Here is a 57,193-nt window from a genome sequence, read left to right on the forward strand (position 1 = left end):
ATCCAGATCCGATACAAATTGATAAGCCCCATGGGATCGATCGCCCTATCCGGGAGGATGGGGAGGATGACGAACGTCATGATCATAAATAAGATGGCTGCGCTGAGGTCTTTTTTAGTGATGGTTTGCTCATACTCTTTGACCGTATCTTTGATGTTAAGGACAAACAAGACGATGATGGTGATGAAGACGGAAAAGATGGGACTTGAAAAGTTGAGCATGGCCCCTGTGATGAAGGTAACGAGGGCGGCGAATTCGGTCGTAGCCCCTTTTTCAGAGATGGAGACACTGTTAACGATGTATGCGGCGATCAGCAATAGCCCCATTACGACCGACGCGATCAGGAAAAAATAGGGGAAAAAGGTGGTAAACCAAGAGGAGAGATACCCGAAAAGGGCAATCATCGAGAAGGTTCGGGCTCCCCCGAAATCTTGGGTTTTATGGGAATAGATGGTGTGCATTTCACGCTGTAACCCGATCAAAAAGCCCAAGACCAAAGAGAGGACGCTGTTTTGAATAAATAACGGTTCCATCTCACCCTCCTATCCTGCGATTGGATTCGATTATAGCGCTTTGCGGGTAAAAATAGCGTAATTCACTTTCGAAGAGGTGACACAATTGAAGCGACAGTGCGCTATACCTGCTCGAAACGTGTCCCGTGACGAAGGGTATACCGGTAGAGGGTAAGCGCTTTTGCGTGATTAAAAAGGAGCAGGGTAAACATCGCTCCTCCTGTGAGGGTGCTAAGGCTTAATAAATCAGGAAAAAATGCTCCTAAAAGAGCGGCGATAGCCGTGAGGATAAAGAGCCAAAAAAGGGCTTTGACGCGGTTTGCGGGGATGATATTCGACATAATAGGGGCGTCCATATACCCTGCGGAATTGAGATGAAACCAGACCAAAAAGGGGACGATTTTCCCCATCATCCCTAAAATAATGGCGAGGGAAAAGAGGGCAAATGCCATTAAGCTTACACGTTGCAACACCTCAGACCCACTCCACATAAAAGCGGCATAGAGGCTAATCGAGACAAAGAACAAAACCATCCCTGAAATCCAAAACCAGATACTCACATCACTAACACGCCGTTTGCGAATTTTAAGCCGTTTGAGCGTGCTGACGATAAATCCGATCAATAACGCCCCTATCACGAGATCAAACACCCAAACAAACGGCAATGAGGAAAAGAGCCAGATCATTTTGAGAACCAAAGAGGCAGCGATGATTCGAAAGGCATTGCGTTTGCACCAGAGGCTGTAGGGTGGGGTGACGTAAAACATTTCGATGACTTGAAAAGCAACGGCGATGATCAAGGCGGCGATCCATCCGATCAGCCCCAGAGAATAATGGGAGAAACGCAAGCTCTCATGCACCGATGAAAAAGCCCCGTTGGCATACGAGGTTGCCATTACAATGCCTAAAACAGCGGTGAAGGAGAGGGCGATCAGGGCAAGCCGCATCCCTCGGAGGGTCTCGTGGGTGATACCGCCGAACAGCAAGGGGAGGATGAGGTTGGCACTATAAAGGATCGATGAACCCAAGAAGACCGAAGCCACGATAAACAGTACGGCGGCATTAAATGCAAAAGCTCCCGCCAACGAGAGGATGCCGATCGTTAAAAATGTGTGGATCAGCAGGGCATTACCCATCGCAGCAGGTATCGGACGCCCCCCCAAAACACTCTGCATCTGAAAGAGTGCACCGATCATTGCCATCGTAATGACCCCCAAAAACATCAGATGAATCGCCGCGAGGGAGAGGGGATGCGCGGGGGTTATAACCGCATAGGGGTCAACAAACAGTGCACAGCATAACAGTATCCCGAATACCGGGACGGTGAGAAAAAAGCGCATTACCACCGAAATCGGGGGAGCTTGATCGAGAGAGAGGCCGTTATACATGAGGGTGTTCCAGCTCGACCGTGCGGCTTCGGGTGATGTAAATATGCCAGAGCCCTTCGGCTTCCATAACGCTCAGATACCGCCCCCCGTTTTTCGTAATGATTTCAAATAGGGGGAGCGGTTCACGCCGGTGGATCATGTGTAGCACCTCTTCGCCGGAGAGTTTTCTAAACGCCTCAACGGCCATTTCGAGCGGGAGAGGATGGTCGAACTCACGGGTATCGAGAAGAATCATTTTTCCATCTTACGGAGGGTTTGGATCATCAAAGAGCCATCCTCCCCCAAGGTGCGATCAATCATCGGATAGAGCATCTGTTCTTCTTTCATGTTATGCTGTTGGAGCATGATCATCATTGATTCTCCGATCCCGAAAAAATCGTTAACGCGGTTTTCCCTGAGGGCAAGGCGCATCGATTCGAGAAGGCTTCGCAGCTGCTGGTGCTCGTAACGCATCATCTGCGTCGGTCCCCCCATCATCCCCGTCCGTTTTTCAAAAGTAATAAAGAGCTCACGTTCCTCCATGTCGAAATGGTGATTTGTCGCTTGGTAAAAGGCATCGAAAAGATTTTTGGCTTCATCGACTCTTTTTTCGGCAAGAGCATTTTCTGCTTCGGTATAGAGGTGGTCACAGGCTCGGTGGTCGTCACGCATAAATTCTAAAATCATACTCTCTCCTTTAGTTCTTTAAGTATGACAGTATAAAAGGATCAACGCCAATAAATCTTGACGAATATCAAGATTTATTTCTTAATGACCTTTGTATTGTGAGGGAGAAAATCGCGAAAATCTTTGATATAGATGGCGTTGATTCCCTGCCCCAGTTCATGCACATCGGCTTCCAGCCGGAGCCAGCGGTTGAATGTGTATTGGAGTAAAACACTCGATACCGCATCGTTTTTATAAAGGACTCTGAGGTCTTTGTTGAGGCGTGCTCCCACTTCAAATCCCATTCCCCCCTCTGCCGTCGTGAGGATATTCATCTTATCGATCTGAAGTTTGGTCGCTCCGCTAATCAGCCCTTTAAGCCCCGCTCCTAACATAAAATTGGTTGCATCCGCGCGGACGGTCGACGTCGAACTGTCTCCTCCGGAGATGGTATTGGCGGGGCCGCCAAAGAGGATATAGCTCATAATATCATTTTGGCTCATGACCGGATCGGAGCTAAAGAGAAAAATCGGTGAATCGAGGGTATGGGTGACGTAGATGAAAATCTTATTGTAATCGACTTCATGCCCTATCGAGAGATTGAGATAAGGATTGAGAGGGGTGTCTCCCCCAAAATAGATTTCCGAGGGCTTGATATCGAAAGCTTTACCGGCAGTGGTTGCTTCGCCGGAGGGGATACTCAGCATGCCCAGAATCTGCATCGGGCCTGTCGGTTCTTTCCAGAGGGTTACATCGGGATTGAGCTGTAAATCAAGCTCTTTCGTTTTTAAATGGATCGGCTTTTGCGCGGTAATATGGAGATTCATTGAAAGTTTGGCACTGCTTGGAGGACGGACATCTTGAATAATAATGATGTCATCGTCCATGACTTTAAACTGCTGTAGCGGCAGGTAGGTGATGGTTGCGTCGAGAATATGCAACGCACCCGAAAGGTTTTGATTGGCATCTCGGTCGCGTGTAAACGTGATATCGGCCTTGGCATGTGCATCCCCCTCCGGTCCGTGATAGCTGAAACGATCGGAACGAAGTCGCAGAGAAGCGCTCAGATCCGGTGCAACCATTCCCGTAAGTAAGAGGGTATCGAATATCCACAGCTCGTCAATTATGAGTTCTCTCTCGCTATTTAGATGCATATAGGAGGGCTTGTCGCTAAAGAGGGGGTGATCAACAACTTCGAAACGGTAGTGATTCAGAGTGATATTGTCATCACGGTAGTTCAGGTTCACATGTCCGTTTGTCCCTGCATAGGCGCGCTGGGAATCGAGTACGGCAGCATACCATGGTATGGTGATATCGCTTTGGATAGTGAAGGTATCGTTTAGGCTTATGTGGGTTTTAGCACGGATTTCGGCGTCATAATATTCTCCCGGATGCACTTCGATAGGGCGCAGTTTGGAGAGAGTGGTGAACAAAGAGGGGATCAGGGTATCGATATCGATCCATTTTTGCGTCGGAGCAAGTGATCCGGTGATATCAAAAAAAGCACCAAGATAATTGCCTGAACCGTTGAGGGTTTGACCCGTTAGTGTGGCGTTGAGAGCCAGAGAATCTCCTGAAAGATGAAGACGTGTCGTATTGGCCTCATTATTCAGCGAAAGAATGAACTGTTCCGGCGGTTTGTACGCCCAGTTTTTCCACATGGGGGCATCGGGAGGGAGGGTTAAATTTCCGTTCAGAGCATGATGGCCGCCTTTGGTAGAAAAGAAGCCCTGAAACCGAGCGTGATCGTGAGCGGCATTGATTTTCCCCTCAAGTGCATCGGCGGTGAGAAGATAGGTGCCTTCCGCATCCATTTCGAACGGTGAGGAGCGGATAACCTCGGGAAGTGCTGCAATAAAGGCAAGATTTTGGTGCGTGCTTTGGAGTTTCCATCCGAAACGGTCATAATCTTTGCTCGAGAGGTGAAGGGTACTTCCATCGAGCGTCAGGGTGCCGATGAGGCCGTTGGCAGTATCGGTGAAGGCTCCGTGCAGTGCGTTGGAGGGGAGTGGCTGCGCAGAGGCGATGATGCCGTCAAATTCAGACGTTGTTTGACCGCCGAGGGCATAACGCAGACGCTGCTTCGTCTGCATGGTATCGCTGCCGCGCACCAGTCGATAGAGCGCATTGATATCGAAATACTCATTCTCATAGCGGTAGCGAAAATCAAGGTCAATTTCTTTGGCGTGCACGTGGGGGTCTTGTTTGGATGTCAAGTTGGCGAGGGTCGTGTGTAAAAGGGCGTGTTCGGTGGAAAGTTCCGTAATTTTTATCCGCAGTACTCTCGGAAGAGTGGTAAAGCGGCCGCTGTAAGGGGCCAGTTCGGCAGCATTAGGGTAGAGGTCACTGACCCCGCGCAGGGAATTGTTTTGGACAATGCCGTGAATGGTGCCGCTGGCGTAACGAGATTTAAACGTTGAATAAAGCGAAGTGAAACTGAGATTACTGCCATCATAGATTCCGTTTTTCCCCCTGATATCCAGTTCGATCGGATAGGCGCTCATCAGCTGGAGGTTGGTGATGGTAACCTCGCGGAGTTTGAACGTCGGAAACGGCCATATCGATTCGTCATCGTTCAAAAAATCGTCCAGATTGATATGCAAACCGTCGATTGTGACTGAATCGATCGTATATTCCCCTTTCAGCATTTTTACAAGGTTGTATTTGAGAATGAGGGTTTTGGCTTTTACCTTTTCATGACGGACGTTATGGAGGGTAAACCCCTCGAGCAGTGATCCTTCGCCATGGGAATAGCGGATATCAAACGGTTCTAAAAAATAGGTGTTTACGATTTCAAGACTGTCGGGGCGAAAGGCGATGTAGAGTGCCGCGGATGCGAGTAGAATGGCACTGTAGAGGAAAAAATGGAGAGTTACAAACAGGTGTTTGAACCATTTGAACCATGGGAGAGATCGAAACCGTTTCAAAAGAGCTCTCCGATTCGAAAATGGATGGCGTATTGACCAAAATCATTCGGATCAACTCCGACATCAATGGCAATCGGTCCTACCGGAGTTACATAACGAACCCCGGCTCCTACCCCTAAATACGCATCATTGACATAATCAGGAAGGATGTTTTGGGATGCAAAGGTGACATCGCTAAACAGCACCCCACGAAATTCCTGATAGATGGGGAAACGGTATTCAAATGATCCTTCGGTGAGTGAGGAAAAACCGATGGGATCGCCATCGCTGTTTTTTGGGCCTAACTCACGGTAGCGGTAGGCACGGTTGGAGTTCATTCCCCCGGCATAGAAACGATACGACGAAGGGACCTCTCCGTCATACGTCCGCAATGTCCCCCATTTGAGTTTGACACCGAAGATATGTTGATCGATACTGGTGATGTACGCGCCGGTTAAAAGACTCTTAAAATAGGTGGCATCGGAAAAAACCGTAGATCGAAGCGATCCGGTCAGCTTTGCATTGAGCCAGTACCCTTTTGTCGGTGCCAGCGGTTTGTCACGGGTGTCGAAATTGAGTTCACCCAACGGTGATGTGATGAAAAGTGCTGAGTTGGGGAAAGTACTTAGATCCTTGGAATCGTAGGTTTGAACCCGATCAAACAGTACCCCGACCATTGCAGAAGCCGGGGTGTCTTGATATTTTGCTGTAATTTTTTCATAAGTACTTTCCGTTTTATACCCGTCAAAAATTTCGTTGGTATACCCGATTTCCCCCCCTAACAGACCTCGATTGCGCAGCGGAAGAGCAACGCTTCCGGAAGCCTCTTGTTTGATTTGCGAATAGCGCGCATCGAGTGAGAGGGTTTTGAGATTGCCGAAAAAGTTGCGATGCTTTAATCCTGTTTGTGCTGCAAGCCCTTGATCGCTGCTGTACCCCAAACCGGCCGTAAATCGGATCGGCCGTTCAGCTTCTTCGATACTGAGCATGATCGGGACAACACTGCCGTTGCGATCATTGTCGTTGATAAGGACTCGGGTGATCCCCTCTTGGCCATAAAGGGCTTCGTAGCTCAGCCGAATCGCCTCGACGCTGTAAGGATCGCCCTCTTCGAACCGCAGCATTGAAGCGGCCAGTTGTCCCTCGATATTCGGAGTCGATTCGACGGAAACCGCACCAAAAGTACATGGTTCTCCCGGCGAGGCTTCAAACAGCAGATAGGCATAATCGGTTTCAATATCGATCCACGCTTTGGTATTGAATTGCGCGTTGCAATAGCCTGCATCCCCGTACCGTTTTTTCATCGCTGATTTGGAAGCGGAAAAGGCCTCTTGGTCGAAAAGTGCATCCGTATGAAGCGAAATAGCCGATTCGATGTCCAAAGGGCTGTTGATTTTAATGTCTTTAATACGGATAGGATGGTTTTCTTGAATTTTGAAGAGAACGCCTTCGAGATTCGTTTCGGAAGTGATTTTAGCGTGGTAAAACCCTTTGGACCGGTAAAAACTGGTGAGTGCCGAGACGCTTTGAGCTATGGTGATCGATTCAATGGTGGGCGAATCTTCCCACACTTCAATAGCGTAGGGTTTTCGCAGTCCTAGAGCACTATAGAGCTGATCAGACGAAACTTTTTCATTGCCGATAAAGGTGATGGGGAGGGGTGCGCTGATTAGTGTCATACAAAGCAACAGCATAAAGATGGCATATCGCATTATCACCCCTTCAAATATTTGACTCTATTTTACCGTAACAATAGTATACTCTAGGTAACCCAACCCTTTAGGTTCGCTTTTTAAGAGGGAAAGAATCTCCCGAATCGTCCCCGCATGAGAACAGACTAAAATATTTTTGTCGAGGGGGAGTTCTTCTAAAAATGTTTCGATCCGTCGGCGAAAATGCTCACGGCTCTCTTCGCATATAAAGGTATGCCAGCTCTCCTGCGATTCTAAAAAACAGGGATTATATTCCTCCATCTTCTCGATCTCCTCAAAGCTTTTACCCTCAAAGTGCTTTTTAAAAGCTACTTCCCGCAAACGTTCGTCCGTTGTAAAATCAGAATACCCGAGGGCTTCGAGGCTCTGGGTGCATCGGCGCAAATCGGAAGAGTAGATGGCATCATAAGAACGAGAAAGCGCTGCAGAGCCAAACAGCTCAGGATCAATCGGGATATCGGTATGGCCGATGGTGCGCCCGTGATACTCCGCTCTAGGAGCCGCATGACGCAGCAGTGTCAGTACCATACTAACAGCACCGTTAGTATCAGAATCAGTTCAACCCCCTCCAGCGACATCCCCAGCACGTCGCCGTTGATAAATCCGAGTGATTTTTTTGCAAAGCTCGAGAGGAGGTACGCGGTGACTATCCCCACGACAAAGAGGGCGAAAAAGAGCCAGGAGAGGAGATAAAATCCTAGAGCACCGCACAAACCGATCAGCAGCACGAGGGGAAAAATACGGAGATTTTGATGGAGCTGTGAGACAAACGCCGAGCGAAAATCGTACGTCCGAATGAGTACAAGGAGCCCCAAACGGCTGATGAGTGCAATCGCGATAAAAGGGAGAAATAGATGGTGCATCAGCAGTGTCGTGAGGGCCGCTATTTTGAGGAGGGTAAAACTCACTCCGTACAGCACTCCCATCGCTCCGACGGTGGGATCTTTGATAATTTCATAGGGATCTTTGCCGCTGTGGGCGGCGTACACCGCATCGGTAACATCGATCACCGCTTCGGTGTGGATAAATCCGTAGAGTACCATATATGCCATGGCGGCGATCAATGCCCCCAGCCACCCCAGTGACTCCAGTGCGACAAAGAGACCGATAGAGAGCCCTGCCAAAAGAGCTCCGACGAAAGGGAGGCTCAAAAGCATCGCTTTGAGGACACGCGGATGGGAGAGATTATCCTCGTCGTCGAAGCGGATAGGGAGGATCGTAAAATAGCTCAGGGCGAATTTGATCCCCAAATAGATGTTATTCACACGGCACCTCTTTCATGATTTTCAGCCAGTTTCGGTCGAATACTTTGCGGATATAGCTCTCACGGTGGGGAACGATACATCCGGCACAGTTTTGGTGGATCGCGGACTCACTCACGTAGCGATCCCCGTCGGGACTCTCGATCGAGCAGGTACTAAAGAGGGTTCGTTCCCCCTCACGCGTAAATCCCTGATCGTTAAAACGGAAATTGGGGCAGGCACAGAGGTAGCAATTGAGTTCCTTCGTATCGTGGCATTTTTTGTTTTCTGCGTAGAGAGGGCAGAACTCCGGCTCGTGTTGAACCATGTATTCAAATCGGAAGTATTCGATCACTTCGTCGTCGCTGAGGTGGGTGAGTTTGTTCATAATCGCTTGATGCTTTTGAGCGTGGGCGTCGAACCATTTTTTATAGGACATATAGAGGAGCCTTGATTAATTTGATTTCATTAACGCCGATATAATAAAAAGATGGTACTATTCTTGCTGAATTCAGTACCAATCGGTAACTAAATCTATCGAGGTTTCGGTCGCAGAACCAGCGTAGCAAATCAGCGTTAAAAGTGGGCTTTACCCTCTTGGAAAAGGTATTTTTATGAAAAAAACGATCGCAAATACGAACAAATTTTTCTCTACCGCTAAAAAGCGAGAAACAATGATTGTCAATTCGGTTTATACTTCTGCTAAAGCGGAAGGTTCTAAAACTACCAAAAAAGAATTGAAAGAACACTACAAACTTATCCATTCCTAATCTCTTCTTCGATTTTATCGATCAATAATTGCTGCAACGGCGCATAGTTGCAGTGATACCCTTCATGTACTTTCTGAATATAATTATCACCGCTTTTGAGATTAAGTCCGATCATAGGAAAACCGTTTTTTGCCAAAATAATATCGCCTAAAAGTCGGCTGATTCGCCCGTTTCCTTCCCTAAACGGGTGAATAAATAAAAATTCGCTCAACAATCGGGATAAATCCGCCGTGATCGATTCTATATCCTCGTACTGTTTTTTAGAAACCTCTTTAATCAACGTATTGAGTGCTGGAACCCCTTGTAAAAATTCTAACCTCCACGTCCAAGCTTCTTGCTTATCCCCTTTGCTCATTTCAACGGTTCTCAGCTCGCCCGCAAATGGGTAGATTGATTCAAAAGCCCTCTTGTGCCATTTTTTGACAGTATTAAAACCGAATGATCTCGAAATATCGAAATTGACAACCAAATCGCTGTAGAGTTCGAGGAGCTTTAAATCCTCATGTTTTTGAATCAAATCGCTATCGGTGGATTTGAGATAGTTGATACATACACCGCTAGAGGTCATGATTTTTTGAATGTCGTTGCTTTCCCAATGACTCCATGGATTCGAAATGATCTGATCAGGGATTAATCCGTCACATTGCAGATTCGTTTTATCGAGAATATTTTTGGGTGGCTTTGTTGATTTAAAGTATCGTTTATCCGTTTCATACCAATATTGGATAGGTGTATTATGGGAAGTTTTAAAAACGTAAAGAAGGTATTTTGATTTGATCATTAGTTTGTCCGTAATAGAATCCTGCTTCACTATGGTTGTTTATTATACCGCGTTTATACTCTCGATCACGCGCTCCATATCGATCTCCTCTCTCATCGTAGCGATAAAATCATCGATCGTTTTTTTCTTATAGGCTTCAAACGCCTCATCCTCAAAAATCCCGTGAACGAAGGTCCCTTTGATGAGACCCTTTTCATAGGAGAGGGGATATTTCACGCTCACCCCGTGATGGATTTCAAAACCGTTTATCGTGCTGCCGAAGAGGAGATATTCCCCTTTTTTGAGTACCTTTTCTCGCTGAAATACAATCACATCATCGATAAATCCGAGAGCTTCTTCACGACTCGGTTCTGAGGTTTCGACACCCCCCTCGTCAATGATCGACTTAAACATCATCTGATACCCGCCGCAAATCCCCAGTATCTCTTTGTGCCGCTCTTTGAGTGCGTCGAATAGCCCCGTTTTTTTGAGCCACCGCAAATCCTCGATCACCCGTTTGCTTCCGGGGAGGATGATGAGATCATAGTTTTCCAACGAAACATTGGAGGTGATAAATTCGACGAAAATGGTTTCATCAGCGATGAGGGGTTCGAAATCGTTGTAGTTGCTCATCGTCGGATAGTTGATAATCCCGATTTTTTGTGCGGGGTGAGGTTTGTTCTGGACGAAGTTTTTCAGGCTTTGGCTATCTTCAAATCCGAGGTTGAGGGGGAGATAGGGGAGGACGCCTAGCACGGGGATACCGAACCGCTCTTCGATGATATTCACCCCCTCATCAAAAAGGCTCCGATCGCCGCGAAATTTGTTGACGATCACCCCGATGACGTTGGCGCGCAAAGATTCGGGGAGGAGATTATAAACCCCCCAAATCGAGGCAAACACACCCCCTTTTTCGATATCGGCGACGAGGATGATCTTAGTGTTATATTTTTCGGCAATGTAGATATTGGAGAGGTCTTTGTCCATCAGGTTCAGCTCCACGGGACTCCCCGCCCCCTCACAAACGACACACTCATACCGCTCACTCAGATATTCGAAGCACTCATCGACGGCAGGCTTGAGGGTGTCGAGGTCGCGGTAGTAGTCGCGAACCTCTTTATCGGTTAACACTTCCCCTTTAACGATGAGTGAGGCGCTATTTCCGTGCCCCGATTTAAGGAGGATCGGATTGAGGTGGTAGCTCGTCGGAAGTCCCAGCACTTTCGCTTGAAAATACTGGGCGATAGCGATTTCGCTCCCGTCGTCGCACACGCGGGAGTTGTTAGAGACATTTTGGGCTTTGAACACCCCGACGTTGATCCCTCTCTCTTGCAAAAGCCGTCCAATCACAAACGTGAGGGTCGATTTCCCCGCATCGGACGAGGTGCCAAAAATAGAAATCGATCTCATACTATAACTCCCGCCGCTAATACGATAATCACAAGGGTATCGAGTTTCCACTGAAGAGCCAATGCACGCTGAACATCCACCGCCGTAATCTCCCGCTTCCCCTCGCCGAAATAGGGTTTCTCTTTCATCTTGCCGAAATACGACGTCGCCCCTCCGAGAGAGAGACCCAGAGAGAGTGCCATCGCCGCTATCGGGTATCCTGCGTTAGGACTCTCATGCAATGCGCCGTAACGCCATGTCTGTCTGAGGTGAGTGAGTTTGCCGAACAGGGTCACTATCAGCACCGCCGTGATGCGGGAGGGGATGTAATTAACAATATCGTCCAACCGCGCGGCTACTTTGCCGAATTTCTCATATTTTTCGCTCCGATACCCCACCATCGAATCGAGGGTATTGACCGCTTTATAGAGAAACAGCCCCACCAAACCGAACACTAACAGATAAAACAGCGGGGCAATCACTCCGTCGCTCAGATTTTCGGCGTAGGTCTCGATCGCCGCTTTGTTAATATCGCTCTCGCTGAGGTTTTCGGTGTCGCGGCTTACCAAATATCGGATACTTGAGGGGTCACTTAATACCCCCTGCACGCTCATGTAGAGCATTTTACCCGCGATCCCCGTCGAGGCGATGACTCCTAAAATCCACACATTATCGATCATCGAGATTGGGTAAACGAGTGCTAACACTGTGGCTAACAACCAAAACACGAGCCAAAAGCCGCGCAAAATACTGTCGTGATAAAATCGCTTTTCAAAAGCGGTGATAAAATCTCCCATCAGTACTACGGGGTGACGGATAAATGGGAACTCACCGAAGATGCGGTCGGTGATGTAGGCGATGAGGGCGATGGAAAAAAACATGGATAGTCTTTAAAGAAGATCAAATGGTTTTAAAAATCAAATAATAACCGAAACTCTCTTATTTAGAAAATGATTTTCTACAATATTTTTTCATACACTTAAATATATGAAGTATAATTGATAAAAAATTCGAGGATACTATATGTCAATAGTCCTTAGGCTTCAAAAGAAATGTTTAGATAACAATGAAGATTTACAAAATTTGCTCAGAGAAGCTTTGGTTATTAGTAAAAAACTAAAATTAAAAGATTTTGAACAATGGATTAAGCAAGAGTTACAAGGTTATAGTAGTATTGAAGAAGTACCTGAGTATAGGAAAATAAGGCAAACATTACAATTTTTTAATCTTTATCATGGTTGGCAAGATGCTGAGTTAACTAGCCAACTTTCTGAAGTAATAGGCATTGCTCCTATCATACAGTCAATCTCGGAAATAGAATATGTAATTTCAAAAAGTGAAAATGGGCTATATATCCCAGTACCTGAGAATATAGCAAAAACTTTAAGAGAACTTTATAAAGTTGATCGTCAATCAAGATTTCTAATAGATGCAACACCAGTGTATGGTATTCTCGGGCAGGTAAGAAATTTATTATTAGAGTGGACATTAAAATTAGAGGAGGATAACATTTTGGGTAATGATGATTTGATTTTTTCAGAAGATGAAAAGAAAGCAGCGCAACATATTTATAATATAGGAACCTTTCATGGTGTCATGGGGAATGTGGATAATGTTGGAAATATGTCAACTGGAGCGAATGCAACCAATATCTATAACGAGAATAGTATAAGCAATAAAATAGATGAATTGATTGTTGAAATTAAAAAACTAGGGTTGACAGACCAAAAAGAAGTAATCAGAGATTTAGAAGCTTCAAAAGATAATCCGGAGAAGGCTAAAGCTGTATTAGGTGGTTTGCTTACAAGAGGCTCGGAAGTAGCTTCAATAGGTTCTGCAATTATTGGTATTTTAGGATTGTTGTAAATCCATTATGAATCAAGACAAAAATAGTACTTATATTACCTATAACATTGAAACCATTAATGGGGTAGTAGGTGATATTGGCAGTATCGACAATTTGTCTACTGGTGATAATACAACAAACATATCGAAAAAAAATACTCTGGAAAAGTCTCCTGAAGTAAAAGGCACAATTTGGAAAAAAAAAGTTGTAAATTTATATAAAAATTTGACTATCAAAAAGATATATATTGAACTGAATGAAGATAATGCAATTTCCGATCAAAATGATTTCGACGAAAAAATACAAAAAGCCATTCGCTATAAATTAGAAAATAAAAGTTTTTGTATATATCTCAAACCGATACGACATTTATCGAGCTATAAAAATGAAAAGGCTTTAGAAGCTAAAAATATTTTTTATGAATATTTACTTTCAAATAATGAACATATCAAAAAGTGCGAAATGATTCTCAATGAAAGTATGAATGCGATATTACATCTGTATGAAAATTCTGAAAGAAAATTAATTTTTAGGGGCATTATAGAATATTATAAAAGAGAAACTTACTCTAATTTAAACAAGGTTTCATTTGGCTATATTGATAAAGATTTTTATTGTTCTACACAGCTAAATGATCAAGATATGGAAGAACTTGATAAAAAAATTAATAATGAAATGAATAGACCTTATTCGTTTGTAGATTTTTATACTGGATTCGATATTCACGATTTGCCGTATAATGCAAAATATATAAAAGCAATCCCGACAATTTTATTTGAAATGAAACAAAGAAATATTGATTTAAGTGACTTGGAACAATATTTAAATGTCAAAATTGGGAATTAGTTACTTCACATTCTATTGTTTTCACAGCTTATTTCGCTTATTGTACCCTCTCTCAACTCAGAAGCAATATTTGTGATCGCTTCTTTAAACCGCTTTAACGCATCCATCTGTTTGACTGCAATCCGCACAGTCCGCTTATCCAAAAAATCGAAATTGGAACAATCGCGCACCATGATCTTGTACGGAATAAGCTTCTCCTGCAACTCCCGTGCGTTCATCGACGCGAGACGGACAAGGAAAAAATTCGCATCACTCTCAAATACTTTCTCAAAAAGGGACGAGTTATCGAGGAGGGTTTTCAGATAGGTTTTCGCCTCCGCGTTCAACAAATGCGATTGGGCACGAAACGGCTCATCTTTGAGTGCGGTGATAAGAAAATGGCTATCGAGTGCCGAGATTTTCCATAGCGGCTCTTTGGCTCGGAGTGCATGGATATTCTCACGCGAAGAGAGGACAATCCCGACCCTCACCCCCGCACATCCGTAAAATTTCGTCTGCGATTTTAAAACGTAGAGTTTGTCGTAAGTTTGGAGGTAGCGGGTTGCCGACTCCCCCCCGCAAAACTCCAGAAACGATTCGTCGATGAGGATCGTGCAGTTTTTCTCCATCCACTGCTCCATCAGCACATCGATCTCGTAATAGCGTCCGTCGGGAGTGGAGGGGTTGACAAAGATAACGAGGGAGTTCTCCTCGACCTCCGTATCCATCGCCTCAAAGCGGTTGATGAGACACACTTTTTTACCGTGAAGGTGTGAGGCTTTTTTGTATTCTAAATAGGCGGGGGAGTAGATCGTACAAGTCGCATTATCGAAAAATCGGAGCAATGTAAAAATCGCCGAAGAGCCGCCGTTGAAAAGCTCTAACTCCTCCGACGTGACACCGTAGTGCTCAGCTAACGTCTCCGTTAGTCTCTCATAGCTCGGATAGGCGTTGAGGGTCACACTGCTGAAATCGACCGTAGGGGTGATGAAGTTAATGTTAGAGGAGAGATCAATCACCTCTTCATGTGCGCAGTCGCAGTGCACGGCAAAGCTGTTCACATCCCCGCCGTGTCCATAGATCGTCATTTGAGCCGCTTCTCCAGTCCCAGTTTCACTTCGTAGACCTCATCACAAAACCTAGCCAATGTTTGACCGATAATCCCGCTGAGATCAACATAACGGCGGCTGATAGGATCATTCGGGATGACCCCCGATCCGACGTCGTTGAGAACAAACACGATGTTAGCGTCGATCTCTCCCAAAGCCTCTATTTCAGCGACCAGCGCCTCTTCGCTCTCATCGAGACGGTTAAGTATCCACATCGAAATGCAGTCGATCAGGTAGGTTTGGTGCGGTTCGATCACACGTGAGAGATTTCGGCTCTCTTCGAGAGTGATAAACTCTTCTCCACGAGAAGAGCGGTGTTTGTCGATCCGTTCCCCCATCTCGCTGTCGCCGAAAGAGTGGTCGTAGGTGGCGAGGTAGTAAGGTTTCTGTGTCGCAATAGAGAGTGCCTTTGCCTCCGCAAGAGAGCTTTTCCCCGATTTCTGTCCGCCGAAGTAAAGTATCTTCATCCTAAAAAGCTCTCCACTTTGCGGGTGATCTGCTCTTTCGTGATGCCGTTTAAAAGGGCATAAACCAGCGCACCCCCCGCGCCGACCCCCTCTTTTGCCTCCCCCTCATCATAGAGTTTGGGGGCGGGATGATCGGTGAGGGAGAAATCGAAATCGGCGTAATAAGCGTTGATACTGAAGTCGTTCATTTCCAACAGCCCTTTGATGTCGCTACTAATATCTTCGGCGACCCATTTGGTCGTGCAAAGGGCGATTTTGGAGCTATCTAACTCCCCCTCCATCATCTGCAAGATGCGGTTGATGACAAGTAACACGCACGCCATCTGCGTCCCCCCCGCCAATACAATCGGGATATCGCGGTTTTGGAGACCGAGGAGCAATCCGGCATTAAAGATCACCATATTATCCCCCACTTTTGAGAGGATGTCGAAAAGTTCGTCGCTCTCATTCACATGGAAGAGGGCGTGATCGATAACACGCGCTTTGATGTCATCAGGGGTGTTTTTAAAACTGCTGCTGAATTTCTCCCGCGCATCGTACCCCAACGCCAACGCCATAGCGAGTGCCGTCGTCGTCCCTGCGGGAACCGATTCGCCTAGGATGATGTAATCCCCCGCTATGGATAGCTCCTGCGCAAACTGTACCCCTTTCTCAAACACCTCTTCGGCGGGGATACAAGCCCCCTGCTCAATCGAACCACTAGGAGCAATCCCAAAATCGTGGAGGGTAAAATGCTCCACCGACGGGGCAATCTCCAAGCCAAGATTCAGAAGCTCAATCTCCCGAAACGGGTGGAGGAGATGGACGGCGCGGGTGATGAGGGCGGGGGTGGGAACCCCTTTAGGGGTTTCGGCGATGGAACCCAGACTCCGCACCTCTCCGATGGTTATAAACTCCGCATCGAGCGTCGGGGTGAGATGGAGGAGCCCCGGAATCCCCGCTTGGGTAATCCCCTCGATATTTGCCGTTGCCGTGTTGCTCATACACAAAAGAAACGATGCCCGCTTCCCCCGCAGACTCTCGATAAAATCTCTTTTTCCCGTGATCGTTTGTATCATAGTAGCCTCTCCAATAGTTCTTGATAATTACCGCCGTTAAGGTAGCGGTTGACGCTGTAAAAGAGCATTGCATACTCGCGGTAGGGGCGAAACGCTTCTAACGTGATCGTTGCGCCGTAGCTCTCCAACAGAGCCTCTGTTTTTTCGCCATTGTCGCACCACGAGAGATCCGTGACGGCGAGGTCGAAGAGAAAATCGCCGTTGCACGCTTGGGTGAAATCGATGACGCACGAGAGGCTTCCCCCCTTAAAGAGGGCGTTATCCAAAAAGAGATCGCCGTGAATAATCCCGTCGTTACGCAATCTCAAATCGATTTTTTTCAATAGCGTATCGAAAATTTCGACGTTGCTCTCTTCGATCATCCGCTCCAGCCTCGATCTCTCAAATAACGGCTCGTTAGCACTCTGCCGTGTCGCCGTTAGGGTATGGAAAGAGCGCAAAAACGTTCCGATCTCTCGCACCTCATTGATCTCGGCACTCTTAAGACTTTTCCCATGACATCGGCGGTAGATAAGGGCGGGTTTGCCGCAGATGCTCAACACTTCCCCCAAAGATTTGGCAATCGGGAGGGTTTCGCAGAGGATGAGAAGTTTTAGTTCCTCCTCAACCGACGCGACGGTAGCGTTTTCAAAAATTTTCAATACCCGTTCATCGTTCAGGAAATAGACGCTGTCCATCACCCCGTCCGTACTCGCTTCGAGAGAGGTGATATCCAAGGATTGCGGTAAATCCTCTAGGGTTATAACGCTCTTCACACCCATTCGACCACCTCATCCAGTGTTTTTTTCTCTTCCCACCCCAGTTTCAGCAGTTCGGGTTCATCCAAAAATTCGTTCACATACCCCATCGTCAAATAACCGATCAGTTTGTACTCTTCGCCGATTCCTAAAATCTTTTTCACCTTTTTGGGGCGTAGAATACTCACCCACCCCACCCCGATATTGTGGGCGCGTGCCATCAGCCAAAGGTTTTGGATCGCGCAGACGACGCTGTATTCCCCCATTTTCTTTTGGGTTGTTTGTCCTAAAACGGCTTTGATCGGTTTTTGGTACAAAACGGCGATATTGAGGGGGGACTCTTTGATCCCTTCGAGTTTGAGGGTCGGATAGAGGGAATTGTCTTTAAACTTTTTGGACGCTTTGGCGTTTTCAGAGACAAACTCGTTATACATTTCTTCCCGTTTCGCGGCATCTTTTACAATGAGAAACTTCCACGGCTGTGAAAAACCGACCGAGGGGGCGGAGATTGCCGCTTCCAAAATTTTCCGCAGCACCTTATCTTCGATGGTGGTATCCTGAAAACGGTTTCCCCTCACATCACGGCGTGATGAGAAGATCGATTGGAGCATCTCGGCATCGCGGAGGGTAAATTTCATCGTGACCCTTTATGACGATGAAGTATCAGATAGATAAAGAACGGCCCGCCGATAAACGAAGTAACGACTCCGATGGGAATGTCCGAAGCGGCTCCGAGATTACGGGCAACCAGATCACACGCCACCAAAAAAATCCCGCCGTAAAAAAATGTCGGGAGGATCAGGGTGTCGCTGCTGCGCCGATAGAGCAGTTTGATGATATGGGGGACGATCAGCCCCACAAACCCGATAGGCCCCACGACGCTGACGCATACCGCTACTGCCAAAGAGGTGATAAGAAGGAGGCTCATAATAAGCCGTGTGACGTGAACCCCTTTTAGAAACGTAAAATCAAGCGACGTCAACAGAAGTCTTAGCGGCTGACGCTGCCAAAGGATCGACACCAAAAACAGAAGCGATACGATGATGATCGGATAGGCGGTATCGAATCCGACGATATTCAGACTCCCCATCGTAAAACGGACAATCGAATAGCTCTGTTCAAAATCGCTCAAATAATAAAGAACCATAAGGGCAGCCGAATAGAAAAAAGACAAGGCAATCCCCACGAGGAGAAGCGACCCTGTCTGCGCCGATTTGAGTGAGCGCGAGAGCAAAAAAAGGACAATCACGGTTAATAACGCTCCGAAAAAGCTTAATGCGTATTGCCAAAAGAGGAGACCGCCGAAAAAAACAATCGCTAGCGCCGTCCCCAATGTCGCACCGCTGGCAACGCCGAGAGTGAAGGGGGTAGTGAGGGGGTTGCGAAAGACACTCTGAAAGACAAGCCCCGCGAGAGAGAGGATTGCACCGCTGCAAAAGGCGATGATCACTCTGGGAGAACGAATCTCCCAAAAAAGCATCGATGAAGAGGATGCGGGGTTGAGAATCTCTTGGATATTCAAGGTGATCTCCCCAAAAAATGGGGCAATGACAAGAACCGCCAGCGATAGAATAAGACTAACGTACTTCATCGTAATTCACCACAAAGTTTTCGCCGATATTTTGAACCGCGTTGCCGAAACAGCTTTCAAGACGGGAGGGATCAAAAAAATCACCGCACGATCCGAAGAACCGGACCCTCCCCTCTTCCAGATAAAGAACGTTATATCCGAGTTTGTAGGCTAGATTCAGATCATGGGTAATGATGATTGTGTTTTGAAAATAGGAGCCGTTTTTGAGGAGGCGGTAGATTTTGACTTTTTTTGCCTGATCGAGATTGGCGGTTGGCTCATCGAGAATCGTGTATTTGGCACGGTGCAAAATTGCGCCGGCGATCAGGAGAAGTGAAGATTCGCCGCTGCTGAGGCTTTGGCAGGGGGAGTGTTTGAGATGTTCTATCTCCAGCACTCCGAGAATCTCCTCCCTCATTCGAGGATCGCCGCCATCGAAGCAATTGAGGTCTAAATAATCACTTACGCTCAGGTACTCATCGTAAATATCGAGGAGCGTGGGGACATAGTTGATCACCTGTGAGCGGAGGTGCGGTGCGATTTCACCCATATTTTTCCCCTCCAAAAAAATATTTTGGGAAGGGAGGAGCTGGCAAAGTGCTCTCGCCAGCGTCGTTTTACCGCTTCCGTTATTTCCCAAAATCGTCAAATTCTCCCCCTCTCTCAGGGTAAAACTGACATTTTTTAAAATTTGGCAGGTGAGATCAGCGACGTGCAGCATCAAGTAAATACCCCCTCATATCGTCTAAAAAAAGACCCAGACGCTGGCTCGGGTTGCTCGAATAGGGCTGATCCTCGACGTAAATTTTTTCCCGTTTGGCCGCATTGATCGGGAGGTGCCGCCACGGAGCAATCAACGCCTCTTTCGTTAACCCCCGCTCTTTAGTATTCGGGGCGAGGAGGATAATCATATCGGGGTTGAGGGCGATAATGTTTTCGAGATTGAGAACCGGTTGCCCCTTGCGGCGGCTTTGGAGGGCATTGGTGTTGCCGCTCTCTCGAATGAGATCGTCAAAATAGAGATTCTGCCCCGAGACATAGATGCTTTTGGAGAGGTCAGTAGTGTGTCCGAACACCATCAAAATCTTTTGGTTGCGGACAATCCCCCTCAGGGCGCGGAGTTTTTGATCGAGTTCGTTCACAATCGCTTTGGCTCGTTCTTCTTTACGGACGATCCGTCCCATGGTAAAGATCGATTCACGAATCGAGGGGTAGGTATCGATTTTAATGATGCGTGTTTTGATCCCCATCTTTTGAATTTTTTCCGCCAAAGGGGCATTATTTTCCTGCAGTATCACCATCGTTGGGCTGAGGGAGAGGATTTTTTCTAGGGAGGGGGAAAAATATCCCCCCACCTTGGGTTTGTTTTTTGCCTCAGGGGGATAGTTGCAATACTCCGTATTGGCGACGATCTGATCTCCCGCACCCAAAGCATAGAGGGTTTCGTTGATGGCGGGGCTCAGTGCGATGATCCTCTCAACGCCGTAAAGATTTATACCCAATATCAAAAGAGCCCAGAGTTTCAATAACATGCTTCTACCTTGTAAACCCATGTCATGGTTTTAGCATCGTTCAAAATGAAATTCTCCGCTGTCGTATGGACCGATTCTCCGTCAATGAGATAAAACCATCCGAATTTTCCGATCTGTGATTGAACGCCGTCGATGGAACGGACAAAGCGGTAGTTCCCCGTTTTACTCGTCTCTGCACGGCTGATCTGTTGGAGAACATCCAATGCGCTCATTCCGGGCGAATAGGTCGTTTCGATAACTTTATCGGGTTTGCCGTTGCCGTACAGGATGGTTACTTCGAGCTCGTTTGCAAAAATGGATACCCACAAAAGGAGCAGAGCACCGATAAATTTCATTAGAAAGATGCCTTCAATCCCGCATACCATGCACGCGGGGATGTTGCGTATCCATCGACTGTTTGATAGTATTTGTCGGTGAGGTTGTCAACTTTAACGTAAATACCGAAAGATTTGGTGAAATCGTAATTGATAGCCGTATTGACAAGAGTATAGTGCCCTGTTGGCTTGGTTCGCAATTTATCATCGTAGCGTTCTCCGATGTATTCTCCATACACCCCTACGTGCAGTTTTTCAATCCCGTCGTAATCGATGCCAAATTTAAACGTCTCTTTGGCTCTTCGTGCCAGATCGGCTCCTGTATTGTCCTTGGCGCTAAGGCGTGTATAGTTAAGCGACAGAAGCGTTTTGGCAATAATCTCTTGTTGATACTCTGCCTCCACCCCTTTAAAAGTCGACGTTCCGGCAATATTGGTATATTTCCATGTCGTCATGTCAAAATCGATCATATCCTTTATCGTATTGTAAAAATAGGTTAGAGTTATCGCTTTATAGCCGAATGAAACATCATAACTTTGTGCACTCTCAGCACTCAGGGCAGTGTTCCCATAGGGGCCATAAAGATTATAAATAGTCGGTACATTATAGGCTGTTCCATAATTTGATGAAACAAACAATGCTTGATCGAAATGATGTTTTATCCCTATTTTTCCTGTTGTTTTATCGTTAAACGTATCATGATTATCGATTCTTATCGATTCTGTTAGGGTCGTTTGGTCATTAAATGTATTGCAGTTTGTTGCAAACAAGCCCTTGTCGGTATATTTTTCATTGAGTGTATTGAGATGCTCAAACGATTTGTAATCTCCACCGATGAGTATAAAATCGTCGTTTAGGTAGGGAATTTTTGAGCTTACACCATATTCGGTTACGACGCCATCAAACTCTTTTGTATAAAGATCTTGCGGATAGTTTCGCTCAAAAGAGGAACGCTTGGCGTAGAGATTGAGCTCATTAACGTTATCAACGTGATTAAAATTGAGAGAAGAGAAACGGTTGCTTGTGGTGCTGTTATAGATGCCGTTGGGGTTATTATAGGGGTCTCCTTCATTTTCTGCATCGATAATCGTATGTTGGAGTTCAACTTTATTGGTTGGAGTGATGATGTATCCAGCTTTGAGTGTGGTGGTCGTGTTTTTGTAACCGTCGTCTTCGAAGGTATCGAGATCGACACCTCGGGGGGCTTGAGCACTAAAGCCATCCGTATAGACGACCTTTGAACTCACACTGATGTAGTAGTTGTCCGCACCGTAGGATGCGCTGGCACCGTATTTTTGAGTATTGAAGCTTCCAACTTCACCATTGAGTGTTCCGTGAAGCCCTTTCTGGGTACTTTTGGTGATGATGTTGATCACTCCCGCACTCGCATCCGCTCCCCATATTCCGCTTTGCGCCCCCTTCACTACTTCGATGCGTTCAATATCGCTAATCATCAAATGTTCAAAAGGAGCCCCTGAGAGTCCGGTAGGATCGTTGTAGCGTATCCCGTCGATGAGAACCAAAATACGTTTGCTATCAAATCCCTGTAGATAAACCGAAGTTGATTTACCCAATCCTCCGTTGCTGGTCAAGCTTATTCCGGAGAGGAGATTAAGCGCTTCGGCAACGGTCGTTAGGTGTTTTTCTTCGATCTCTTTTGCGGTAATGATATGGACGTTGGCGGTAACTTCTTTGAGTGATTGTTCCGTTTTTGAAGCGGAGACTAGGATAGGATCAAGATTAAGAGTATTGGCCTCCAATGAGGTGACTAATGTTGCTGCGGCAATAAGCGATAGGCTTTGTTTGTACATGAGTGTCCTTGAATAATAGTCGTAATAATGGATGAGAGGAGGAGACTCTTAGGAGGCGAAACGGTGGAATAGGTGTGGATAGGGTGCGTCGGACAAATCCATGCAATACGGGTAACGTTTTGCATGAGACGGATTTCGGAGGCATAGGCTTGAATCGCGACAAGGGAGAAATAGGTTTTACCAAACCCTTTCGGTGCATGCATGACCTATTCCCCTTTTACCTTTTTGCGAATTATAGCGAAAAAGGGTCAAAAGCTTTTTTAGGACTTAAACTGCCCCAGCTGTGCATTGAGACTGGTTGCTTCGTTGTAGAGTTCCGCTGCGATTTTGGAGATTTGTGTGATCTCTTCTTGATTGCTTTGGGAGAGGTTGGACATTTCGGAAACTTTACTGATGATCTCATTGATTTTGCGTGCCATATTTTCAGCCTCTTGGACACTTTGTTGGCTCGCATCGACGTTGGAACGCAGAGCATTTGAAGCGGCATCGATTTTGACATCGATCTCTTCGCTTCGCTCTGCGAGACGTTCAATGTTTTCACTGTTTGTACTCATCATATCGGAAGAATCAGAGATCGATTGGATGACAATGGAGATGGTTGAATTGATTTCCGTGAGGCTTTTTTGGGTTCGTTCAGCGAGTTTGCGTACCTCATCCGCAACGACGGCAAATCCGCGCCCGTGCTCTCCTGCCCGTGCCGCTTCGATAGCGGCGTTAAGAGCCAGAAGATTGGTCTGATCGGCAATATCGGAGATAATACCAAGAACGCCGCTGACACTGGCTGCATCACTGGAAAGCTGAGCGAAACGTTCCCCAAGCTCATTGCTCATTTGTGCGGTACTGTGAATTTCGCGGGTGATGACATTGGCAATTTCACGAACATGATTCAACTCTTTTTCCGTTGAACGGCTATTTTCAAGGGTGCTTTTAGCCATATTGACGCTTTGTTCCAACGATGAACCGATTTCTGCGGCAGTAGAATTGGTATTTTGGGCAATCGTATTGCTTTTTTCAGATTGTGCCGAGAGATTGCTAGCGGCACTGTTGAGCGTAGCGGTAGAGCCGACAGCTGAAGCGGTGATTTGTTTGGTGTCGTTGATTGTGCTTTGGATTTTATCGATAAATTGATTGAGGTAGTTGCTGGCAATCCCGATTTCATCTTTTTTATTCATGATAGGGAGCCGCTTGGTAAGGTCGCCGTTTCCATGCGCCAAATCAGAAGAGACATTGTCAAGTTCTTCAATCGGACGGAGGATGCTGGTTCCTGAAATATAATTGATAGCGATCAGCATAGCGGTGAGTACGGTTCCGAGAATCAAGAACCATTTAAAAAAACTCGACTGAAGTTCATCGAAATAATCGGCTTTGTTGATTCCGGGAATAACCCACATATCCCATGCGGGAATATAGCGATAGGCGGCGATTTTGTCCTGCCCTGTTGTAGCAGAGGTATATTCATAAATTCCCCCTGCTTTATCGGCTCGAATATGGTCAATGTAGTCGTGTCCCGCTTTGTTTTTCCCTTCATCTTTGGGATGGATTGTCATCACCCCTTCGGCATTGATGAAATAGACGTAACCGCTTTTGCCGACTTTGATCTCTTTGATCTCGTTTTTAAACCCCTCTTCTTCGAAGGCTTTAGGCTCTATATTGGAAATATAGTTAACATTTTTTTCCAACGCATCGGCGACCGTGTTGAGATCGCTGATCATAATCGTCTTAATCGAGCCGGTAGCGATGAAGTATGCTACAATGACACTAATGAGGATGGCGCCTACTGCCGCCAGAAGATTGACGAGAAACTTGGCTTTGATCGTGCTAAAAAGACCCATGTTTGATATCCGTTATTTGGTAAGATTGCGCCATTGTAGTTCTCTTTATCTAAAGCGAAGGTAAAATATGAGATTTTCTTATCTAGAACAAATTTCGGCGTACATGAGCCGTTTCACCCATATCGTTGCGGCATATCGGTATGATGACACCGGAATACGGCTTATTTTTGATCGTGAGAACAGTTGGAATTTTGAGATGCAGCGGGGGAACTCGACGATCAGTATCGGAGAGGCTGCCAACCGCGGTAAAGTTTATCAGGCCCCGTTTGATATTTTGTTGACCAAACGGCTGAACCGCTCCACTATCCAATCGGTCGAACTGCACAATCACGATAAAATCATCCGCATTACTGTGAATACGAGCGGCTCGTATAAATCGGAAACGACGATTTTACAGCTCGAATTTACGGGTAAACATACCAATGCCATTCTTTTAGACCAGGAGGAGGTCGTTTTAGAGGCGTTGCGCCATATCGATGAGGAGATTTCGACCCGGAGTGTGCGGGTAGGGCAAAAATTGAGTGAACTCCCAAAACCTCCTTATGAACCGCAACATTATCCTCTAAACGATGTACGGGAGTTTCTACTCGAAGAGTTCCGCCGTCGCAGCAGCGATAGGCTTGAACGGCTTAAGAGCGAGAAAAAAGCCCTTTTGCATAAGCGCTTAGCGCAGTTGCAAAAACATTTAAACGGACTCGAAGATGAATCAGCCCTGCTTGAAGAATCCCAAAAATCTCAGCATGCGGGGCATTTGATCCTGGCAAATCTGGATGTGATAAAACCGTATGAGAAAGCCGTTGCGTTGAATGATTTTGACGGAACACCGATTCGGTTGGAATTGCCTTCCGGATGTACTACCCCGGCGGGATGCGCCGAGAGTTTTTTTAAACGTTCCAAAAAAGCGAAACAAAAGGCGACCGGGCTCCATCAAGAACGGACCAATCTCGAAGCCAAAATCCGCCACAACGAACTCTTTATCCAAACGGTAGAAGAGGCTTCGACGCCCGAGGAGATCGCTTTGTTATTTCCGACTAAAACCGGGGGGTCAAAACTCAAAACCTCCGATTCGATTGCCGAATTTTGGATTGAGGGGGTAAAAGTATCTCTGGGAAAAAGTGAAAAGGGGAACATTGAGCTTTTGCGCAATGCCAAAGCGCGCGATATATGGATGCATCTGAAAGACCGCCCTTCGGCACACGTCGTGATCAGTACCGATAAACAGCAGCTTCCGGAAAGACTGCTCGAAGGGGCGGCAAAATTATGCGTCGATTTTTCAGTATTTGAAAAAGGGCGTTATTTGGTCGATTATACTCCACGAAGAGAAGTCAAGGTGCAAGAGGGGGCAAATGTCCTCTATACCAACTTTAAGACGATCAATATCCAAAAAGGATAAAGCTATGGCGCTAGGTCCCATCGGCAATACGATTTATGTCAATCAGCAAATGGCGAGTGTTGCGAGTGAGAAAAATGCGATTCTAAACCGGTTTGAACTCCAAACATTAGCCGCGGCAACGGCAGCGCAAGAGGCAAAAAAAGAGATCGAAGAGGTTCGCCCGACAGAAGAAAACCATGCCATCGATCCGGATCGCGAACATACAAAAGAACAGGCCGAGCAAGAAGAACGGCGCCCTGAAAAAGAGGGGGAAGAGGCGGAGAAAAAACCCTTAAAGCCGTTTCACCTTTTGGATGTTAAGGTCTGATATTACCGTTCATGCAATGATTCCGAAAATGTTTTCGCAATCGGTTTGATCAGGTAGTCGAGGACACTGCGCGAGCCTGTGGTAATGTCGACCTGCGTCGTCATTCCGGGGGTCATAACAATTTTTTTCCCCGCTTTTGTAATCATCTCATCAGGTTTGAGAGCAATCAAAACACGAAAATAAAATTTGTCTCCCTGCGGTGTTTTTTCGACTAGGGTATCGGGGCTGATGTACGCCACAGCACCATGAAAAATCCCATAAATAGAGTAGTCATACGCATCGAGCTTGACGGCGGCCAATTGCCCGTTTTTTACAAATGATAGATCGGAAGGGGCAAGTTTTGCTTCCACAATTAGGGTGTCATTGGAGGGGACAAGTTCCATAATGACGTCTCCGGGGCGAACGCGTGCCCCTTGTGTTGTGAGGAGGATGTTTTTGACCACCGCATCCATAGGAGCGGAAACGGTTGTTCGCTCCAGCGTTACCTCCCGATCCGCCAATTCTTGCTCTTTTGTAGAGAGTTCCTCTTCGGCTTTGGTCATCTCTGCTTGGGAATCTTGAAAATACTTATTCTTCTTATTAGAGATTTGTCCTTTGAGATCGGCGATTTGTCGTTTGAGACGGATGATTTCAGTCGCTCCGATATCCCCTGTTTCCAGGAGCGGGAGATTGAGATTGAGTTCGTCTTGGGCAAGTTTAAGCGATTCGCTCAAAGCAGAGGTTTCATCATTCAATGCCTGCTGCCGGCGATGAAAGAGTGCCGTTTGGTTTGCCACAAAATCGGGATAACGATGAACGAGAGGAGGGAACACGAGCGGATGTCCGAAAACTTCGGCTTTGAGACGCACCAGTGCCGCTTGAAGAGCGGCAACTTTTGCGATGCTGTCATCATGAGCCGCTTGCGCTTGGGATTTCTCCAATGTTGCGAGGGTTTCCCCTTTTTTGACACTCTGACCCTCTTTGACGTAAACCTCTTCGATGACTCCATCGTTTGCTGCCTGAATCTGCTGTGTTTTAGCGGCGGCAATCACTTGTCCGGGGGCATGTGAAATTTGATCCAGAGAGGTGTTGGAGGCCCAAAGTAAAAAGGGGACAATCACCAGCAGCAAAGTTCCGAAGATTACACTCAGTGGATGAAGCCTGGAAAGTAGCGGTAAATTGTTTGTGGTCACGATGCGGCTCCTTGTGATGATGGTTGTGGCGTTGAGAGTTTTTGCAGAACTGCGTCACGCGGACCATCGATGGCAATCCCCTGGGGAGTCATTACGATAAGGCGGTTCACGAGTCGAAGGAGGGCGGGCTTGTGGGTGACGAGAATGAGGGTATCGGTTGGACGGATAAGGGTCACCAAAAGTTCAATAAGCCGTTTTTCGCTCCCCTCATCCATGCTGGCCGTCGGTTCGTCCAGGAGCCAAACACTCGGTTGAGAGAGGACGAGGCGGGTGAGGGCAATGAGTTGTTTTTGTCCCCCGGATACACTCTCTCCACTCTCAGGGATAGCACTGTCAAGTCCATGCGGCAAGGCACTGACCAGCTGTATCAGCCCCGTTTTTTTACACGCGTCGGTGATTTGTTCGTCGCTGATCCCTACGATCCCCAGGGTGAGATTATCTCGAAGTGTTCCTGAAAAGAGTTTTGTCGATTGGGGAAGATAACCGATCGTTTTGGAGATCCACTCGCGGGAGAGGTGTTGTAGATCTAATCCATCGAGAAAGATTTTCCCCTCTTTAGGGGCATAGAGCCCCGCTAAGAGTTTAAGCAGTGTCGATTTCCCCGAACCGATTACCCCTAAAATTCCCACCTTGTCCCCTGCATGGATAAGTAGAGAGTTTAGGGATACGGTCGGGGTGTTTTCTTGATATTCAAATGTTATATTTTTGACAGCATAGGCTGCATTTAGGCTGCTTGGAGAGAGAGGGCGCTCAATATTATGGTTGTCGCTTCGCAGAGCAAAAATATTCTCTAAATCTTTGGCTGCGATTTTGGCTCTTCCCCACTGGACGAAAAGATTTGGGATCATAGCAATCGGGGAAAGAACCCGTCCGGAGAGGATGGTAACGGCAATCAGCCCCCCCATCGTGAGGTTGTCACTGGTACTGACAATGTACGCTCCCTGTGCTACGAGGGCAACATAACTGAGCTGTTGAAAAAATGCCGAAAGATAGCCGGAGAGTTCACTGTAATGGCGGATGGCGATGTCATCATCGATCGCCTCTTTGGTTAGGGCGTTCCATCGGTTGAGGGCACTCCATCCCGAACCGGATGCTTTGATGCTTTCCGATCCCTCGACCGTTTCAACGAGAAGCCCCAGCTTTTTATGCGATGCCATCGAAGAAGAGACGGAGAGTTGATCGATTTTATGACGAAACATACTTCCGACCAGTATCGAGACGAGCATAAAAGCAATGACGATCATCCCCATTTTGAGGCCGCCTACCAAAACAATGACCGCTAAAAACAGGAGTGAAAACGGAAAATCGATGAGGAGGTACATCGCCGCTGAAGAGATAAACGTCCGTACCGCCCCGTAACTTTGGAGCTGTCCGGAGAGGGTTCCGATACTGCGGGGCATACTGTCTAGGCGTATTTTGAGTAATCGTTGGAATATCGTATGGGAATAGGCGATATCCATGTTTTTGCTCGCGTGGTCCAAAATCAGTGAACGCGATACCTTCACCAGCATCTCTAAAAAGATAGCGACGAACACCCCGACACTGAGCGCGATTAGCGTAGAAGTTCCCTGTGTAGGGATAACGCGGTCATACACCTGCATACTGTAAAACGATGTTCCCAACGCGAGAAGGTTGATCGTAAAGGAGGCAATAGCAGCATAAATAAGAGAACTTTTTTGTTCCAGCGCTACCGTTTTGAACATCTCTTTCGCCGTAGCAAATTTTCCTGTCTGTTTCGCGGGACGCAATGCTCTAAAGAGGGTTCCGTCAGGGAATTTTTCGCGGGATTCTACAAGTCCGCCGCTCTCTGTTGTCCACTTTCCATCCGATTCATGGGCAAAAAGGATACCAACCTCTCCATCACTGGAGAGGGAGAGCATCGGAAGCATCAAAGCGGAGGGGTTCTTTTGCCAGGGGGAGATTTCGAGTCCAAAGGCGTTCAGAACATCATCACAAAACGATTTGGTAACGGAGCGTTCCTGTAAAGCCGCTTTTGTGTGCGGAGGGAGTTGACGAGCCGAAATTTTCAGCAGCAGACTCTCTTCCAAGAGCCATTGGTTTTTATTGGTGCTCATGGGCATTTCCTAGCGGTGCGATGAGCTCACCTGTTTTGAGTTTGAGACGATACGACGAAACGTAAGCCGTGGCGAGTAAATCTGCCAGGATGATTTTATTCTGAGTTACCTCTTTGGAGGAGTTGACCAGATCGAGCCATTGCCGTTTTCCCGCGAGAAAGAGACGTGAATACGACTCCATTACCTTCTGGGATGCATCGATGGAGAGGTTGGTCCCCTGCACACGATCGAGTGCGGAGCGGTGATCGTCATAATCGCGTAACAAGCTCTCTGTGAGCTCTTGTTCCAGGCTTAGTTTGGTAAAGCGAAGCTGCTGTATTTTTGCTTCAGACGCTTCGATAGAGGAGAGAGAAGAGAGCCCCGCTCCGGGATTCATCTGGACGGAGAGATAGACCGTCGATTCTTCGGTTCCAAAATCGTTATACACGGACCCTTTTTGGTATTCGGCTCTCAGGGCAACCGTTGGCCATAAAACCGATTGCTCTTTAATTTTCTCATGCTCGGCGGTTTGGATTTGGAGAACCGATTTTAAGAGAGCCGGGTGTGATGTGAGCATTTTTTGGATCATCGGTTCGACGGTTTTATCGGAGAGCTCGTCGGGGGTGGACGGGGCATCGAATGCGCATGAAATATTTGGTTGTGATGTGATGAGGCGAAGCTGTGAACAAGCCGTCTTTTCGGCGGTTTTTGCGATGGTGAGATCGGTGTTTATTTGTGCGAGACGCGATTTGATGAGTTCCCGATCGGCGGTTGATGAGACCCCCGCTTCGATACGACGATCCAGCATACTGTTAAATTCGCTCAGCTGTTCTTGCCCATCGGAAAGAGCTCTGATACGTCCGCGTGCCTGGGTAAGATTTTGGATGGTTTTCAAGAGGGATTCGATGAGCACATAGGCATTTTCATCGAGGGCAACTTCCGATTCACGCTGTTTAGAGACACTGATATCATAGGTTGCATCGATTCTCCCTCCTGCCCAGAGCGGTTGCTCCAGCCGTGCGAGGGTACTGCTGTTCTTCCCCCCTCCCAGATCGAGTGAGGGGGTAGGATAGTATCCCCACTCCGCCGCATCGACACCGCTTTTGGACGCTTGGATTTGCATCCGTGATGCTCCCAATTTCGGATGGTTTTTGAGAACGGCCCCTATCAGTGTATCAAGTGAAGAGAGATTGGTATCCTCCGGCCCAGCAGCAAAAATTGAGGCGAAAAAAAATAAACAAGTAATAAACAGTTTCAAAAAATCAACTTCCAATTAAGTTCTTTAGTGTACAAAAAAATGATTTTACAAGTATGAAGATTAAAAAATGCCAATTTAACACATTATTTGAGTGTAAATATTAAAGCCAAATGATTAGCTACCTTTTTAGCATAACATAAATAGCAACACTGTTTTTTGATGTTTAAAATTTTATATGTAAATTAAAGCAGTTTTTTTTTGTAATAATTAAATATTAAGTTGAATATGGTGATAATCGAGCACTAAGGAATTTTTATTCTAAATTAAAGGTATTTTTCAATGTTAAAAACAGCTGTAGTTGGAAAAACGGTAAATGGGACCACACAACTCACTCGCATAATGGTTTTGAGCGGGGATCGGATTGTTCTAGTCGATGCTGTAACCGGGCAGCCACCGAAAAAAGTGATCACAAAAATGGTGGATAAAGATCTCCATATTTTTGCAGAAGGCGCATCCGATCCGTCAGTCATTGTGAAAGATTACTCTTTATTTGATGGAACCGTTCCGATTTCAGGGATGGATGCGAGCGGTGCCTATGTCAACTACGGTGCGGCCGAGGCAGGTTCAATGGAACTTGGGGCTGCGAGTGCTCCTGTCGCGGCGGCGTCTGCTCCTCTCCTCTCTACCAGTGCGATGTGGGGGATAGGGATACTGGCTGTTGCGGGGGGAGTTGCCGCTGCTGCAGGTGGCGGAGGGGGAGGGGACAGCACCACACCTCCTCCCTCTTCGAGCGATACAATAGCGCCGACGGTACAAAGCATATCAATGTCCGATACCCTTCTCAACAGCGGCGAAACGGCGACGGTGACGATTGTTTTTAGTGAAGCGGTGACCAGCTTTAGCAACGCGGATGTGACAGTAGAAAACGGAACGTTGAGCCCATTGACCAGCTCGGATAATATCACCTGGACAGCTACTTTTACACCGACAGCTGCTACGAACGATACGACAAATGTTATCACCGTTGCGAACACGTATACCGATATCGCACTGAATCCTGGTACGGGACTGGTAAGCAGCAATTATACTGTGGACACTACCGTTGCCGATACCACTTCTCCTACGGCGACCATCACGATATTGGATCCAACCCTGACCGGAACCGAAACGACAACCGTCACCATTGAGTTTTCAGAAGCGGTAATAGGGTTTACCCTCGCGGATTTGAGTGCAACAAGCGGTACTCTCAGTAACTTAACCACTACCGATAATGTCACCTGGACTGCGACCCTCACGCCGCCCAATACGGAAAGTACCGGCAATGTCATTACCCTTGCCAATACTTATACGGATAATGCCGGAAATCCGGGGACGGCAGCTGTAAGCTCGACCTACAGCATCGACACCCAAGCTCCGATTCTTACCATCACGGATAATGAAGATGCCATTACCGCAAATATGGACGGAAGCAATGCCGACGGTACTCCGGATACCGACGGTGCGGATATCCTCTATACTTTTTCATTTAATGAAGCGGTTGCCGGATTTGATATCGGGGATATTTCGATCACCAACGGTACCGCGAAAACATTTACAAAAATTTCAGAATCGGAATACACCTTAGGGGTAACGCCGGATGCCGGCGTTGAAGGTATTTTGACGGTTAATGTTGCCAACACCTCATACAGTGACATCGCCGGAAATACGGCAAATCCGCTCTCCATGACCTCTTCATCCCAAGCCATCGACATGTTGGCTCCGGTTTTAAACGATACCCTGTTTGACGGCACCAATGATTGGAGTTATGATTACACCAATAAATCCATAACATTTACCCTTGATTCTCCTCTTGAAGCGGTCAATATGACCAATCCCGATAATTTTATTGTTGAACTCAATACCATACCGGTGGCTGTTACCGCAGTCGCAATGCTGGGTAATACCGTAACATTGATTATGGCGGAAACGTTTACCAGTACCGAGAGCGTTCGGGTAACGTATCAAGATGCTACGTCGGATCTCAGTGCAGCGATACAAGATTTAGCCGGAAATGATGCCACGTCGTTTACCTATTTAAAACCTGATGTTACCCCACCGACAGTTTTGGACATCCATTTTAACAATTCAGCATTAAAAATCGGAGAGAGTACCCTTGTCACGATGACGTTTTCCGAAGAGATTTCCGATCTGTTGGTGAGTTTTGAAAACGGAACGCTCAGTGCACTGGCACCCAATGCGGACAATGCGGCTATCTGGACAGCGACGTTTACCCCAACAGCGGATATTGAAGACCTCGCGAGTGTATTTACAGTCGTCAGCTATCACGACTTAAACGAACTTGCCAATACGGGCACAACAGACTACGTATATATGGTTGACACCCACTCTCCGGGAGTTTCGATTAGCGATGACGAGTTTGGAATAGGCAACATTGCAGGGGGGACGATAACGTATACCTTTACCTTTACCGAACCGGTGTACGGTTTTACGGTGGGGGATGTGAAGGTGACAGGGGGTCAAAAAGCGACATCGTTTGCCAGCGGGGTTGACGGTGATTCGGTGTATACCCTCGTTGTAACGCCGAATGTAGGATTTGAAGGGGACATAAAGGTTGATGTGGCGGGGGCAACAGTCACCGACTTGTTTAACAATCCCAATACGGCAGCGGAACAATCGGTTCAAACGGTAGATATGAAAGCCCTGGCAAAACCCTCTTTCGCACTTACGACAGATAGCGGCGTTGACGGAAGCGACGGTATTACGAATGTCGGAAGCGTGACCGTAACGGCGGATGCGGCTGCAGCAAGCTGGGAATACAGTGTAGACGGCGGTACGACATGGATATCCGGAAACGGAACGACCTTTAATCTCAGCAGCAATACAACCTATGGACAGGGTGATATTGTCGTGCATCAGATCGATGACGCCGGAAACATCAGCCTTGAAGCCTCTAATTCTAATACGATTACCGTCGATAAATCCGGTCCGCTCTTCGTCTCGATGGACGCAACGGATTCTGCGAACGGCGTTATCACCATTACGATGTCGGAGCTTCTTGATAGTACCTCGATAGCCAGAGAAAACTTTATTATCACGATCAACGGTGTTGTGCAAACGGTGATGGTGGGTGAGGTCGTTCAACCTATCGGAGGGGCATCGATTAGCGGAACCGATATTATCTTAAATGGCCTCACGTTTAGTGCTACCGACAGTATTAAAGTCTCGTATACAGATCTATCGAGCACAGATACGTTTCCCGCACTGAAAGATATAGCGGGGAATAATGCGGTAGGTTTCACACAGATCGTATCGACGCCGGGGGCACCTACAGCCGTTATCACGATGTCCGATACGGCGTTGAAGGTAGGGGAAACGGCGACAGTCACCATTACTTTTTCTGAAGCGGTAAGCGGTTTCAATAACAGTGATATGACGGTGGAGGGGGGGACGCTCAGCCCGTTGACTTCATCAGATAACATTATCTGGACGGCGACCTTTACTCCGAATACCAATCTGGAGAGTACCGGGAATGTTATCTCCCTCTCCGGCGCGTATACCGATCTTGAGAGTAATGCCGGTTCCTCGGCTACGATTACGTATGATATCGATACCCTCGCGCCGGCCATTACGATTAGCGACGATGAATCAGCTGCAACAGCAAACATCGCCGGAGGGACGATAACCTATACCTTTACGTTCAGTGAAGCGGTTAGCGGATTTAGTGTAGCCGATATTGTGGTAAGCGGAGGGACAAAAGCAGGATCGTTTGCCAGCGGTGTTGATGGCGATTCGGTTTATACTTTAGTAGTGACCCCGACGGCAGGATTTGAGGGGAATGTAACGGTTGATGTTTCTGCCGCTAAAGCAGTTGATGTATCGGGCAACGCCAACACGGCTGCACTGCAATCCGTACAAGCGGTCGATATGAAAGCCCCAACCCTCGCTATTACCGATGATGAATCGGCCACAACGGCAAACATCGCGGGGGGAAGTATCATCTATACCTTTACGTTCAGCGAAAATGTAGCGGGATTCAGCGCCGATGATATTGTGGTCACAAACGGAACAAAAGGGGCATTTAGCGGAAGCGGCTCATCTTACACCTTGGTGGTAACACCGACAACCGGATTGGTGGGAGATGTGAGTGTGAGCGTTCCGGCTGTAAATCAAGTGGATGGGGCAGGAAACACGGGCACCTTGGTTACGGTGACGCAAACGGTCGACATGAGTGCTCCAGCGGCACCGACGCTCGCACTTGCAACGGACAGCGGCATTGATGGAAACGATAACATTACCAATGTATCCACGGTGAATGTAGGCGGTTTGGAACCGTTAGCAACGTGGGAATACAGTCTAAATGGCGGAAGTACTTGGACGGCGGGAAGCGGTACGACGTTCACCCTTGCCAATAATACCGTGTATGCGATCAATGCGATTCAGGTCCGCCAAACCGATGCGGCGGGGAATATAAGTACGATCGGGAGCAATGCCGAAGCGATTACGATCGATACGAAAGCTCCTGTTTTGACCATTACCGACAATGAGCCGAATGTCACCGCGAACATGGACGGAAGCAATGCCGATGGAACGACAGATGCCGATGGGGGAGAGATCCTTTATACCTTTACCTTCGATGAAGCGGTTTTGGATTTTGATTTCTCCGATATCGCTTTGGACCACGGAGCGTATGGAACCTTCACCAAAGTTTCCGACACTGTCTATACCTTGGGCGTGACGCCGGAAGCCGGATGGGAAGGGGATATGACGATCGGTGTTTTAGCCAATTCGTACAGTGATAATGCAGGAAATACGGACAGTCCATTATCGATGACCTCTTCGATTCAAAAAGTCGATATGTTGGCACCGGAGTTTGTGAGTGCTGTATCGGATGCAAGTTTAGATACAATTGTATTTACCTTCGACTCGTTATTGGATAGCGTTAATAAGCCGGATGTCGATGCATTTTATGTCGAAATCGCCGGTGTTGGAGTCACTGTAGATAATTATCTCTCTGTCGGCATAAGCGGTAGTACGGTGACCTTATTTATCAAAGACGGTTTTATGGATGCAGGCGAAAGCGTACGGGTTGTTTATAACGATAATACAACCGATGTGGTCAATGCTATCCAAGATTTAGCGGGTAATGATAATACTTCATTTCAATATATTGGAACAGCAGTTCTTTAATCATTTTTGCAAATTCCAGATAAAGGGTAGGCTCTTCCCTTTCTCCTTTTTGGGGAGATACTCCCCCTTCTCATCACATATCCATAAATAAAATGTTATAATCGCGTAATTTTAAAACCACTGGTTAACCAAACGATGCAAACTGCAAAAAATTCAATCCGAGAACGTATTGTTACGGCCCTCTTTCTCATCATCGGCGTCTTGATCGTCGGACTTATCAATAACTTCTGGCTCATGTGGGCGGTGATGGGAGTGGTGTATCTTTTGGCATTTCACGAAGCGACCCGTTTGTTTGGGATAAACAATAATTCGTTGTATGCCTATGCTGCGATTTTGTGGCTTGCGGCAGCGCTCTATCCGTACGGTGAAGATTTGTTTGTTATTGCAGGGCTTATTTTTGCGGCGGCGGTAGCGTATACCCAAAATATTTCGCCCAAAAATTTTCTCCCTTTTATCTATCCTACCGCCGGGATGCTCTTTTTGCTCAGTATGTACCAAGAATACGGGATCGAGTCTCTGCTATGGCTGCTTGTTGTAGTCGCGTCTGCCGATGTGGGTGCATATGTCGTGGGGCGTAGTATCGGAAAAACGCCGTTTAGCGTTTCCAGCCCGAGCAAAACCCGCGAAGGGGTGTATGGCGGCATTGCAGTGGCTACCGGTGCCGGGTTTTTTATCGGTGTCACCATTGTGGATATTCCTCAAGCGATTATCATCTCTATGGCAGCGGCAATCGGTGCGGTGTTTGGTGATCTGTTTGAGAGCTACCTTAAGCGTCAAGCCGGGGTAAAAGACAGCGGTTCGATTCTTCCGGGTCACGGCGGTATATTGGACCGCATTGATGGTTATTTGTTTGCATCGGTTGTTATGCTGGTTCTTCTGCGGGGTCTTGTTTGATTCTACTGGGCTCCACCGGTTCAATCGGTGTCAATGCTCTAAAAATTGCGGAACAGTTCCATTTAAACGTCGACACTTTGGTAGCCGGACGCAATATTGACCTCCTGAATGGACAAATTAAACGTCATAACCCTCAACGGGTTGTCGTCATGCGTGATGAAGACCGAATCTTTGTCGATCATCATGACGTCCGCTCCGGCGAAGCTGAAATTTTGAGAGCTATTGAGGAATCCGATTCCAATCATGTTATTAACGCTTTGGTCGGTTTTGTCGGATTCCGTCCTACCCTTAAAGCGCTGGAGTGCGGTAAAAAAGTAGCCCTTGCCAATAAAGAATCTTTGGTAGTCGGCGGTGCATTCGTCGATACATCGCATATTGTCCCGATCGATTCGGAACATTTCGGTCTATGGTATCTGAATCAAACACCACGTCCTGTGAGTCGGATGGTCATTACTGCTAGCGGAGGAGCATTCCGTGATTGGCCGTTGGAACAATTATCCACAGCAACCCTCGCCGATGCTCTCAAACATCCCAATTGGTCAATGGGGCAGAAAATCACCATTGACAGCGCATCGATGGTCAACAAACTTTTTGAACTCTTAGAAGCGCGATGGCTTTTTGGTGAAGGGGAATACGATGCCCTGATCGAAACAAAATCACTGATCCATGCTCTTATCGATTATAAGGACGGTTCAACGACAGCCCATTTCGCCCATGCGGATATGCGCCTCCCGATCGCCTATGCGCTGATGGGAAGGGTGGATACCCCCATTGTGGATCGAATCGATTTGACCCGTGTCGGGGGGCTTGAATTCCGCCCGATTGAAACGATGCGCTATCCGATTTGGGAAATCAAGGATGAGTTACTCCGCAGCCCTGCACGAGGGGTTATTGTCAATGCAGCGAATGAAGCGGCAATCGAGCGTTTTATCGCGGGAGATATCCGTTTCATCGATATTTCCATGCTGATACTTCGTGCATATGACCATTTTAGCGGAGTGCCGGAATCGATAGAAGCCGTTTTTGCTGTGGATGAAGAGGTACGCCGCTATGTACGAGGGTTCGTATGCTGAAAGTATTGATGTTACATGGCTGGGGGGGAAGTGATGATCCCCATTGGCAGGCATGGCTATCAAGCGAAATAGCTAAAAATTACGGTACCGTCAGTTTCCCTCTTTTAGATAACCCTCACTTCCCGAGCAAAAATCGGTGGATGAAACAGGTAAAAGCGATTTTGAGCGATTTCCGTCCCGATGTGGTTATCTGTCATTCGCTTGCCAATATCCTCTGGTTTCATTTATGTAACGAAGGAGAGATCGCATCGGTTAAACGTCTCCTTTTGGTTGCACCGCCGAGCTTGAATTGTGAGCTGGAAACCTTAAAAACCTTTTTTCCTCTCGAAGCGCCAAAATCCCTTTTTGCGGAAGAGGTATTGTTGGTTACGTCCGATAATGACCCGTATATGACATCAGAAGAGGCGTTAAAGCTTCAGAATGCGCTTGGTGTAGAGATGAAGGTTATCCAAGAAGGCGGACACATAAACACCGCTTCAGGCTTCGGTGAATGGCCTTGGGTCAAAGAGTGGGTATTGCAATGAAGGTTGAAATTATGAGAAGCACGGCTTGCTGTGCGTGGGCACTCTGCCGAGGAGAACTCAGCGTTAGCGTAGACAATCGGGGCTTCGCTCCGATGGCGTATAAAACGCGAAGGATCATGCAATGATCTTGAGCATAGAAAGCAGCTGTGATGACAGTTCAATCGCTATCACCGAAATCGCAACGAAAAAACTTATCTATCATAAAAAGATTTCTCAAGAGTTAGAACACTCCGTCTATGGTGGTGTTGTCCCCGAGCTTGCCAGTCGTCTTCATGCCGAAGCATTGCCGCGGATTTTAGGGGAGTGTGAACCGTGGTTTTCTCAGTTAAAAGCGATTGCCGTGACCAATGAACCGGGATTGGGGGTAACCCTGATCGAGGGTGTCGTGATGGCCAAAGCGCTCAGTATCTCTTTGGGTATTCCCGTTATCCCGATCAATCATCTCAAAGGGCATATCTATTCGCTCTTTATAGAACAAGAAGCCCTTTTGCCGTTAACGGTGTTGTTGGTGTCCGGGGGACATACGCAGCTGATTGAAGTCAAATCGTACAGTGACATGAAAACCGTTGCGACGACGATGGATGACAGTTATGGTGAGAGTTTTGATAAAGTGGCAAAAATGATGGGGCTAGGCTATCCGGGAGGACCGCTCATCGAGAATATGGCGCAAGAAGGCGATCCGGGCCGATTCGCTTTTACGGTTCCTCTGTGGCAGTCCCCCTTAATCGCTTTCAGTTATTCGGGATTGAAAAATCAGGTACGTCTGGCAGTTGAAGCAAATAGTGTTTCGGTGTATCCGGATATCGCCGCGGCTTTTCAAAAAACGGCAACGGAACACGTGATCCAAAAGCTTAAAAAGTATTTTAAATCTACTTCGCCAAAACGTTTTGCCATCGTCGGCGGTGCGAGTGCAAATCTCTATCTTCGAGAAAGTGTTACGAAAATACTCGCCCCGTATAAAGCAGAATTGTTGTTGTCGGAGTTAAAATTTTGTTCCGATAATGCCGCTATGATAGGGCGTGCCGCACTCGAAGCGTATAAACTCGGAGAGGCGAAATCGTATGAAAGTATCCCTATCAACCCCCGTTGTAAACTGTGAAAAAGCTTAATCCAAAACACCTCTTTCATAATTCAGAGTCGAATTATCCGATTTAAAATATACTTCTCCCATCAAACAAAACAAACTAAAATAAGGAGCCAAAATGGCAACTACAAAATTCAAAGGTACAGACGTAGAACTTCTCGGAAACCAAGTTAATGTTGGCGATAAAGCACCGGAAGTAACCGTTGTTAATTCAGCTGGTTTGGGTGACGTAGTAGTAGGTGGAGCTCAGGGTGTTAAACAACTTATCATCGTTGTTCCTTCATTGGATACAGGCGTATGTGCTGCTGAAACTCGTAACTTCAATGCTAAAGCTGCTGGAATGGAAGGGGTTAAACCGACTATCGTATCTTTGGACTTGCCGTTTGCTGCTGGCCGTTTTTGCCAAGCTGAAGGTATCGATAACTTGACAGTATGTTCTGACTTCCGTAACAAAGATTTCGCAAACGCGTACGGTGTATTGCTTGGTGGTTCAGTTCTTGCTGGTGTAACATGCCGCGCAATTTTCGCAGTAAACGAAGAAGGGATCGTAACATACAAAGAGATCGTTCCTGAAATTACAGAAGAGCCAAACTACGAAGCTGCATTGGCTGCCGTAAAATAATCTCTCTTTCCTCTCCTCAGAGAGGGGAAAAATTTCTTTCACATGTCACTCTACTTACACGTAATACTGATTAATCCACCTGTTTTATTTAAAGCATACCCATAGCGACCGTCCAGTGTAATCGTTGCGCGGGCAAATTTACCATGATTTTCCAAAGATACATGGAGATAGGGAGCAGAACCGAGATTTTTTCGTATGGATTTAAAAACTGCCTCACGTTTGAAATCCAAAATAATCCGATTCGGATCACTCAATGTAAAATGGCGCACCAGCGGATCGCCTGTTTTAATACTCAGCCGTTTCCCTTCGGCACTGAAGTGTATAAATCCAAAATCGGCACCGGAATGGTTAGTGTTTCCGGCAAATTTTTCAGGGGTGCTTCCTTTGGACTGTGATAGTGTAATCGGACGGTGCCAATCGATAGTTTGATCAATATCGACTTTTCGGCTTTCGATACTTCCATCAAGATTCTGAATCGTAAATGTGACCTCTTTTAAAATGCGGGCCTGATCGGGAAGGGGATAGCTGATACTGCTCATTTTCGGCTTGGTGTCCGGAATATTGGACGTCACTTTTTGAGATTTGTACGGATCAGCAGCAAAGAAAGGGTTTTCACGAGCAAGTAAGGGGGTAAGGAGTACAAGTGAGAGGAAGAGCGAGCGTTTCATGAATCTCCCATCATTACTGTGAATCAGCATCAAGCTCTTTTAGCTCAAAGTACTGCTTTTGCAAAGCGGCATTTTCAGTTTTAAGCCGCTCAATATCTTCGATAAGATAATTTTGGTGTTCTTCCAAATCAAGGAGAACACTCAGTGAGTTGTTCCCGAAAAAGATGAATCCCATATAAATACCGACGACGAGGACAATGCCTGAGGCAAGGAAAAATTTCTGCGTTGAGAGACCGAAATAACGTTCACTTAAGCTCTCTTTTTCCTCCCCGAGCAGTTGTTGATCATCGTATTGCATTAGTTAAAGAGAGCACTCCCTAGGTATTCGCCGTACATTACTTCGGTTTCAATTTCGAGAAGGCGGTTGTATTTAGCGGTACGCTCACCTCGTGCAGTTGATCCGGTTTTGATCTCCCCGCAGTTAAGTGCTACGGCGAAATCGGCGATGAATGCATCTTCGCTCTCACCCGAACGGTGAGACATAACGCATTTGTATCCGTTACGCTGTGCTAAACGGACAGTCAACATCGTTTCCGATACCGATCCGATTTGATTCGGTTTGATCAAAATCGCATTCGCAATCCCTTTTTCGATCCCTTCTGCTAAGATATTGGCATTGGTGACGAACAAATCATCTCCGACCAGTTGAACTTTGGAACCCAAACGTTCCGTAAGAACTTTCCATCCGGCCCAGTCGTCTTCACTCAAACCGTCTTCGATTGAAACGATAGGGTATTTAGCACAAAGATCAGCATAATAATCGACCAATTGTTCAGAGGTAACGGTTCTGTTTTCGGAATCGAGACGATAGCCTCCTTCAGTAACGAGTTCAGATGCCGCAACATCAAGGGCAATGGCGATTTGTTCACCTGCTTTGTATCCCGCAGCGGCGATCGCTTCCATGATCACCTGGATCGGTTCTTCGTTTGAACTCAAATCCGGTGCAAATCCACCCTCATCTCCCAGTGCCGTATTGGCACCACGCTCTTTAAGAATTTTTTTGAGGTTATGATACACCTCTGCCGATGCGCGGAGCCCATCTGAAAAATCGTTAAATCCAACCGGCATAATCATGTATTCTTGGAAATCGACGCTGTTGTCAGCATGGCTTCCGCCGTTGATGATGTTGAGCATCGGAACCGGAAGGACCATCGCGTTGGCCCCGCCGAGGTATCGATACAAAGGAATGCCGAGACTTTTTGACGCGGCACGTGCCACCGCCATGGATACACCGAGAACGGCATTTGCACCAAGGTTGCCGTAATTTTCGGTACCGTCAAGCTCTTTCATCACTGCATCCACCATTGCCTGGTTAAACGGACTAAGGCCCATGATCGCATCGGAAATTTGAGAGTTCACATTCTCAACGGCTTTAAGAACACCTTTACCCATATAACGGGCATCGCCATCACGCAATTCTAACGCTTCACGTTTACCGGTACTGGCCCCACTCGGAACGATTGCACTTTCGCGTGTTCCATCGCTCAACTGCACTGTTGCTTTTACGGTAGGATTCCCGCGAGAATCCATTACTTCGATTGCACTTACTTCATCAATAAAAATCATTCATCTACCTCACTCATTTCAGATTCATCCATCGCTATGATGCCGGAGACACCCATGGCGGATTTAATTTTTTCTTCGACTTTACGAGCCAATTCCGGCTCGTCTTTGAATTTTTGCTTGACGTTTTCACGCCCTTGTCCCAGTTTTGTATCCTCGAAACTGAACCATGCACCACTTTTATCGATAATATCGAGTTTGACACCGTAATCGACAAGTTCTCCCTCTTTGGAGATCCCTTCGCCAAACATGATATCAAATTCTGCTTGACGAAACGGCGGTGCCACTTTATTTTTAATGACTTTTGCTTTAACGCGGTTACCGATTTGGCTCTCACCTTGCTTAAGGGTAGCAATTTTACGAACATCGATACGGACGGATGCGTAGAATTTTAACGCATTTCCTCCGGTTGTTGTTTCGGGTGAACCGTATCCCATCGTTCCGATTTTCATACGGATTTGATTGATAAAGATGATCGTACAGTTCATTTTGTGCATGATACCGGTCAGTTTACGCAATGCCTTCGACATAAGCCGTGCTTGAACTCCCACTTGTTGGTCGTTCATCTCCCCTTCGATCTCCACTTTTGGAGTCAATGCCGCAACGGAGTCGATAACGATCAAATCAACCGCCCCGCTTCGTACGATGGTTTCAACGATGTCCAGTGCTTGTTCACCGTAATCGGGTTGAGAAACAAGGAGATTTTCGACATCAACGCCGAGGTTTTTAGCGTATCCGATATCGAGTGCGTGTTCCGCATCAATAAAAGCACAAATCCCGCCATTTTTTTGACATTCTGCCGTAATTTGGAGACTGAGTGTCGTTTTCCCTGAACTCTCCGGTCCATAGATTTCGATAACGCGGCCTTCGGGTACACCGCCGATTCCAAGGGCTAAATCCAGTCCGATCGATCCGGTGCTGATAGCGTTGATCGGCTCTATTTCTTTGTCACCCAAACGCATCAACGTCCCTTTTCCGAACGTTTTATCGATTTGCTTCATCGCGAGTTCAAGCGATTTGAGTTTATTTGGATCCATCATGCGGTGCTCTCCTGAGACTAAAGTGTTTTAAAATTGCGTCATAATATGACAAAATGAAATATATTTTAAAAATATGACAAAATGAAATATTAATAATTCGCATTCTGGAATAGAGATATTTTAGCGTTATTTGGTTAAAATTTAATTGATTTGTCATGAATAACTGACCTTGCACACCATAATTCTCCCGTATCCTAAAGATGCGGGTAACTTTAGGGGGTTGTAGGGACATTTTTGTCCCTGCCATTTTATGGGCTATGACCAGAAAGTGCGTAACATCAGATTAGAAATAGGATTTTTAGTGAAAAATATGGTGATAGCCCACTCTCCCGATGCCGATGACATTTTTATGTATTATGCGATCAAATTCGGATGGGTGGGGCAAAATAATATTCAGTTTGACAATATTGCATTGGATATTGAAACTCTTAACACCGAAGCGCTAAAAGGGACGTACGATATCACTGCCATCAGCTTCGGACTTTATCCCCATATCCGGAACGATTATGCATTGCTTCGAACCGCTGTGAGTTTCGGACAAGGGTATGGTCCTAAATTGATACGGAAAAAAGAAACGGTTCTCAAAAAAAGGTTTAAAGTTGCCCTGAGCGGCAAATTTACCACCAACGCCCTCCTTTTTCGGATTGCTTATCCAGAGGCAAAAATTGTTTACATGAATTTCCTAGAGATTGAACAAGCGGTATTGGATTGCGTAGTGGATGCAGGGGTGTTGATCCATGAATCTATTTTGGGATATGATGAATCGCTTGAGGTTGAACGTGAGCTGTGGGATGTATGGTGTGAACTCTCAGGAGGGGACCTTCCGCTCCCGCTTGGGGGGATGGCGATTCGCCGCTCTTTGCCCCTGACGTCAGCCATTATGTATGAAAATCTATTGACCAAAGCGGTACAGATTGCGCGAGATCACAAAGAGAATCTCTCTAAAATGTTGATGGAGCGCAATCTTGTCCGTATCGATGCGCCGACGTTGGAGAAATATCTCGAACTGTATGCCAACGATGAATCTATTACCCTTAGTGAAACCCAGTATAGAGCAATTGATCTCCTTTTTGATTTAGGGTACAAACACGGTTTTTTTGACACAAAGATCGATCCGAGAGACTTTATGATCCCTTTGGAATACAACGAATTGAGGTATAGTTAAAATGAGTGCGGTTTACTGCACATGGGCTCTCTGCCGAAGAGAACACAGCGTTAGAGAAGTCATCGGGACCCGTTCCGATGGCGTAAGGAAATCATTATGATGCAGTCGGAATTGATCGGGCTTGGGATCGAAACGTTTAAAATCGCGTTGATTCTTGCTCTTCCGGCATTATTGGTCGGGATGTTTTTGGGACTTGCGGTGAGTATTTTTCAGGCAACGACGCAAATTAATGAGATGACCCTTAGCTTCATCCCGAAAATCATCGGTATTATTGTTGTTATTATCCTCACCATGCCATGGATGATGAATGAGATGCAAGATTTTACGGTCCGTATATTTAATATGATTCCGACGTTTGCTCAGTAACGTTTGATACGCCATCGGAACTTATCCTGAGACAGTTACGCTTACTCTGCGTTCTGCCTGCAAGGGGCACCATGCCGGCTTTCGCGGGAATGACGAAAGACAATTCATTTTTTTAGCATCTATAAACACACAAGTGCGTAAGGTCACTCATGAAGACAAAAACAATCGATTTTTCTAAATTCAGTTCCATTCGGATCGGTCCGGTTGTCGAGGTTGCCTTGATCGAAAACAATAGTGTCCCCGAAGGACATTTTATCGTCGGTTCCGCCAATAACGTCCTCGTCTCCCCTACACCGCCGCCGCTCATGATCCTTTCCAAAGAGTACGATTTTATCACTCTTGAAAGCGACGGTCTTCATATCGGTGCGGCCACTCCGGGAGGGAGGGTTGTCTCCTTTTGTAAAAAACATGACATTGCCAACTTCGAGTATCTTTCCAAGCTCCCCGGAACGGTTGGGGGTATGCTCAAGATGAATGCAGGTCTTAAGGAATATGAGATATTCAACCATCTGATCGCTATTCGTACCCAAAGCGGCTGGAAACAAAAAAGCGAGATCGAATACGGTTATCGCAAAACGTCGATTAATGAAGTGGTATTTGAAGCGGTTTTTGAAGTGCAAAAAGGGTATTGCGTAGAACGATATGAGATGTTCAATCAGATGCGTTCCAATCAGCCCAATGATCCCAGTGCAGGGAGCTGTTTCAAGAACCCGCCGGGTGATTATGCAGGGCGGCTTATCGAAGCGGTAGGATTAAAAGGTAAGCGGGTGGGTGCGATGGCATTTAGCGAAGTACATGCCAATTTTCTCGTCAATACCGGCGGCGGAACGTATGCGGATGCATTGAGCCTTATACATGAAGCACAAACACGGGTAAAAAAAGAGTTTAATATCGATTTACAGTGTGAAGTTGTCATTATTGATCAAGACATTATGACGAAAAAATAATCGTTTCTATTGACTTTAGTCGTCATTGTTGGTTAAAATGACGATGAAACTGAAAATTGAAAAGGATTTAAACATACAATGACTGTTAGTTATATCCGTCCCGATAAAGATTTCGATGGTGTGTATGAACAGCTTAAATTAATCAACGGTTATGCTGATCAAAAAGGGATTGCAATTCACGAAGAGCTGGTGGATCAAACGTCTCAAAATAAACGGTTGCTAGATCGTCATGAAGTGGTTCGGTTTTTTCGTTCACTGGATGGGGATACGTTGATCATTTATGACACATGGACCTTAAGCAGTTATATCGAGGATGTCGTTCAAATGTTTAGCTGCCTCCTTAAAAATAACAATACGATCCATTTTGTCAAACCGGGCGTGATAATCGACCGTAAAAGTGATACAATGGTTGTTTTAGGTCTTATCGATCAGCTCCGTCAGGTACTCCAAGATGATGCTAAAAAAGGGATCGGACGTCCGCGCGGTTCTAAATCCTCATCCAAATTCGATATTCACTTGGAACACATTATCGATTTATTGAAGAAAAGAAAAAGTGTAAGTGAAATTGCACGGGTCCTAGGGGTGAGTCGAAGCTCGCTCAAAGACTATATAGAATCGCGTGAGCTTAAAGAGGTGGTTAGCGGCGTAATCGGTATCGGAGATGATGCAGATGCGGAAGCAACAGTGATTGGGACCATTCGATGTCCGATTGATGAATCAAAGATGAGGGAGAATATATGAGTAATGAAGCAACCCCGAAGGGGAAAGAGTATTTGTCAGGGTGGACCCCTTGGCGGATTAAACGGTATTGGTTTTATGGGCTGATAACTATTTTATCGTTGGTGATCCCGTGGATTACCATTGATGGGAATCACCTCTTCTTGCTCAGTTTTGATAAACTGAAACTTCATCTGATGTTTATTCAGTTTGATATGCAAGAGCTTTATTTGATGCCGTTTTTGCTGATGATCCTTTTCATAGGTATCTTTGGTATCACCGTATTGGGCGGACGGGTTTTTTGCGGATGGATGTGTCCTCAAACTATCTTCCGTGTCGTTTACCGTGATTTAATCGAAACGAAACTTTTAGGGATGCGTAAGCGGATCAAAAATAAACAAGAAGAGCCCGATTATTCAAAGTTTGAAAACAAGGTTAAACGTCTTGTGGCGATTTTACTATGGACAGGATTATCCTTTATCGCGGCGGCTGATTTGATGTGGTATTTTGTACCGCCGGAAGATTTCTTGGCCTATATTCAAAATCCGATGGAACATACGGTCCTGGTAGGGACGATTTTAGGGACCGTACTGTTTTTGGTCTATGACGTTATTTTCTTGAAAGAGAACTTTTGTGTTTATGTTTGTCCTTATTCACGCATTCAATCGGTTTTGTATGATGATGATACCGTTATGGCGATTTATAATCCAAATCGCGGCGGAGATATTTATGATGAACATAAATCAAAAATGTTTACGAAACAAAAAGATCTCCTTGCCGTGAATAGTCATGCGGAGTGTACGACATGTGAGAGTTGTGTGACGGTGTGTCCGACCCATATTGATATCCGTAAAGGATTGCAGTTGGAGTGTATCAACTGTCTCGAATGCGTCGATGCGTGTACGGAAGTGATGGGAAAACTCGGTAAACCGAGTCTTGTAGAGTGGTCAAGTGAAAAAGAGACGCTGTTTATGAAAGGCAAAACCCATTATCTTCGTCCAAAAATTTTGGGCTATATCGCCATCTTGATTATTGTCAGTGTTATTTTAGGGATGATGGGAAGCAAAAAAGAGTACATGCTCCTCAATATCAACAAAGAAAACCGTTTGTATTCGATTCATACCAATGACGAAGGGAAGGTGCAAGTAGATAACGCTTATACTTTTTTATTGCAAAATACGTTAAATGAAGATCATGAATATTATTTTGACATTGTTGCACCGGCAGGAATGGAAGGAAAAATCAAAATCGCTCAACCGGAAAAACCGTTTAAAGTAAAACCGGGGGTCGTTAAGAAAAAAGTAGTTGTCCTTTATACCGATGAGGTACTGGTCAACGATGAGCGGAAAGATACCGTTATCCCCATTACCATCAATGCGTATGCCGTTGATGCAAAAGAGAAAGTGGCGGTTTCACGCCAATCAACTTTTACCTTCCCTCGCGCGGATCAGCTTAAATAAACGCAATCGGAATTCGTTCCGATTGCCTTATCCTTATTTTTCTGCCGCTTCTTCTTTTCCAAACGTTTTTTCCAAACCGATGATAAGCTCTTGTTTCTCTGCAGCGCTGAGTTTAGCCTCAGGATGAGGAATAGTATAGAACCACATCGGCATTTCACCCTCACGCACCTCTTTAGCGGCATCTTCACCCTCATTTTTCTTTTGGGAACCCCATGCTGAGACATTAAAATGTTCTCGTCCCTCTTCGATGTCATGGGCTACGAGCCATGATACTGGCGCAATGCGGCTGTACCACGGGTACTTGGTTTCATTGGAGTGGCAATCTGCACAGGCTCGATTGAAGAGTGCTTGTGTACGGGGTGAATCCCATTGCGGCTCACTTGCAACCGGAGGATTGGTATGCTCTTTTCCGTAAGGGATAAATTGAATAGCGATGGCAGCGACGGCTAAAGCTCCAGCAATTTTGAGTTTCATGATGAATCCTTTAAATTAAAAGAATATCATAATGTAAAAATAGATTAAAAAGATTAACAGGGTGAGGGTGATGGATATCCGCCGAAGCGGAGAGAAGAACTTAAACGAGTACCGCTTCGCGTTTCCCGGCTTCAAGATGACCGATAACATATCCATCCGTCGATGCCAATACGTCTGCGACATCAGCTTCTTTCACGACGAGGATCATTCCAACTCCCATATTGAAAGCGCGGAACATCTCTGCACGCTCGACATGCTGACCGATCAATTCGAAGATCGGTAATACACGGATAGAGGATTCCGTGATTACCGCACGTAATCCCTCCGGGAGAACACGAGGGAAATTTTCAACAATTCCGCCACCGGTGATGTGGGCGAGGGCTTGGATTTTATCTTTGAGCGCTTTAAATGTTTTGACGTAGATGCGGGTCGGAGTCAAAAGAGTCTCAATCAAAGGTTTCCCTTCGAACTCGTCATCGAATTTCATCCCCATTTTTTCAAACAATACTTTTCGTGCTAATGAAAAACCGTTGGAGTGCAATCCTGAGCTTGGAAGGGCGATGAGGATATCTCCGGATTGAACTTTATCAGAGCGGTCGAGTTCGCTTTTCTCACCGATACCGACGGCAAATCCAGCCAGGTCATAATCGTCTGAGTGATACATTCCCGGCATCTCTGCCGTTTCACCGCCGATCAATGCGCATTCGGCTTGACGGCACCCTTCCGCGATACCGCTGACAACGGCCGTTGCGGCAGTTACATCAAGTTTCCCGGTCGCATAATAGTCGAGGAAAAATGAAGGGGTTCCAAAATTACAGATAAGATCATTGACACACATTGCGACCAGATCGATCCCTACGGTATTATGGATACCCGAATCAATCGCGAGTTTGAGTTTCGTCCCTACCCCATCGGTTGCAGCGAGCATTACCGGTTCGCGATAACCTGCAGGAAGTTCAAACGCACCGGCAAACGAGCCGATTCCCCCTAAAACACCTGGAATAGCGGTTGATTTAACGAGTGGTTTGATGTTTTCGACAAAACTGTTACCTGCATCGATATCGACACCGGCATCTTTGTAGCTGATTTGGCTCATGGGATTCCTCATCTTTAAATGTAAAAGGCAAGCTTCCTGGTGAAGGAAACATAGTGTTAACTCCGCCTCAAGGAATTACTTCCTTGGGCATTCATTAAATAATAAGAGAATTATAACGAAAGAGTGGTTAGGAGAAATTTAGGGGTTAGTCTTTTTGAGGACATTTCCCAAAAACTTTTTTGAAAATCCACAACGAAGGGCAAAAATCGGTGAGCGCCCATACGACAACCATGACAATAACTAAGGTTTGTAGGATGACTCCCCACTGCATCTGTCCGCTAGCAAACAGAACCATCGTAAGGGTCAATACAATTGCCATTAAAAAACGTTGAATTTTTTCAGCACACACAGGCACTCCTCAATTTATAGAAATAATTGGTTAAAATTATATCAAAACACGATAGGTTAACCTTTAACCTCTAAGTATAAATGGAATATTCAAACCCTTTTAATCTCTGCGTGTTACAATCGCTCAAAAATTCCTACAAAAAGAGATGCCTACACTGATGAAAACGTTTATTTATCCAGAAATGATGGTCCATGTTTCTATGTGTACCCATAAAAATCCACATACCGTTTTGGTCGCAAGTCAGAACAGCGAGCCACTTCAAGGAGAGCTTGGGCGTTACCGTCATATTGAATCACTGGCTATAAGTAGTGATGATCTGCTCGGTTCTTTGCGTGATAGAGCAGATAAAAGTATTGATGTAGCGATGATTGATGCAGTGAATAGCGATAGTGCGGTATTGGCCCATCTTAATCGTGTGTTGAAAGACGATGCCCTTGTAGTAATGGCTCATCCGAATCTGGATGATATTGAGGCGAATACCCAACTTATGCAGATTTTAGGGAATTATTTCAAAATTATTATGCCGTACCATCTTGAAGACGGTTCTACGCTATTGCTCTGTTCCAAAGAGTATCATCCGACGGCCGATTTGATTTTACAACGTAGCGATTTACTTGAAGGGCACCAATACTACAACTGTGATGTTCATATCGCTGCCTTCGCGATGCCGCAGTATGTTCGCAAAAATTATTTGGGCATTATCCGTAACTAAATGGCGTTCGAATACCATCTTTTTTATCACGCCATCGGAACTCGTCCCGATAGCTACGCTAACACTAAGTTCTCCTCGGCGGAGAGCCCACGCGCAGTGGACCGCGCTCAAACACTAAAAAAATATCGAGATTTTTATGGCTTTTGAATATGCCATAGCACTTACGGGGGGGATAGCGACGGGGAAGAGTACCGTCGCTTCACTGTTGGGATTGAACGGTCTTCGGATCATCGATGCGGATACGATAGCCCACCGTATTTTGGATGAGAACAGTTCTTGGGTGGCGGAACACTTCGGTACGGAATTCATCAGCAACGGTTCCAAAGTGAATCGTCCCCTGCTGGGAAAAAAGATTTTTGCCGATCCCGAAGCGAAAAAAGAGCTGGAAGACTTCCTTCACCCTAAAATTCGTGCCGCTATCGAAGAACAAAGTGAAAAACAAGACCGCCTCAAATACCCGTATTTGATCGATATCCCCCTCTTTTTTGAGACATTGTCGTACCCGATTAAAAATTCTGTGGTCGTTTATACCCCCAAAACACTTCAGCTGGAACGGTTCATGAAACGGAACGGTTTTTCGGAAGAGGAGTCATTGCGCCGCATCGAGAGTCAGATGGATATCGAGGAGAAAAAAAACCGCGCAACATGGGTGATTGATAACTCATCCAATCTCAAACATTTGCAACGCGAATGTGAACAGTTTGTCGATACTATTAAATTACTCTATCCCGCTCCTAAGGTTTAATTTTCTTTTCTTTACCGCAAAGAAAAGAAACAAAAGAAGCTCATCCCTCTCATGAACGCTACTTTTATTTTGGCAGGTATGCCAAAAAAATGGCTCTATGTGATTCGAGGGATTATTTTTATATAATATACTATTCGTCATTCCCGCCTACGCGGGAATCCAGCTAAAAGGATTATTATGCTTCAAATCGCCAAATACTGCGCCAGCGGTAACGATTTTGTTATTTTTCATGCTTTTCATGGAGCGGATCGATCGGGGCTTGCACGAACTCTGTGTGATCGTCAAAACGGGATCGGTGCGGATGGTCTGATTGTTCTTATTCCCCATGAACAGCATGATTTCGAGTGGGAGTTTTACAATGCCGACGGTTCGACCGCATCGATGTGCGGTAACGGAAGCCGTGCATGCGCCCATTATGCCCATCGTTTTGGTTTGGCAAATGCGCAAATGGAGTTTTTAACGGGTGCGGGGGTGATAAAAGCCGCTGTAGAGGGTGATATGGTTCAAAGTGATTTGACCCCGCCGATAGTTATCAATGATGCCATTTCAGAGCATGAAATGAGATGGTGGCTCATCGATACGGGTGTTCCTCATCTCGTGACTTTTGATGCCGGTATGGATCATTTTGATATTGCGATGGCGAGAGAACTTCGTCACAAATACAATGCTAATGTCAATATTGCTTATGTCGAGAGCAATGGATCGATTCGTGTTCGTACGTATGAGCGTGGGGTTGAAGATGAGACGTTAGCGTGCGGAACAGGGATGGCGGCGTGTTTTTATCGTGCATCGATTGAAAATTTGGTTGCGGACAATGCGCGTGTTTATCCGAAAAGCGGAGAGACTCTTTATTTGGGACTTGATGAGGGGACGATTACGTTCAAAGGGGAAGTCAAAGGGGTTTTTGAGACCACTTGGAGAAATTAGTACTTTCTTTTCTTTTTCATAAGAAAAGAAACAAAAGAAAATCGCCCTCACACCAGAACGCTGGCGGTACGCGTTTGCCCTACGGCACGCGACCTTGCTCTTGGTGTGGTGTGAGGGCAAAACATTTTATTTGCATAATTTTCGCGTATGCGAAAATGGATAAACAAATCTCCGTGATCCAAATCCTAGAGCCGCTCCGTTGGCAGTAGTGCCGAGAGGAACGAGCGTTCTTGGATCACGGTATGCTCTTTTGCTACTTTTCTTGCTAAAAAGAAAAGTAGAGAGAAGTTATAGACCCGCTCTCTCCATAATCTGTGCCTGAGCATCAGCGATAAGGGGATCGATAATATCATCCATCAATCCCCCCTGCATAATCTCTTCAAGACGATAGAGGGTGAGGGTGATGCGGTGATCGGAGATACGGTTTTGAGGGTAGTTGTAGGTACGGATACGCCCTGAGCGATCTCCTGTTCCTACCTGCTCTTTACGCTCCGACATCTCTTTGACTTTTGCCTCTTCGATCTGCATTTCGTAGATACGCGCTTTGAGAATTTGCATCGCTTTATCTTTATTTTTGTGCTGCGATTTTTGATCTTGGTTGGTGACGACGATTCCGGTAGGGATATGGGTAATCCGTACGGCGGAGTCGGTGGTATTGACACTTTGACCACCTGAACCACTTGAGCGCATTACGTCGATTTTGAGATCATTTTCATTGATAACGACCTCAACATCATCGACTTCAGGCATGACGGCAACGGTGATAGCCGAGGTATGAACCCGCCCTTGGGACTCGGTCGCCGGGACACGCTGTACACGGTGGGTTCCCGCCTCGTATTTTAGGCGTGAATAGACCTGCTCCCCTTTGATGAGGGCGATGATTTCTTTGTATCCTCCGGCATCGGAGGGGCTGCTGCTCATCAACTCGATTTTCCACCCTTTGACATCGGCGTAGCGGACATAGGCGTTAAACAAATCGCCTACGAAAATCGCCGCTTCATCTCCGCCCGTACCGGCACGAAGCTCTATATAAATATTGCGTTTGTCATTCGGATCGGCAGGAATGAGGAGCTTTTTTATCTCATCTTCGAGCGGTTCAATCAGGGGTTCTAATGCTCTCAACTCTTCTTTTGCAAGTTCGCCGAGTTCAGCATCAAAGGCCAGAGATTTGTTTTCTTCGATATCTTCGAGGAGTTTTTTATACTCGGTTGCTTTGGTGACAATTGCTTGAATGGAAGATTGCTCTTTTGAGAGATCGGTCATACGTTTGATGTCATTACCGATATCGGGAGAACTGAGAAGTTCGGTCAATTCGTTGTAACGGTTGATAAAAGGGGTGAGTTTGTCGGATAACATGATGATATTCCTAAAGAGAGGCGTTTTGAGAAAAAATACAGAAGGGAATTTTGCCCTTAGGGCAAAATTTAGGCTGCTATAGCGTTAACAGCGAGGTGAAGGCGGCTTACTTTACGTGCAGCAGTCTCTTTTTTCAAGACACCTTTGCTAACATATTTATGAAGGTTGGCGTTAGCGATAACAAGAGCGGCTTTCGCTTCATCTTTGTTTCCGGCTTCAACAGCAGTGCGAACTGCTTTAACAATGTTTTTAATACGTGTGCGATAGAATCGGTTACGCTCAGTGCGCTTTTCCGTCTGACGGATACGTTTTAATGCTGACTTATGGTTTGCCATGGCATTTATCCTTGTCGAATTTTTTTTAGGGTAGAATACTACCTTAAAGAGAATTAAATTTAAGTTAAAATTTATAGAATCTGAAATAAAAAAGAAAAACTAATTCTTAAAAGGAAGAAAATTTTATGAAACTTTTTGGAACGGATGGGGTACGCGGGGAAGCGGGCTCATTTTTAACGGCAGAATTGGCAATGCGCGTAGCAATGGCGGCAGGAATTTATTTCAGTGCCCATGCTCGAACCAAAAAGATTTTAGTCGGTAAAGATACACGACGCAGCGGCTATATGATCGAGAATGCGATTGTCACGGGTCTGACGGCGGTGGGATACGATGTCGTCCAGATTGGCCCTATGCCAACGCCTGCCATTGCTTTTTTGACTGAGAATATGCGATGTGATGCGGGTATTATGATCTCCGCGAGTCACAACCCGTATGAAGATAATGGAATCAAGTTTTTCGATGCCCATGGAAATAAACTTTCCGAAGAGATCGAAGCACAGATCGAAGCGATTGTCCACGACAAAGCACGGTTGGATGAGGGGCAGGTTACGGGGAAAAATATCGGTTCGGCAAAACGGATTGATGATGTCATCGGCCGTTACATTGTACAGCTCAAAAATTCATTTTGCCGTGATCTGACCCTGCAGGGGTTGCGCATTGTATTGGATACCGCCAATGGGGCGGGGTACAAAGTGGGGCCGACTGTATTGGAAGAACTCGGTGCCGAAGTGATCGTGCTGCACGACAAACCGAACGGGTTTAATATTAATGAAGGGTGTGGCGCGCTTCATACGAAAGATTTGCGCGAAGCGGTGAAGCAATACCGCGCTGATATCGGGCTGGCACTTGATGGGGATGCTGACCGCCTTATTGTGGTGGATGAAAACGGTGATGAAGTGGACGGTGATCAGATTTTAGGAGCATTGGGACTCTTTTTACACCGAAGCGGACAGCTTTCCGGAGGGGGGATTGTTGCTACGGTGATGAGCAATCAGGCTCTTGAAGATACAATGAATGAAAATGGATTGAAACTCTTCCGCTCCAATGTCGGCGACAAATATGTTTTGGAACTGATGCGTGAAAAGGGAATTAATTTTGGGGGAGAACAAAGCGGCCATATCGTGATGCACGATTATGCCAAAACGGGTGATGGGCTGGTGAGTGCATTGCAGATTTTAGCGCTGTTGCTCACATCGGGTCAAAAAGCGAGTAAAGTGCTCCGGCCGTTTAAACTCTATCCTCAAAAACTGGTCAATATTAAAGTTAAAACGAAAAAGCCGCTGGATCAGATTGAAGGGCTTTCTTCAGAACTCGAAGCGGTAGAGGGTGCACACATGCGCCATCTTATCCGATATTCGGGCACGGAAAACAAGCTTCGTATTTTGCTCGAAGGGAAAGACGCCAAAGTGATGGAAAAAGCGATGGAGCGGATGGTGAGTTTTTTCGAGAAAGTGCTCAATGCTTAAAATATCTCGTTTATTAATGGTTTTGGTGCCGATCGCATTGGGCATTTTTCTAATTGATCAAAACCTTAAATGGATTTTTATTGATGGATACCGTCATTATGGCGATTGTATCGATTTAACCTTGGTGTACAATCGGGGGGTGGCTTTTTCGATGTTCGCTTTTTTGGAAGAATCACTCAAATGGATACAGCTGGCCCTTTTGGCAGGGGTGATTGGTTATACGCTGTGGCTTCGAAAGGGGTGCTATGTCCTCCCCGTAGGGATTATGGTCGGAGCAGGTTTTGCCAATGTTTATGATCGTTTTATCCATGGCGGGGTAGTTGATTATGTCTACTGGCATTGCGGATTTAATTTTGCGGTCTTTAATTTTGCCGATGTAATGATTGATTTTGCGGTGGCGTGGCTCTTTATTTTAAATTTTCGTCCGCAGACGTGTAAGGGTTAAGTGACTTTTAACCTCTGCACGGCTATAATTTCGTTCTTGCATTAACTAGGATGGTCTTATAGCTCAGTTGGTAGAGCACTACCTCGACAAGGTAGTGGTCACAGGTTCGAGTCCTGTTGGGACCACCATTTCCCCTTAATTTTCCGCTAAATTCATTTATTTAATCGTAAACCAATCAACAATTCCGTATAATCCGCGATATTTTCTCAAATACGAGGCATACCCTTATGGATATTATTGCGATTAAACACAACGATCAAGTCATCGATTTACAAACGGCGCAAGCCGAAGGAATCAGTGGTGAAGAGATTTTTTATGATAATTCTCCCGATTCACTCGAAGTAATTCGCCATTCCTGCGCACATTTGATGGCTGAGGCGATCAAAGCACTCTATACCGATGCAAAATTCTTTGTCGGACCAACCGTCAAAGAGGGATTCTATTACGATTTCAAAGTCAACGAAACGATTGGTGAAGAGGATCTTAAAACCATTGAAAAAAAGATGCTTGACATCGCAAAAGGAAAAGAGAAAATCGAGCGTTACGAGATTACCAAAGACGAGGCGCGCGCTAAATTTGCCAATGACCATCTCAAGCAAGCGGTTATGGACCGTATTCCGTCTGAAACCGTATCGATCTATAAACAAGGTGAGTTTGAGGACCTCTGCCGCGGACCGCATTTGCCGAGTGTCGGATTGATACGTCATTTTAAATTGACCAAAATCTCAGGTGCCTACCTCGGTGGGGATAGCAAAAATGAAATGCTTACCCGCATCTACGGGATTGCATTTGCCGATAAAGAGTCGCTGAAAGCCTATCTCGATCAAATGGCGGAAGCAGAAAAACGCGATCACCGGCGCATCGGTGCGGAGATGAAACTCTTTACGTTCCGTGAAGAGGTTGGGGCAGGTTTTCCGATTTGGCTTCCGGCGGGTGCCCGTATGCGTTCACGCTTGGAACAGTTGCTGTTCAAAGCACACCGTAAGCGTGGTTATGAGCCGGTTCGCGGTCCTGAGATGCTCCGTTCTGATCTATGGAAAGTGTCGGGCCATTATCAAAACTACGGTGAAAACATGTATTTCACCCATATCGATGAACTTGAATTCGGGGTTAAACCGATGAACTGTGTCGGCCATATCAAAGTGTACGAACACGATTTGCATTCGTACCGTGATCTTCCTCTCAAATATTTCGAATATGGGGTAGTTCATCGTCATGAGATGACCGGGGCGCTTCACGGATTGTTCCGTGTTCGCGAATTTACTCAAGATGATGCCCACATCTTCTGTACGGCTGATCAGATCGAACAGCAGATCATCGAGGTGGTCGATTTCGTTGACAAAATTATGTCTACGTTTGAATTTAATTACAAAATGATGATCTCGACGAAGCCCGAAAAAGCGGTTGGTGATGACGCGGTATGGGAAATT

General features: G+C 46.2%; 58 protein-coding genes and 1 tRNA gene (2 of these 59 only partly in view). 23 read left to right on the plus strand and 36 right to left on the minus strand.

What is annotated here, in order from left to right; translation table 11 throughout:
- From WB308_RS09100 to WB308_RS09140, 9 genes are all read right to left on the minus strand, one after another.
- A protein-coding gene (locus tag WB308_RS09100) for an MgtC/SapB family protein (RefSeq protein WP_424190938.1) crosses the window boundary here: on the minus strand, positions 1–533 show its start. The gene continues 730 nt to the left of window position 1, outside the view; the window shows 533 of its 1,263 coding nt (coding positions 1–533); it begins with the start codon at positions 531–533; its stop codon lies off the left edge, out of view.
- Positions 534–634: 101 nt separating this feature from the next.
- Positions 635–1,900 carry a hypothetical protein gene (locus WB308_RS09105; RefSeq protein ID WP_424190939.1) on the minus strand — a complete coding sequence of 422 codons (1,266 nt, stop codon included), beginning with the start codon at positions 1,898–1,900 and terminating at the stop codon, positions 635–637.
- The gene (locus WB308_RS09110; protein ID WP_424190940.1) at positions 1,893–2,135 is read right to left on the minus strand and encodes a DUF2249 domain-containing protein; all 243 of its coding nucleotides are present in this window, start codon (positions 2,133–2,135) and stop codon (positions 1,893–1,895) included. The genes WB308_RS09105 and WB308_RS09110 overlap by 8 nt, the downstream gene beginning before the upstream one ends.
- The gene (locus WB308_RS09115; protein ID WP_424190941.1) at positions 2,132–2,566 is read right to left on the minus strand and encodes a hemerythrin domain-containing protein; all 435 of its coding nucleotides are present in this window, start codon (positions 2,564–2,566) and stop codon (positions 2,132–2,134) included. Before WB308_RS09115 ends, WB308_RS09110 begins: the two co-directional genes overlap by 4 nt.
- Before the next feature lie 74 nt (positions 2,567–2,640).
- Complete coding sequence (locus WB308_RS09120; RefSeq protein ID WP_424190942.1) at positions 2,641–5,472, minus strand: translocation/assembly module TamB domain-containing protein; 2,832 nt, start codon at positions 5,470–5,472, stop codon at positions 2,641–2,643.
- A complete protein-coding gene (locus WB308_RS09125; protein ID WP_424190943.1) occupies positions 5,469–7,163 on the minus strand; it encodes an autotransporter assembly complex protein TamA in 1,695 nt (564 codons plus the stop codon). The genes WB308_RS09120 and WB308_RS09125 overlap by 4 nt, the downstream gene beginning before the upstream one ends.
- A 24-nt stretch (positions 7,164–7,187) precedes the next feature.
- A complete protein-coding gene (locus tag WB308_RS09130) occupies positions 7,188–7,691 on the minus strand; it encodes a histidine phosphatase family protein (RefSeq protein ID WP_424190944.1) in 504 nt (167 codons plus the stop codon).
- Entirely contained in the window at positions 7,682–8,428 is a 747-nt protein-coding gene (locus tag WB308_RS09135) for an adenosylcobinamide-GDP ribazoletransferase (protein ID WP_424190945.1), read from the minus strand. Before WB308_RS09135 ends, WB308_RS09130 begins: the two co-directional genes overlap by 10 nt.
- Complete coding sequence (locus tag WB308_RS09140) at positions 8,421–8,843, minus strand: hypothetical protein (RefSeq protein ID WP_424190946.1); 423 nt, start codon at positions 8,841–8,843, stop codon at positions 8,421–8,423. The genes WB308_RS09135 and WB308_RS09140 overlap by 8 nt, the downstream gene beginning before the upstream one ends.
- A 175-nt stretch (positions 8,844–9,018) precedes the next feature.
- Here WB308_RS09140 and WB308_RS09145 point away from each other — a divergent pair, with 175 nt between their 5' ends.
- A complete protein-coding gene (locus WB308_RS09145; protein ID WP_299988452.1) occupies positions 9,019–9,174 on the plus strand; it encodes a hypothetical protein in 156 nt (51 codons plus the stop codon).
- Here the strand turns inward: WB308_RS09145 and WB308_RS09150 are convergent.
- Genes WB308_RS09150 through cbiB form a run of 3 tightly spaced genes read right to left on the minus strand, consistent with a single transcriptional unit; the run spans position 9,161 to position 12,204 of the window.
- On the minus strand, positions 9,161–9,955 hold the full coding sequence (locus WB308_RS09150; protein ID WP_424190947.1) for a Fic/DOC family protein: 795 nt from the start codon (positions 9,953–9,955) through the stop codon (positions 9,161–9,163). The genes WB308_RS09145 and WB308_RS09150 overlap by 14 nt on opposite strands.
- A gap of 42 nt (positions 9,956–9,997) precedes the next feature.
- Positions 9,998–11,344 carry a cobyric acid synthase gene (locus WB308_RS09155; protein WP_424190948.1) on the minus strand — a complete coding sequence of 449 codons (1,347 nt, stop codon included), beginning with the start codon at positions 11,342–11,344 and terminating at the stop codon, positions 9,998–10,000.
- Positions 11,341–12,204 (minus strand): adenosylcobinamide-phosphate synthase CbiB, encoded by an 864-nt coding sequence (cbiB, locus tag WB308_RS09160; protein ID WP_424190949.1) that lies wholly within the window; start codon positions 12,202–12,204, stop codon positions 11,341–11,343. Before cbiB ends, WB308_RS09155 begins: the two co-directional genes overlap by 4 nt.
- Before the next feature lie 142 nt (positions 12,205–12,346).
- Between cbiB and WB308_RS09165 the strand changes: the two genes are divergently transcribed.
- Both WB308_RS09165 and WB308_RS09170 read left to right on the plus strand, forming a co-directional pair.
- Positions 12,347–13,189, plus strand: coding sequence for a hypothetical protein (locus WB308_RS09165; protein WP_424190950.1), 843 nt, complete (start codon positions 12,347–12,349; stop codon positions 13,187–13,189).
- Between the two features lie 7 nt (positions 13,190–13,196).
- Positions 13,197–14,015, plus strand: coding sequence for a hypothetical protein (locus WB308_RS09170; RefSeq protein ID WP_424190951.1), 819 nt, complete (start codon positions 13,197–13,199; stop codon positions 14,013–14,015).
- A 5-nt stretch (positions 14,016–14,020) separates the two neighbouring features.
- Here WB308_RS09170 and WB308_RS09175 read toward each other — a convergent pair whose 3' ends face one another.
- From WB308_RS09175 to WB308_RS09230, 12 genes are read right to left on the minus strand one after another with little or no spacing between them, the layout of a single operon-like run.
- Positions 14,021–15,082, minus strand: coding sequence for an aminotransferase class I/II-fold pyridoxal phosphate-dependent enzyme (locus WB308_RS09175; RefSeq protein ID WP_424190952.1), 1,062 nt, complete (start codon positions 15,080–15,082; stop codon positions 14,021–14,023).
- Positions 15,079–15,570 carry a bifunctional adenosylcobinamide kinase/adenosylcobinamide-phosphate guanylyltransferase gene (locus WB308_RS09180; RefSeq protein ID WP_424190953.1) on the minus strand — a complete coding sequence of 164 codons (492 nt, stop codon included), beginning with the start codon at positions 15,568–15,570 and terminating at the stop codon, positions 15,079–15,081. The genes WB308_RS09175 and WB308_RS09180 overlap by 4 nt, the downstream gene beginning before the upstream one ends.
- Positions 15,567–16,628 carry a nicotinate mononucleotide-dependent phosphoribosyltransferase CobT gene (gene cobT, locus WB308_RS09185; protein WP_424190954.1) on the minus strand — a complete coding sequence of 354 codons (1,062 nt, stop codon included), beginning with the start codon at positions 16,626–16,628 and terminating at the stop codon, positions 15,567–15,569. The genes WB308_RS09180 and cobT overlap by 4 nt, the downstream gene beginning before the upstream one ends.
- On the minus strand, positions 16,625–17,389 hold the full coding sequence (locus tag WB308_RS09190) for a phosphotransferase (protein WP_424190955.1): 765 nt from the start codon (positions 17,387–17,389) through the stop codon (positions 16,625–16,627). Before WB308_RS09190 ends, cobT begins: the two co-directional genes overlap by 4 nt.
- Positions 17,380–18,003: a 5,6-dimethylbenzimidazole synthase gene (gene bluB / locus WB308_RS09195; protein WP_424190956.1), complete on the minus strand. Its 624-nt coding sequence runs from the start codon at positions 18,001–18,003 to the stop codon at positions 17,380–17,382. Before bluB ends, WB308_RS09190 begins: the two co-directional genes overlap by 10 nt.
- A complete protein-coding gene (locus WB308_RS09200; protein ID WP_424190957.1) occupies positions 18,000–18,956 on the minus strand; it encodes a FecCD family ABC transporter permease in 957 nt (318 codons plus the stop codon). Before WB308_RS09200 ends, bluB begins: the two co-directional genes overlap by 4 nt.
- Positions 18,943–19,656 carry an ATP-binding cassette domain-containing protein gene (locus tag WB308_RS09205; protein WP_424190958.1) on the minus strand — a complete coding sequence of 238 codons (714 nt, stop codon included), beginning with the start codon at positions 19,654–19,656 and terminating at the stop codon, positions 18,943–18,945. Before WB308_RS09205 ends, WB308_RS09200 begins: the two co-directional genes overlap by 14 nt.
- The gene (locus tag WB308_RS09210) at positions 19,640–20,467 is read right to left on the minus strand and encodes an ABC transporter substrate-binding protein (protein WP_424190959.1); all 828 of its coding nucleotides are present in this window, start codon (positions 20,465–20,467) and stop codon (positions 19,640–19,642) included. Before WB308_RS09210 ends, WB308_RS09205 begins: the two co-directional genes overlap by 17 nt.
- Positions 20,458–20,802, minus strand: a complete 345-nt coding sequence (locus WB308_RS09215) for a DUF4430 domain-containing protein (RefSeq protein WP_424190960.1) — start codon at positions 20,800–20,802, stop codon at positions 20,458–20,460. The genes WB308_RS09210 and WB308_RS09215 overlap by 10 nt, the downstream gene beginning before the upstream one ends.
- The gene (locus WB308_RS09220) at positions 20,802–22,592 is read right to left on the minus strand and encodes a TonB-dependent receptor plug domain-containing protein (protein ID WP_424190961.1); all 1,791 of its coding nucleotides are present in this window, start codon (positions 22,590–22,592) and stop codon (positions 20,802–20,804) included. The genes WB308_RS09215 and WB308_RS09220 overlap by 1 nt, the downstream gene beginning before the upstream one ends.
- Complete coding sequence (locus WB308_RS09225) at positions 22,550–22,795, minus strand: hypothetical protein (RefSeq protein ID WP_424190962.1); 246 nt, start codon at positions 22,793–22,795, stop codon at positions 22,550–22,552. The genes WB308_RS09220 and WB308_RS09225 overlap by 43 nt, the downstream gene beginning before the upstream one ends.
- Positions 22,796–22,852: 57 nt before the next feature.
- Entirely contained in the window at positions 22,853–24,424 is a 1,572-nt protein-coding gene (locus tag WB308_RS09230; RefSeq protein ID WP_424190963.1) for a methyl-accepting chemotaxis protein, read from the minus strand.
- Between the two features lie 67 nt (positions 24,425–24,491).
- On the opposite strand from WB308_RS09230, the gene WB308_RS09235 reads away from it, so the two are divergent.
- Together WB308_RS09235 and WB308_RS09240 are read left to right on the plus strand one after the other, a co-directional pair.
- Entirely contained in the window at positions 24,492–25,817 is a 1,326-nt protein-coding gene (locus tag WB308_RS09235) for an NFACT family protein (RefSeq protein WP_424190964.1), read from the plus strand.
- A 4-nt stretch (positions 25,818–25,821) separates the two neighbouring features.
- Positions 25,822–26,124, plus strand: coding sequence for a hypothetical protein (locus WB308_RS09240; RefSeq protein ID WP_424190965.1), 303 nt, complete (start codon positions 25,822–25,824; stop codon positions 26,122–26,124).
- Between the two features lie 2 nt (positions 26,125–26,126).
- Here the strand turns inward: WB308_RS09240 and WB308_RS09245 are convergent, their stop codons facing one another.
- From WB308_RS09245 to WB308_RS09255, 3 genes are read right to left on the minus strand one after another with little or no spacing between them, the layout of a single operon-like run.
- Positions 26,127–27,296 carry an HlyD family efflux transporter periplasmic adaptor subunit gene (locus tag WB308_RS09245; protein WP_424190966.1) on the minus strand — a complete coding sequence of 390 codons (1,170 nt, stop codon included), beginning with the start codon at positions 27,294–27,296 and terminating at the stop codon, positions 26,127–26,129.
- Entirely contained in the window at positions 27,293–29,371 is a 2,079-nt protein-coding gene (locus tag WB308_RS09250; RefSeq protein WP_424190967.1) for an ATP-binding cassette domain-containing protein, read from the minus strand. The genes WB308_RS09245 and WB308_RS09250 overlap by 4 nt, the downstream gene beginning before the upstream one ends.
- A complete protein-coding gene (locus WB308_RS09255) occupies positions 29,358–30,623 on the minus strand; it encodes a TolC family protein (protein WP_424190968.1) in 1,266 nt (421 codons plus the stop codon). Before WB308_RS09255 ends, WB308_RS09250 begins: the two co-directional genes overlap by 14 nt.
- 264 nt (positions 30,624–30,887) lie before the next feature.
- On the opposite strand from WB308_RS09255, the gene WB308_RS09260 reads away from it, so the two are divergent.
- The 6 genes from WB308_RS09260 (at position 30,888) to tpx (ending at position 39,932) form a co-directional block, all read left to right on the plus strand.
- Complete coding sequence (locus WB308_RS09260) at positions 30,888–35,735, plus strand: Ig-like domain-containing protein (RefSeq protein WP_424190969.1); 4,848 nt, start codon at positions 30,888–30,890, stop codon at positions 35,733–35,735.
- Between the two features lie 135 nt (positions 35,736–35,870).
- Positions 35,871–36,629 (plus strand): phosphatidate cytidylyltransferase, encoded by a 759-nt coding sequence (locus tag WB308_RS09265; protein WP_424190970.1) that lies wholly within the window; start codon positions 35,871–35,873, stop codon positions 36,627–36,629.
- Positions 36,626–37,702 carry a 1-deoxy-D-xylulose-5-phosphate reductoisomerase gene (gene dxr, locus WB308_RS09270; protein WP_424190971.1) on the plus strand — a complete coding sequence of 359 codons (1,077 nt, stop codon included), beginning with the start codon at positions 36,626–36,628 and terminating at the stop codon, positions 37,700–37,702. The genes WB308_RS09265 and dxr overlap by 4 nt, the downstream gene beginning before the upstream one ends.
- Entirely contained in the window at positions 37,696–38,226 is a 531-nt protein-coding gene (locus tag WB308_RS09275) for an RBBP9/YdeN family alpha/beta hydrolase (RefSeq protein ID WP_424190972.1), read from the plus strand. Before dxr ends, WB308_RS09275 begins: the two co-directional genes overlap by 7 nt.
- 121 nt (positions 38,227–38,347) lie before the next feature.
- Entirely contained in the window at positions 38,348–39,325 is a 978-nt protein-coding gene (gene tsaD / locus WB308_RS09280; protein ID WP_424190973.1) for a tRNA (adenosine(37)-N6)-threonylcarbamoyltransferase complex transferase subunit TsaD, read from the plus strand.
- 103 nt (positions 39,326–39,428) lie between these two features.
- Complete coding sequence (tpx, locus tag WB308_RS09285) at positions 39,429–39,932, plus strand: thiol peroxidase (RefSeq protein WP_424190974.1); 504 nt, start codon at positions 39,429–39,431, stop codon at positions 39,930–39,932.
- A gap of 50 nt (positions 39,933–39,982) precedes the next feature.
- Here the strand turns inward: tpx and WB308_RS09290 are convergent, their stop codons facing one another.
- From WB308_RS09290 to recA, 4 genes are read right to left on the minus strand one after another with little or no spacing between them, the layout of a single operon-like run.
- A complete protein-coding gene (locus WB308_RS09290; protein WP_424190975.1) occupies positions 39,983–40,600 on the minus strand; it encodes an AMIN domain-containing protein in 618 nt (205 codons plus the stop codon).
- A gap of 13 nt (positions 40,601–40,613) precedes the next feature.
- Entirely contained in the window at positions 40,614–40,898 is a 285-nt protein-coding gene (locus tag WB308_RS09295) for a hypothetical protein (protein WP_424190976.1), read from the minus strand.
- On the minus strand, positions 40,898–42,166 hold the full coding sequence (gene eno / locus WB308_RS09300) for a phosphopyruvate hydratase (RefSeq protein ID WP_424190977.1): 1,269 nt from the start codon (positions 42,164–42,166) through the stop codon (positions 40,898–40,900). The genes WB308_RS09295 and eno overlap by 1 nt, the downstream gene beginning before the upstream one ends.
- Positions 42,163–43,200 carry a recombinase RecA gene (gene recA, locus WB308_RS09305; protein WP_424191022.1) on the minus strand — a complete coding sequence of 346 codons (1,038 nt, stop codon included), beginning with the start codon at positions 43,198–43,200 and terminating at the stop codon, positions 42,163–42,165. The genes eno and recA overlap by 4 nt, the downstream gene beginning before the upstream one ends.
- A gap of 313 nt (positions 43,201–43,513) precedes the next feature.
- Between recA and WB308_RS09310 the strand changes: the two genes are divergently transcribed.
- The 5 genes from WB308_RS09310 (at position 43,514) to ccoG (ending at position 47,858) form a co-directional block, all read left to right on the plus strand.
- Positions 43,514–44,368: a menaquinone biosynthesis family protein gene (locus WB308_RS09310; protein ID WP_424191023.1), complete on the plus strand. Its 855-nt coding sequence runs from the start codon at positions 43,514–43,516 to the stop codon at positions 44,366–44,368.
- Between the two features lie 99 nt (positions 44,369–44,467).
- A complete protein-coding gene (gene fliQ, locus WB308_RS09315; RefSeq protein WP_424191024.1) occupies positions 44,468–44,734 on the plus strand; it encodes a flagellar biosynthesis protein FliQ in 267 nt (88 codons plus the stop codon).
- Between the two features lie 149 nt (positions 44,735–44,883).
- A complete protein-coding gene (locus WB308_RS09320) occupies positions 44,884–45,681 on the plus strand; it encodes a UDP-N-acetylmuramate dehydrogenase (RefSeq protein ID WP_424190978.1) in 798 nt (265 codons plus the stop codon).
- Positions 45,682–45,759: 78 nt separating this feature from the next.
- Complete coding sequence (locus WB308_RS09325) at positions 45,760–46,422, plus strand: hypothetical protein (protein WP_424190979.1); 663 nt, start codon at positions 45,760–45,762, stop codon at positions 46,420–46,422.
- Positions 46,419–47,858, plus strand: coding sequence for a cytochrome c oxidase accessory protein CcoG (gene ccoG / locus WB308_RS09330; RefSeq protein WP_424190980.1), 1,440 nt, complete (start codon positions 46,419–46,421; stop codon positions 47,856–47,858). The genes WB308_RS09325 and ccoG overlap by 4 nt, the downstream gene beginning before the upstream one ends.
- Positions 47,859–47,891: 33 nt before the next feature.
- On the opposite strand, the gene WB308_RS09335 is transcribed toward ccoG, so the two are convergent.
- From WB308_RS09335 to WB308_RS09345, 3 genes are all read right to left on the minus strand, one after another.
- Positions 47,892–48,332, minus strand: a complete 441-nt coding sequence (locus tag WB308_RS09335; RefSeq protein ID WP_424190981.1) for a heme-binding domain-containing protein — start codon at positions 48,330–48,332, stop codon at positions 47,892–47,894.
- 100 nt (positions 48,333–48,432) lie between these two features.
- On the minus strand, positions 48,433–49,428 hold the full coding sequence (gene purM, locus WB308_RS09340; protein ID WP_424190982.1) for a phosphoribosylformylglycinamidine cyclo-ligase: 996 nt from the start codon (positions 49,426–49,428) through the stop codon (positions 48,433–48,435).
- Positions 49,429–49,573: 145 nt separating this feature from the next.
- Entirely contained in the window at positions 49,574–49,777 is a 204-nt protein-coding gene (locus WB308_RS09345) for a phosphoribosylaminoimidazole synthetase (RefSeq protein ID WP_424190983.1), read from the minus strand.
- A 145-nt stretch (positions 49,778–49,922) separates the two neighbouring features.
- Here WB308_RS09345 and WB308_RS09350 point away from each other — a divergent pair, with 145 nt between their 5' ends.
- The 3 genes from WB308_RS09350 (at position 49,923) to dapF (ending at position 52,161) form a co-directional block, all read left to right on the plus strand.
- Positions 49,923–50,489 carry a spermidine synthase gene (locus WB308_RS09350; protein WP_424190984.1) on the plus strand — a complete coding sequence of 189 codons (567 nt, stop codon included), beginning with the start codon at positions 49,923–49,925 and terminating at the stop codon, positions 50,487–50,489.
- A gap of 136 nt (positions 50,490–50,625) precedes the next feature.
- The gene (coaE, locus tag WB308_RS09355; protein WP_424190985.1) at positions 50,626–51,234 is read left to right on the plus strand and encodes a dephospho-CoA kinase; all 609 of its coding nucleotides are present in this window, start codon (positions 50,626–50,628) and stop codon (positions 51,232–51,234) included.
- Between the two features lie 177 nt (positions 51,235–51,411).
- Complete coding sequence (gene dapF / locus WB308_RS09360) at positions 51,412–52,161, plus strand: diaminopimelate epimerase (RefSeq protein ID WP_424190986.1); 750 nt, start codon at positions 51,412–51,414, stop codon at positions 52,159–52,161.
- 288 nt (positions 52,162–52,449) lie between these two features.
- Here dapF and prfA read toward each other — a convergent pair whose 3' ends face one another.
- On the minus strand, positions 52,450–53,517 hold the full coding sequence (gene prfA / locus WB308_RS09365) for a peptide chain release factor 1 (protein WP_424190987.1): 1,068 nt from the start codon (positions 53,515–53,517) through the stop codon (positions 52,450–52,452).
- Between the two features lie 68 nt (positions 53,518–53,585).
- A complete protein-coding gene (rpsT, locus tag WB308_RS09370; RefSeq protein WP_299988519.1) occupies positions 53,586–53,852 on the minus strand; it encodes a 30S ribosomal protein S20 in 267 nt (88 codons plus the stop codon).
- Positions 53,853–53,977: 125 nt separating this feature from the next.
- On the opposite strand from rpsT, the gene glmM reads away from it, so the two are divergent.
- The 4 genes from glmM to thrS all read left to right on the plus strand — a co-directional run.
- Positions 53,978–55,318, plus strand: coding sequence for a phosphoglucosamine mutase (gene glmM, locus WB308_RS09375; protein WP_424190988.1), 1,341 nt, complete (start codon positions 53,978–53,980; stop codon positions 55,316–55,318).
- A complete protein-coding gene (lspA, locus tag WB308_RS09380; protein WP_424190989.1) occupies positions 55,311–55,763 on the plus strand; it encodes a signal peptidase II in 453 nt (150 codons plus the stop codon). Before glmM ends, lspA begins: the two co-directional genes overlap by 8 nt.
- 52 nt (positions 55,764–55,815) lie before the next feature.
- Positions 55,816–55,891: transfer RNA gene (locus WB308_RS09385), tRNA-Val, on the plus strand.
- 99 nt (positions 55,892–55,990) lie between these two features.
- Positions 55,991–57,193, plus strand: the 5' portion of a protein-coding gene (gene thrS / locus WB308_RS09390; protein ID WP_424190990.1) for a threonine--tRNA ligase. It continues 606 nt past the right edge of the window; 1,203 of the gene's 1,809 nt are visible here — the first part of the coding sequence; it begins with the start codon at positions 55,991–55,993; its stop codon lies beyond the right edge, outside the window.

Origin of the sequence: Sulfuricurvum sp. (assembly GCF_049587615.1) — a bacterium.
In the GTDB taxonomy this organism is placed as follows: domain Bacteria; phylum Campylobacterota; class Campylobacteria; order Campylobacterales; family Sulfurimonadaceae; genus Sulfuricurvum.

Excerpts from the sequence above, each read along its gene's own strand:
- WB308_RS09105 (WP_424190939.1), bottom strand. The coding sequence starts at position 1,900 with ATGTATAACGGCCTCTCTCTCGATCAAGCTCCCCCGATTTCGGTGGTA.
- WB308_RS09110 (WP_424190940.1), bottom strand. The coding sequence starts at position 2,135 with ATGATTCTTCTCGATACCCGTGAGTTCGACCATCCTCTCCCGCTCGAA.
- WB308_RS09115 (WP_424190941.1), bottom strand. The coding sequence starts at position 2,566 with ATGATTTTAGAATTTATGCGTGACGACCACCGAGCCTGTGACCACCTC.
- WB308_RS09125 (WP_424190943.1), bottom strand. The coding sequence starts at position 7,163 with ATGCGATATGCCATCTTTATGCTGTTGCTTTGTATGACACTAATCAGC.
- WB308_RS09130 (WP_424190944.1), bottom strand. The coding sequence starts at position 7,691 with ATGGTACTGACACTGCTGCGTCATGCGGCTCCTAGAGCGGAGTATCAC.
- WB308_RS09140 (WP_424190946.1), bottom strand. The coding sequence starts at position 8,843 with ATGTCCTATAAAAAATGGTTCGACGCCCACGCTCAAAAGCATCAAGCG.
- WB308_RS09145 (WP_299988452.1), top strand. The coding sequence starts at position 9,019 with ATGAAAAAAACGATCGCAAATACGAACAAATTTTTCTCTACCGCTAAA.
- WB308_RS09150 (WP_424190947.1), bottom strand. The coding sequence starts at position 9,955 with ATGATCAAATCAAAATACCTTCTTTACGTTTTTAAAACTTCCCATAAT.
- WB308_RS09155 (WP_424190948.1), bottom strand. The coding sequence starts at position 11,344 with ATGAGATCGATTTCTATTTTTGGCACCTCGTCCGATGCGGGGAAATCG.
- cbiB (WP_424190949.1), bottom strand. The coding sequence starts at position 12,204 with ATGTTTTTTTCCATCGCCCTCATCGCCTACATCACCGACCGCATCTTC.
- WB308_RS09165 (WP_424190950.1), top strand. The coding sequence starts at position 12,347 with ATGTCAATAGTCCTTAGGCTTCAAAAGAAATGTTTAGATAACAATGAA.
- WB308_RS09170 (WP_424190951.1), top strand. The coding sequence starts at position 13,197 with ATGAATCAAGACAAAAATAGTACTTATATTACCTATAACATTGAAACC.
- WB308_RS09175 (WP_424190952.1), bottom strand. The coding sequence starts at position 15,082 with ATGACGATCTATGGACACGGCGGGGATGTGAACAGCTTTGCCGTGCAC.
- WB308_RS09180 (WP_424190953.1), bottom strand. The coding sequence starts at position 15,570 with ATGAAGATACTTTACTTCGGCGGACAGAAATCGGGGAAAAGCTCTCTT.
- cobT (WP_424190954.1), bottom strand. The coding sequence starts at position 16,628 with ATGATACAAACGATCACGGGAAAAAGAGATTTTATCGAGAGTCTGCGG.
- WB308_RS09190 (WP_424190955.1), bottom strand. The coding sequence starts at position 17,389 with ATGGGTGTGAAGAGCGTTATAACCCTAGAGGATTTACCGCAATCCTTG.
- bluB (WP_424190956.1), bottom strand. The coding sequence starts at position 18,003 with ATGAAATTTACCCTCCGCGATGCCGAGATGCTCCAATCGATCTTCTCA.
- WB308_RS09200 (WP_424190957.1), bottom strand. The coding sequence starts at position 18,956 with ATGAAGTACGTTAGTCTTATTCTATCGCTGGCGGTTCTTGTCATTGCC.
- WB308_RS09205 (WP_424190958.1), bottom strand. The coding sequence starts at position 19,656 with ATGCTGCACGTCGCTGATCTCACCTGCCAAATTTTAAAAAATGTCAGT.
- WB308_RS09210 (WP_424190959.1), bottom strand. The coding sequence starts at position 20,467 with ATGTTATTGAAACTCTGGGCTCTTTTGATATTGGGTATAAATCTTTAC.
- WB308_RS09215 (WP_424190960.1), bottom strand. The coding sequence starts at position 20,802 with ATGAAATTTATCGGTGCTCTGCTCCTTTTGTGGGTATCCATTTTTGCA.
- WB308_RS09220 (WP_424190961.1), bottom strand. The coding sequence starts at position 22,592 with ATGTACAAACAAAGCCTATCGCTTATTGCCGCAGCAACATTAGTCACC.
- WB308_RS09225 (WP_424190962.1), bottom strand. The coding sequence starts at position 22,795 with ATGCATGCACCGAAAGGGTTTGGTAAAACCTATTTCTCCCTTGTCGCG.
- WB308_RS09230 (WP_424190963.1), bottom strand. The coding sequence starts at position 24,424 with ATGGGTCTTTTTAGCACGATCAAAGCCAAGTTTCTCGTCAATCTTCTG.
- WB308_RS09235 (WP_424190964.1), top strand. The coding sequence starts at position 24,492 with ATGAGATTTTCTTATCTAGAACAAATTTCGGCGTACATGAGCCGTTTC.
- WB308_RS09240 (WP_424190965.1), top strand. The coding sequence starts at position 25,822 with ATGGCGCTAGGTCCCATCGGCAATACGATTTATGTCAATCAGCAAATG.
- WB308_RS09250 (WP_424190967.1), bottom strand. The coding sequence starts at position 29,371 with ATGAGCACCAATAAAAACCAATGGCTCTTGGAAGAGAGTCTGCTGCTG.
- WB308_RS09260 (WP_424190969.1), top strand. The coding sequence starts at position 30,888 with ATGTTAAAAACAGCTGTAGTTGGAAAAACGGTAAATGGGACCACACAA.
- WB308_RS09265 (WP_424190970.1), top strand. The coding sequence starts at position 35,871 with ATGCAAACTGCAAAAAATTCAATCCGAGAACGTATTGTTACGGCCCTC.
- WB308_RS09275 (WP_424190972.1), top strand. The coding sequence starts at position 37,696 with ATGCTGAAAGTATTGATGTTACATGGCTGGGGGGGAAGTGATGATCCC.
- tsaD (WP_424190973.1), top strand. The coding sequence starts at position 38,348 with ATGATCTTGAGCATAGAAAGCAGCTGTGATGACAGTTCAATCGCTATC.
- tpx (WP_424190974.1), top strand. The coding sequence starts at position 39,429 with ATGGCAACTACAAAATTCAAAGGTACAGACGTAGAACTTCTCGGAAAC.
- WB308_RS09290 (WP_424190975.1), bottom strand. The coding sequence starts at position 40,600 with ATGAAACGCTCGCTCTTCCTCTCACTTGTACTCCTTACCCCCTTACTT.
- WB308_RS09295 (WP_424190976.1), bottom strand. The coding sequence starts at position 40,898 with ATGCAATACGATGATCAACAACTGCTCGGGGAGGAAAAAGAGAGCTTA.
- eno (WP_424190977.1), bottom strand. The coding sequence starts at position 42,166 with ATGATTTTTATTGATGAAGTAAGTGCAATCGAAGTAATGGATTCTCGC.
- recA (WP_424191022.1), bottom strand. The coding sequence starts at position 43,200 with ATGGATCCAAATAAACTCAAATCGCTTGAACTCGCGATGAAGCAAATC.
- WB308_RS09310 (WP_424191023.1), top strand. The coding sequence starts at position 43,514 with ATGGTGATAGCCCACTCTCCCGATGCCGATGACATTTTTATGTATTAT.
- fliQ (WP_424191024.1), top strand. The coding sequence starts at position 44,468 with ATGCAGTCGGAATTGATCGGGCTTGGGATCGAAACGTTTAAAATCGCG.
- WB308_RS09320 (WP_424190978.1), top strand. The coding sequence starts at position 44,884 with ATGAAGACAAAAACAATCGATTTTTCTAAATTCAGTTCCATTCGGATC.
- WB308_RS09325 (WP_424190979.1), top strand. The coding sequence starts at position 45,760 with ATGACTGTTAGTTATATCCGTCCCGATAAAGATTTCGATGGTGTGTAT.
- ccoG (WP_424190980.1), top strand. The coding sequence starts at position 46,419 with ATGAGTAATGAAGCAACCCCGAAGGGGAAAGAGTATTTGTCAGGGTGG.
- WB308_RS09335 (WP_424190981.1), bottom strand. The coding sequence starts at position 48,332 with ATGAAACTCAAAATTGCTGGAGCTTTAGCCGTCGCTGCCATCGCTATT.
- purM (WP_424190982.1), bottom strand. The coding sequence starts at position 49,428 with ATGAGCCAAATCAGCTACAAAGATGCCGGTGTCGATATCGATGCAGGT.
- WB308_RS09350 (WP_424190984.1), top strand. The coding sequence starts at position 49,923 with ATGCCTACACTGATGAAAACGTTTATTTATCCAGAAATGATGGTCCAT.
- coaE (WP_424190985.1), top strand. The coding sequence starts at position 50,626 with ATGGCTTTTGAATATGCCATAGCACTTACGGGGGGGATAGCGACGGGG.
- dapF (WP_424190986.1), top strand. The coding sequence starts at position 51,412 with ATGCTTCAAATCGCCAAATACTGCGCCAGCGGTAACGATTTTGTTATT.
- prfA (WP_424190987.1), bottom strand. The coding sequence starts at position 53,517 with ATGTTATCCGACAAACTCACCCCTTTTATCAACCGTTACAACGAATTG.
- rpsT (WP_299988519.1), bottom strand. The coding sequence starts at position 53,852 with ATGGCAAACCATAAGTCAGCATTAAAACGTATCCGTCAGACGGAAAAG.
- glmM (WP_424190988.1), top strand. The coding sequence starts at position 53,978 with ATGAAACTTTTTGGAACGGATGGGGTACGCGGGGAAGCGGGCTCATTT.
- lspA (WP_424190989.1), top strand. The coding sequence starts at position 55,311 with ATGCTTAAAATATCTCGTTTATTAATGGTTTTGGTGCCGATCGCATTG.